Here is a 57,671-nt window from a genome sequence, read left to right on the forward strand (position 1 = left end):
CGTCCTGCGAGCGGTTCTCGGGGCGGAGCGGCGGCGGAGTGGCTTCGCGCACGGCATCCGCGCTGCCGGACTTCGAGTCGGCCGCGAGCCCATGTGCCAGTGAACGACCCGCAGGGCCGCTCCCCCTGTTCTCGCCCGCGCCCTCACCGCCTGCATCACCCGGGTCGGCCGCGCCCCGTGAGGGACGTGGGGCCCCGTCCTGCGAGTGGTTCTCGGGGTTGAGCGGCGGCGGGGTGGCTTCGCGCGCGGTGTCGTTCCGGTCGGGGTGCAATGACGGTGCGGCCGTGGGCTGTTCGGCGGTCGGGGCCGGGTCGGGGCGTGTGGGGTCGGTGGCCGGGGTCATACGGTCCGCTCGGCGCTCGGTCGACTCGTCGGTGCCGGACCGCGGCTGCCCGCTCCCGCCGCTCTCGTCCACGGTGTCCCCTCGTTCGAAGCGTCTTCCGCGCCTGCCGGGCGGATGGGTCTGGGGTCGATGGTATGCGGCCGTGGTGACGCGTTTCGCCCCGGCACCCCCTCAGTTTCCCCTGCCGACGCAGGTGTCACGGCGGCGGCTGGGTCACTGTCAGTGGCGGGCCGTAAGGTCTGTGGTCATGGAGACGACGAGCACGGAGGGTGCCGGGGCGGGCTGCGGCAGTGACGCCGCGCCGGTGACGGGGCCGGTGACGGACGGGTACCCGGCGGCGGGGGCAGACAGTGCGGTGGTGACCGGTGAGGCGGGTGAGGGTGCGGCCACGGCGGTCGGCGCGGTCGCCCGGCCGGCCATACCGCCGGCCTCGCTGTCGCCGTCGCGTGCCAGTGACTTCATGCAGTGCCCGCTGCTCTACCGGTTCCGGGTGATCGACCGGCTGCCCGAGAAGCCGAGCGCGGCGGCGACCAAGGGGACCCTTGTGCACGCGGTGCTGGAGCGGCTCTTCGACGCCCCGGCTGCCGAGCGGACCGCTCCGCGCGCGAAGTCCCTCGTCCCCGGCCAGTGGGACCGGCTGCGCGAGAGCAGGCCGGAGGTCGTGGAGCTGTTCGAGGACGATCCCGAGGGCGAGCGGCTGGCGACGTGGCTCGGTGAGGCGGAGCAGCTCGTGGAGCGCTGGTTCAGTCTCGAGGATCCGACCCGGCTGGAGCCTGCCGAGCGTGAGCTGTTCGTCGAGGCCGAGTTGGATTCGGGGCTGCGGTTGCGGGGGATCATCGACCGCGTCGACGTGGCGGCCACGGGCGAGGTGCGGATCGTCGACTACAAGACCGGTAAGGCGCCCCGGCCCGAGTACGCCGAGGGTGCGCTGTTCCAGATGAAGTTCTACGCGCTGGTCGTGTGGCGGCTGAAGCAGGTGATCCCCCGCCGGCTCCAGCTCGTCTATCTCGGCAGCGGTGACGTGCTGACGTACGACCCGGTCCTCGCCGACCTGGAGCGGGTGGAGCGCAAGCTGCTCGCGCTGTGGGAGGCGATCCGGCAGGCGACGGAGACGGGCGAGTGGCGTCCCCGGCCGACCAAGCTGTGCGGCTGGTGCGACCACCAGGCCCACTGCCCGGAATTCGGCGGCACTCCCCCGCCGTATCCGTTGCCGGTGAGGGTGACTGACCCAGGTTCGGCCGGGGGTCCGGGGGTTGGCCCCCGGGAGATGCAGTCGCTGCCGGTCAGGGCGGGCGAGTCCGGTGGCGGCCCGCAGGGCAGAATGGGGCCGGACTAGCGAAGGAGACTTACGTGGCCATCCGTGTCCTACTGGTCGACGACCAGCCGCTGCTGCGTACCGGCTTCCGGATGATCCTGGAAGCGGAGCAGGACATCGCGGTCGTGGGCGAGGCCGGTGACGGCCTGCAAGCTCTCGACCAGGTGCGGGCCCTGCAGCCCGACGTGGTTCTGATGGACATCCGCATGCCTCGGATGGACGGGGTCGAGGCGACCCGGCAGATCACCGGGCCCGGGCGGGACGGCCCGGCGAAGGTGTTGGTGCTGACCACCTTCGACCTCGACGAGTACGTGGTGGAGGCGCTGAGGGCGGGTGCCAGCGGCTTCCTGCTGAAGGATGCCCCGGCCAATGAGCTGGTGCAGGCGATCCGTGTGGTCGCCGCCGGTGAGGCGATGCTCGCGCCGAGCATCACGCGCCGGCTGCTCGACAAGTACGCCACGCATCTGCCCTCCGGCGACGAGCCCGTCCCGGACACCTTGCACACGCTCACCGATCGCGAGGTGGAGGTGCTGAAGCTGGTGGCGCGGGGCCTGTCGAACGCGGAGATCGCCGCGGATCTGTTCGTCAGCGAGACCACCGTGAAGACGCATGTCGGCCATGTGCTCACCAAGCTGGGACTGCGGGACCGGGTGCAGGCCGCGGTGTACGCGTACGAGAGTGGGCTGGTGCGCCCCGGCGCACAGTAGGAGCCCGTTTTTTCGGCGAAGAGCCCGCGTCACGGCGAAGAGGGCGCCCCTTCTCGAGAAGGGGCGCCCTCTTGCGTATGCGCGGCGGGTACGGCCGTCCCGTCAGCCCTTGCTGAGCTCCCAGAAGCGGAAGACGGTGGAGGCGTCGAGGCAGTACTCCAGGCCGTAGACGTTGTCGCGGACGACCGCGTACTGCTTGGCCTGCCAGACCGGGAGGACGGGGAGTTCCCTGGCCACGATGTCCTGGAGCCGGCCGAACTCGTCGTCCGTCGCGGAGCGGTCGCTCTCGGCGGCGGTGCGCGGGATGAGCGTGCCGGTGATCGAGCGGTTGCTGTAGTTGTTGCTCAGCACGTTGCCCTCGCCGAAGAAGGGGGCCGTGAAGTTGTCGGCGTCCGGGTAGTCCGGGATCCAGCCCTTCACGTACACGCCGTACTTGCCGGCGGCCACGTCCTTCTCGTACTGGTCGAACGCGACGGACTGCACGTCGGCGTCGAACAGGCCGCTGTCGTTGAGCTGCTGCGCGATCGCCTTCAACTCCTGGTCGGTGGCGGGGCCGTAGCGCGACGGGGTGGACCACAGGGTCAGCTTGACCTTGCCGGTGATGCCGTCGTCCTGCAGCGCGGCGGCGGCCTTGGCCTTGGAGGGGCGGGCGCCGTAGGTGTCGAAGAAGGCCGTGTTGTGGCCGCTGATACCGGCCGGGATGATCGAGTACAGCGGGCTCGCGGTGCCCTGGTAGACGTCCTTGATTAGGGCGTCGCGGTCGATGAGGTAGGCGATGGCCTTGCGCACGCCGAGCTTTCCGGCGACCGGGTCGTCCATGTTGAAGACCAGGTGCTGGACCTCGGCGCTGCTGCCCTCGACGACCTCGACACCGGAGTCTCCGCCGGACTTCTCGATGTCGGCGATGTCGCCGGCGGTGAGGCCTCGGTAGGCGATGTCGACCTCGTCGGCGAGCAGGGCCTGCTTCAGGGCGCCCTGGTCGCCGTGGAAGAACTTCAGCGTCACGCCGGAGTTCTGCACCTCGGCGGCGCCCTTGTAGTTCTCGTTGACTGAGAAGACGGCCTCGTTGTCGTCGAAGGTGTCCAGCTTGTACGGGCCGGAGCCGACCGCCTCGCCGTCCTTGCGCAGGCCCTCCGCGTCGTACTGCTCCTCGTCGACGATGGAGCCGGCGCCGGAGGCGATCTTGCTCGGGAAGGTGGCGTCGGGTGTGTTGAGCCGGAAGACGACGGTCTTGTCGTCGGGTGTCTCGACCTTGTCGAGCGTGGGGAACATGACCGCGGGACCGTCGGGGTCGTTGATCTTCAGCATGCGGTCGAAGGAGAACTTGACGTCGTCCGAGGTGAGCACGTCACCGTTGCTGAACTTCAGTCCGTCCCGCAGCGTGCACTTGTAGACCGTGGCCTCCGTGCCGGAGAAGGTGCACTGCTCGGCGGCCTCGGGCTGCGGTTCGGTGGCGCCCTTGGGGAAACTGAGCAGCGACTGGAAGACGTTGTTGAACAACAGCCAGGAGCCGGGGTCGTAGCCGGAGGCGGGGTCGGTGGCCAGGACGTCGTCCGACATCCCCATGACCACCGAGGTGCCGGTCCCCCCGGAGTCCCCCGTCTCGGTTCCGCAGCCGGTCAGCAGGCCGGAGGCCAGCCCTGCCACGACGGGCAGGACCGGCCACTGGTTGCGCATATTCACTTACGAGTGCCTTGTCGTCGGTTGTGAGGTACCCGGGCCTCGTCCTGGATCCCGGGTCAGGCCCGGCGCCCTGGTCCTGGGCGCCGGGCACGGAGAGACGTCAGCCGCTCACGCCGCGGCCGAGCTCCCACAGCTGAAGGGTCGAGGAGGAGTTGAGCGCGTACGCCGTACCGGTGACGTCGTCGCCCGCGGCGACGTACTGCTTGCCCTGCCACAGCGGCAGCACGGGCACGTCATTGGCGACGATGTCCTGGATGTCCGTCAGGCTGTTGGAGGCGGACAGCCGGTCGGCGGCGCGGCGGGACTCCGGGATCAGGGTGTTGCGGATCGTGCTGTTGGCGTACGGCGAGCCGAGGAAGTTGTCCTTGTCGAGGAACGGCGCGAGGTAGTTGTCGGCGTCCGGGAAGTCCGGGAACCAGCCCATGCCGTAGACCTCGTACTCGCCCTTCTGCTCGGCGGGGCGGAACGTCGCCCAGGGAGTGCCCTTGATGTCGACGTCGAACAGGCCGCTGTCATTGAGCTGCTTCTGCAGCAGCTCGAACTCCTTCTTGGTGGCCGAGCCGTAGTGGTCGGTGGTGTAGTGCAGGGTCAGCTTCACCGGGGTGGTGATGCCCGCCTTTTCCAGCAGCGACTTGGCCTTGGTCACGCTCGGGTCGCCGTACTTGTTGAAGAACGCGTTGGAATGGCCCGTGATGCTGGCGGGGACCAGCGAGTAGAGCGGTTCGGCCTGGGAGCCGTAGACCTTGGAGACGAGTTCACCGCGGTCGATGACCTGGGCCATCGCCTGGCGGACGGCCTCGCTGCGTACGGCCGGGTCGTTGGTGTTGAAGGCCAGGTAGCGGATTTCCAGGCCGGACTTGTCGACGAGGTCGACGCTTTCGTCGGAGTCGGCCGACAGCTTCTGGATCTGCTCGGGCGACATGGTGCGGGTCATCAGGTCGATGTCGCCCTTGTCGAGGGCGGTGCCCATTTCGTCGGCGTCCGCGAAGTTGCGCAGTTCGACCTTGTTGTTGTTCACCTTCAGGCTCCCCTTGTAGTCGGGGTTCTTGGTGAACACGGCAGAGACCAGCTGGTCGTTCTTGACCTCGGCCTGGAGGGTGTACGGGCCGGAGCCGTCGACCTCGAAGCCGTCGCGCAGCTTGTCCTTGGCGTAGATGTCCGGGTCGACGATGCCGGCGACCGGGGTGGACAGCTTGAACGGGAAGGTGGCGTCGGCGGTCTTGAGGTGGAAGATGACCTCGCGGTCGCCCTGGGTCTCGACGGTGTCGATGGTGGACAGCAGCGCGAAGACGCCGCTGTCGGCCTTGAGGGAGCGGGCGCGGTCGATGGAGTACTTCACGTCGGCCGCGGTGACGGGGTCGCCGTTCGCGAACTTCAGGCCTTCGCGCAGGGTGCAGGCGTAGCGTTCGTTGCCGCTGTCGGTGAAGCCGCAGCTCTGGGCGGCCTCGGGGACCGGGTCGCCCTCGCCGCGCGGCTGGACCATCAGGGTCTGCACGGTCTGGCGCAGGATGTTCCAGGTGCCGACGTCGTAGGCGTAGGCCGGGTCGAGGGGGGCGGGAGCGTCCTTCGAGGCAGTGAACGCGTCCGTGGTGCCGACAACGATCGCGTCGCCGCTGTCACTGCCGCTGTCGGTTCCGCCACAGGCGGCGAGAACCGGCGCGAGCAGACCGATGACGGCCGGCAGCACCAAAGTCTTGCGGTTCATGCTCGGGTTTCTCCAGCTGTCGACTCCGTGTACCCGGCATGCAGGGGTGTTGCGGCGGATCACGGGGTTGGGGCGATGTTCTCGCGACGAGATTAGTCCGCACCTGCAGGAGGGTTCGAAGCCACCGGAGTTGAGGCCCCATCACGGAGTGAAACCGGGTGCGGACGCAACGAAAACCTGACAGTGGAAGGATTCGTGCACCATCCCATCAATTGGGACACAAGGACTCGCGCAGAGTCACCGAAAGAGGCCGAGGATCATGGCCAAACCCGCCTGTCGACCCCATGTTGCGTGGCGAACGTCACAAACTGAACAGTCTTGGCGGGCGTCGGAATTCAGCCGTCGGGCACGTGCGAATTTCGTTGCGGAATTCTTCCCGCTATCGATGTTGCACGCTGCGTGAACGCCGGGCGCATTTCTGTTGTCACGCCGCCATCAGCCCGCGCAGAAATGCCAGATCGACCTCTTCGAGCGAGGTCACCACGGTGCGCCGGGTGGCCGGGGTGATGGGTGACACGGACGGCACGGCCACCACATGGCAGCCCGCTGCCTCGGCCGCGGCGACGCCGGTCGCCGTGTCCTCGACGACCGCGCACCTGACCGGGTCGACGCCGAGTCCGGCCGCCGCGAACAGGTACGGGTCCGGGTACGGCTTGGTGCGCGGCACCTCGTCGCCGGCGACCGTCAGCGCGAAGTGCTGGGGGCCGAGCGAGGTGAGCACCCGGTCGATGATGCGCCGGTGCGAGGCGGAGACCAGGGCGGTGGGGATCTCGTACGCGGCCAGCTCGGCCAGCAGCCGGGCGGCTCCCGGCATCAGCGGCAGGGCGCGGTCGATGCGGTCCTCGAAGCCCTGGTTGAGCAGCACCGTGAGCTCGGCGAGGGTAATGTCGGCGCCGGTGGCCTCGATCAGGAATCCGGCGCTGCGGCTCATGGGGCCGCCGACCACGACATGGCGCCAGGTGTCGTCGAGCGTGTGGCCGAGGCCGGCGAAGATCTCGACCTCGACGTCCCACCAGAAGCCCTCCGTGTCCACCAGGGTTCCGTCCATGTCGAGCAGCACGGCCTGCAGGGCTGAGCCCTCGGCCGTACGGGTTTTTGGTGCGGGGACCGTGCTGGTCATCCACGTACCTCCTTGAAGGGGCGATCAGGCCGGTTCCCACGAAGGGAACCGGCCTGCGGTGGACCGACCAGTGTACGACTCCCGCGGCCGAAACGCCTGGTTTGATCGACGGGCCCGTGTCAGCGGGCGTTGAAGTACTTCGCCTCGGGGTGGTGGATGACGATTGCGTCCGTGGACTGTTCGGGGTGCAGCTGGAACTCCTCGGACAGGTGGACGCCGATGCGCTCCGGCTGGAGCAGGTCGGCGATCTTGGACCGGTCCTCCAGGTTCGGGCAGGCGCCGTAGCCCAGCGAGAAGCGGGCGCCGCGGTACTTCAGCGCGAACATGTCCTCGATGTCGGCCGGGTCCTCACCGGCGAAGCCCAGCTCGGAGCGCACGCGCGCGTGCCAGTACTCGGCGAGTGCCTCGGCCAACTGCACGGACAGGCCGTGCAGTTCGAGGTAGTCGCGGTAGGCGTTCGCCTCGAACATCCGGGCCGTCTCCTCGCCGATCCGCGAGCCCACGGTGACCACTTGCAGGCCCACGACGTCCGTCTCGCCCGACTCCTGCGGGCGGAAGAAGTCCGCGAGGCACAGGCGGCGGCCGCGGCGCTGGCGCGGGAAGGTGAAGCGGGTGCGTTCGTTGCCGTGCTCGTCCAGGAGGATCAGGTCGTCGTCCTTGGAGACGCAGGGGAAGTAGCCGTAGACCACGGCCGCTTCGAGGAGGTTGTCCGTCTGGAGCCGGTCGAGCAGGCCGCGCAGCCGCGGGCGGCCCTCGGTCTCGACGAGTTCCTGGTACGACGGGCCGTCTCCGGTGCGGGTCTCCTTCAGGCCCCACTGGCCCTTGAAGAGGGCGCCCTCGTCGAGCCAGGACGCGTACTCCTTGAGCTGGATGCCCTTGATGACGCGGGTGCCCCAGAACGGCGGCTCGGGCAGCGGGTTGTCGGTGGCGACGTCGGAGCGGACGTGGCCTTCCTCGGGACGCTCGTCGAGGACGGCCGTGGTGGCCGCGGCCTTGACCCGACGCTGCTTGAGGTCGGGCAGCTTCACGCCGGGCACGCCCCGCTTGACGCCGATCAGGGCGTCCATCAGGCGCAGGCCCTCGAACGCGTCGCGGGCGTAGCGGACTTCGCCCTCGTAGATCTCGTGCAGGTCCTGCTCGACGTACGCGCGCGTGAGGGCGGCGCCGCCGAGGATGACCGGGTAGTTCGCCGACAGGCCGCGCTGGTTGAGCTCCTCCAGGTTCTCCTTCATGATCACCGTGGACTTCACCAGCAGACCGGACATGCCGATGACGTCGGCCCGGTGCTCCTCGGCGGCCTCCAGGATCGCCGAGACGGGCTGCTTGATACCCAGGTTGACCACGTTGTAGCCGTTGTTGGACAGGATGATGTCCACCAGGTTCTTGCCGATGTCGTGCACGTCGCCGCGGACCGTGGCCAGCACGATGGTGCCCTTGCCGTCGGCGTCCGTCTTCTCCATGTGCGGTTCGAGGTAGGCGACGGCGGCCTTCATCACCTCGGCGGACTGGAGCACGAACGGCAGCTGCATCTGGCCGGAGCCGAACAGCTCGCCGACGACCTTCATGCCGTCCAGGAGGGTCTCGTTGACGATGTCCAGGGCGGGGCGGTCCTGGAGGGCCGCGTCGAGGTCGGCCTCCAGGCCGTTGCGCTCGCCGTCGATGATGCGGCGCCCCAGGCGCTCCTCCAGCGGGAGGGCGGCGAGTTCCTCGGCCTTTCCGGCCTTGAGGGACTTGGCAGTGGCGCCCTCGAACAGGGCCATCAGTTTCTGCAGCGGGTCGTAGCCCTCGCCACGCCGGTCGTAGATGAGGTCGAGGGCGGTCTGCACCTCCTCCTCGTTGAAGCGGGCGATCGGCAGGATCTTCGAGGCGTGGACGATGGCCGAGTCCAGGCCCGCCTTGACGCACTCGTCGAGGAAGACGGAGTTGAGCAGGATGCGGGCGGCCGGGTTGAGGCCGAAGGAGATGTTGGACAGGCCGAGCGTGGTCTGGACGTCCGGGTGGCGGCGCTTGAGTTCGCGGATCGCCTCGATGGTGGCGATGCCGTCGCCCCGGGACTCCTCCTGGCCGGTACAGATGGTGAAGGTCAGGGTGTCGATGAGGATGTCCGACTCGAGGATGCCCCAGTTCGTCGTCAGGTCCTCGATGAGCCGCTCGGCGATCTCGACCTTCTTCTCGGGGGTGCGGGCCTGGCCCTCCTCGTCGATGGTCAGCGCGATCAGGGCGGCGCCGTGCTCCTGGGCCAGCTTGGTGACCTTGGCGAAGCGGGACTCGGGGCCGTCGCCGTCCTCGTAGTTGACGGAGTTGATGACCGCGCGGCCGCCCAGCTTCTCCAGGCCGGCCCGGATGACGTCGACCTCGGTGGAGTCCAGCACGATCGGCAGCGTGGAGGCGGTGGCGAAGCGGCCGGCCAGCTCCTCCATGTCGGCGACGCCGTCGCGGCCGACGTAGTCCACGCACAGGTCGAGCATGTGCGCGCCCTCGCGGATCTGCTCGCGGGCCATCTCGACGCAGTCGTCCCAGCGAGCGGCCAGCATGGCCTCGCGGAACTTCTTCGAGCCGTTGGCGTTGGTTCGCTCGCCGATGGCCAGGTAGGAGGTGTCCTGGCGGAACGGGACCGTCTGGTAGAGGGAGGCGGCGCCGGGCTCGGGCTGCGGCCGGCGCTCCACGGGCGTGGCTTCCCGGACCCGCTCCACGAGCTGCCTCAGGTGCTCGGGGGTCGTGCCGCAGCAGCCGCCGATGAGGTTCAGCCCGTAGTCGCGTACGAAGGTCTCCTGGGCGTCGGCCAGGCCCTTGGGGTCGAGCGGGAAGTGGGCGCCGTCCTTGGTGAGGATCGGCAGGCCGGCGTTGGGCATGCACAGCAGCGGGGTGCGGGAGTGCCGGGCCAGGTAGCGCAGGTGCTCGCTCATCTCGGCGGGGCCGGTCGAGCAGTTCAGGCCGATCATGTCGATGCCGAGGGGCTCGAGCGCGGTCAGCGCGGCGCCGATCTCGGAGCCCAGCAGCATGGTGCCGGTCGTCTCGAAGGCCATCGAGACCAGCAGCGGGACCTCGGTGCCGGTCGCCTCCATGGCGCGCCGGGCACCCAGGATCGACGACTTCGTCTGCAGGAGGTCCTGGGTGGTCTCCACGATCAGGGCGTCCGCGCCGCCGGCGAGCAGTCCCTCGGCGTTCGCCTGGAAGCCGTCGCGCAGGGTGCCGTAGCCGATGTGGCCGAGGGTCGGCAGCTTCGTACCGGGTCCGATCGATCCGAGCACCCAACGCTGGCGGCCGTCGCGGGCGCCGAACGCGTCGGCCGTCTCCCGGGCGATGCGGGCACCGGCCTCGGACAGCTCGTAGACCCGGTCGGCGATGTCGTACTCGGCCATGGCCGAGTGGTTGGCGCCGAAGGTGTTGGTCTCGACGCAGTCCACGCCGGCCGCGAAGTACTCCTCGTGGACGGAGCGGACGATGTCGGGCCGGGTCAGGTTGAGGATTTCGTTGCAGCCTTCGAGGTTCTCGAAGTCCTCGAGGGTGGGCTCCTGGGCCTGCAACATGGTGCCCATCGCTCCGTCGGCGACCACCACACGGGTGGCGAGCGCCTCACGGAGAGCGGACACACGGGTCCGGCTGTCGGCGGAAGGGGTCGGTGGCAACGAGGCCATGAAGGGGCTCCCTGGAGTGCGACGGCTGTCGGCTTTGCGCCCTACGCGGAACGGTCCGCAGCAGGCGCACGCCGCAAGGGTAGCCGGGACCGCGACGGAATGGTCAGGGCGTCCACGGGGCGGGACGGGGATGACGGCCGGGTCGATTCCCGGATACGGGTGACGCAACAGAACCGTACGGATGCCGACGGACCATTAGCGGGAGGTCGGCATCGACTAGTAGTGTTCGACATTGCCGAACAGCGGCAGCGACGTCGCATGGTCGACGCTCGAAGGGGACGGAGGCAGTACGGCGATGGCACGGAACATCCAGTCGCTCGAGCGGGCGGCCGCGATGCTGCGGCTCCTCGCAGGTGGTGAGCGACGGCTCGGCCTGTCGGACATCGCCTCGTCACTGGGCCTCGCCAAGGGCACCGCCCACGGGATTCTGCGCACCCTCCAGCAGGAGGGCTTCGTCGAGCAGGACGATGCCTCCGGGCGCTACCAGCTGGGCGCCGAGCTGCTGCGCCTGGGCACCACCTATCTGGATGTGCACGAGCTGCGGGCGCGCGCCCTGGTGTGGACGGACGACCTGGCCCGCTCCAGCGGGGAGAGCGTCTACCTGGGCGTTCTGCACCAGCAGGGCGTGCTGATCGTCCACCACGTCTTCCGGCCCGACGACAGCAGGCAAGTGCTGGAGATCGGGGCCATGCAGCCGCTGCACTCCACGGCTCTGGGCAAGGTCCTGTCGGCGTACGACCCGGTCGCGCACAGCGAGGCGATCGAGGCCGACCGCAAGGCCTTCACGGACCGGACCGTGTGCGAGCTGGACGCCTTCGAGCACATCCTCGACATGACACGCGCGCGTGGGTACGCCGCCGACGTCGAGGAGACCTGGGAGGGCGTCGCCTCCGTCGCCGCCGCCATCCACGACCGGCGCCGCATGCCCGTCGGATCGGTCGGCATCACGGGCGCCGTGGAGCGGCTGTGCCGGGACGGCGAGCTGCGTCCCGAGCTGATCGCGGCGGTACGGGACTGTGCCCGCGCGGTGTCGCGGGACCTGGGCGCCGGGCGGTTCTGAGAGCCCGTACGGGGTGAGAGTGGCTGCCGGGACGTCGTAGGACGTTCCGGCCTTTGTCGCGCTCCGAGTCAGCCGTCTCCATGTCGATAAATCAACACAACCGACAACGATCGCGCATTCGACGACACAGCTCTTGACGCACACGTAACGCCGGGGCAAGACTCCCGTCCATCGGTCGGCATTGTCGAACACCTACCGGCAATACGCGCTAGAGTGTGGCAACGCCAAGGGCCGGCATCGCTCTCACCCCCGAGGGCAACGCGAACCACCGGAGGGACCCGGGGTTCGGCTTCCCCTGGACGAAGGACAAAGGAGTCGCGGGTGTCCAGCTCCGACATCTTCATCGGCGAGACCATCGGTACCGCCATACTCATCCTGCTCGGCGGCGGCGTCTGCGCCGCTGTCACGCTGAAGGCCTCCAAGGCTCGTAACGCCGGCTGGCTCGCCATCACCTTCGGGTGGGGCTTCGCAGTACTCACGGCGGTCTACACCTCGGCGCCGCTGTCCGGCGCCCACCTGAACCCGGCCGTGACCGTCGCACTTGCGATCAAGGACAACGACTGGAGCAACGTTCCGACGTACTTCGCCGGACAGCTGCTCGGCGCCATGATCGGTGCGGCCCTGGTCTGGGTCGCCTACTACGGCCAGTTCCACGCCCACCTCACCGACAGGGAAATCGTCGGTGGTCCGGGCGCGCAGGCCACCTCGGCCAAGGCCGTCGAGGCCCAGGAGAAGGGCGCCGGCCCGGTCCTGGGCATCTTCTCCACCGGCCCCGAGATCCGGAACGCGGTGCAGAACCTCCTCACGGAGATCATCGGCACCGTCGTGCTGGTGCTCGCGGTCCTGACCCAGGGCCTGAACGACAGCGGCAAGGGCCTGGGCACCCTGGGCGCCCTGATCACCGCGCTCGTGGTCGTCTCCATCGGCCTGTCCCTCGGCGGCCCGACCGGTTACGCGATCAACCCGGCCCGTGACCTCGGTCCGCGTATCGTCCACGCCCTTCTGCCGCTGCCCAACAAGGGCGGTTCCGACTGGGGCTACGCCTGGATCCCGGTGGTCGGCCCGCTCATCGGCGGCGCCATCGCGGCAGGCATCTACAACGTCGCCTTCGCTTAGGAGCACCGCTCTTCACCCGTTCGGGTGAAGAGCACCGAAACTCTCAGCGCGCGCCGTACGTAAAGCCCCATAACCACGGAACTTCCAGGAGCACACTGTGACCGACGCCCACACCGCCGGCCCGTTCATCGCCGCCATCGACCAGGGCACTACCTCCAGCCGCTGCATCGTCTTCGACCGCGACGGCCGTATCGTCTCCGTCGACCAGAAGGAGCACGAGCAGATCTTCCCGAAGCCGGGCTGGGTCGAGCACAACGCCAACGAGATCTGGACCAACGTCCAGGAAGTCGTCGCCGGAGCCATCCAGAAGGCCGGCATCACCCGTGACGACATCAAGGCCATCGGCATCACCAACCAGCGCGAGACCACCGTGCTGTGGGACAAGAACACCGGTGAGCCCGTCCACAACGCCATCGTCTGGCAGGACACCCGCACCGACGCGCTCTGCAAGGAGCTCGGCCGCAATGTCGGCCAGGACCGCTTCCGCCGTGAGACCGGCCTTCCCCTTGCCTCCTACTTCGCCGGTCCCAAGGCCCGCTGGCTGCTGGACAACGTCGAGGGCCTCAAGGAGCGCGCCGAGGCCGGCGACATCCTCTTCGGCACCATGGACACCTGGGTCATCTGGAACCTGACCGGCGGTGTCGACGGCGGCAAGCACGTCACGGACGTCACCAACGCGTCCCGCACCATGCTGATGAACCTGCACACCATGGAGTGGGACGACAAGATCGCCGAGTCGATCGGCGTGCCGCTGCAGATCCTGCCCGAGATCCGCTCCTCCGCGGAGGTCTACGGCGAGGTCACCGGTGGCAAGCTGGGCGACCTGCTCGGCGGCATCCCGGTCGCCTCCGCGCTCGGTGACCAGCAGGCGGCCCTGTTCGGCCAGACCTGCTTCTCCGAGGGCGAGGTCAAGTCGACGTACGGCACCGGCACCTTCATGGTGATGAACACCGGTGAAAAGATCATCAACTCGTACGCCGGCCTGCTGACCACGGTCGGCTACAAGATCGGCGACCAGCCGACGATCTACGCCCTCGAAGGCTCGATCGCCGTCACCGGCTCCCTGGTGCAGTGGATGCGCGACCAGATGGGCCTGATCTCCACCGCCGCCGAGATCGAGACGCTCGCGCTCTCGGTCGAGGACAACGGCGGCGCCTACTTCGTGCCGGCCTTCTCCGGCCTGTTCGCCCCGCACTGGCGCTCCGACGCCCGCGGTGTGATCGCCGGCCTGACCCGGTACGTCACCAAGGCGCACCTCGCGCGTGCCGTTCTGGAGGCCACCGCCTGGCAGACGCGGGAGATCGCCGACGCCATGGTCAAGGACTCCGGCGACGAGCTGGTGGCGCTCAAGGTCGACGGTGGCATGACCGCCAACAACCTGCTGATGCAGACGCTCTCCGACGTCCTGGACGCGCCGGTGGTGCGCCCGATGGTCGCCGAGACCACCTGCCTCGGCGCCGCCTACGCCGCCGGTCTCGCCGTCGGCTTCTGGAACAACACCGACGACCTGCGCGCCAACTGGCGCCGGGCCGCCGAGTGGACCCCCCGCATGGACGCGGAGACCCGCGACCGTGAGTACAAGAACTGGCTCAAGGCCGTCGAGCGGACCATGGGCTGGCTCGAGGACGACGAGAGCTGACGAGAGCCGAGAAAAGCTCTGCCGCGAGCTCTGATGAGGAGTAAGTACCCGAAATGACCAGTCAGTCCACCCTGCAGTCCGTGCCTGCCCTCGGTACTCGCCCGGCCTCCGGCTCCAACCCGAGCCGCGCCGAGACCCGGGAGCAACTCGCCAAGGCGTCGTACGACCTTCTCGTGATCGGCGGCGGCATCCTGGGCATCTCCACCGCCTGGCACGCCGCGCAGTCCGGCCTGCGGGTGGCTCTGGTCGACGCCGGTGACTTCGCCGGCGCCACCTCCTCCGCCTCCTCCAAGCTGCTCCACGGCGGTCTGCGCTACCTGCAGACCGGCGCGGTGAAGCTGGTGGCGGAGAACCACTTCGAGCGCCGTGCGGTCTCCCGCCAGGTGGCACCTCACCTGGCGAACCCGCTCACGTTCTACCTCCCCGTGTACAAGGGCGGGCCGCACGGCGCCGCGAAGCTCGGGGCGGGCGTCTTCGCCTACTCCGCGCTCTCCGCGTTCGGTGACGGAGTGGGTCACCTGCTCTCGCCGGCCAAGGCGGCGCAGGACGTGCCCGAGCTGCGCACCGAGAACCTCAAGGCCGTGGCCGTGTACGGCGACGACCAGATGAACGACGCGCGCATGGCGCTGATGACGGTCCGCGGGGCCGTCGAGGCGGGTGCCGTGGTGCTGAACCACGCCGAGGTCACCGGCCTGCGCTTCACCAAGGGCCGGGTGACGGGCGCGGACCTGAAGGACCGCCTGTCCGGTGACGAGTTCGGCGTGAACGCCCGCCTCGTACTGAACGCGACCGGCCCGTGGGTCGACCACCTGCGCAAGTTGGAGGACCCGAATGCCGCACCGTCGATCCGTCTGTCGAAGGGCGCGCATCTGGTCCTGAAGCGGACCTCGCCCTGGAAGGCGGCGCTCGCCACCCCGATCGACAAGTACCGCATCACCTTCGCCCTGCCCTGGGAGGACATGCTCCTGCTGGGCACCACGGACGAGGCGTTCGAGGGCGACCCGGCGGACGTCGCGGTCAATGACAAGGACATAGCCCAGATCCTGGACGAGGCCGCGTTCTCCATCCGGGACCAGCAGCTCGACCGAGACCTCATCACCTACGCCTTCGCGGGCCTGCGGGTGCTGCCCGGTGGCCCCGGTGACACGGCGAAGGCCAAGCGCGAGACCGTCGTGACCGAGGGCAAGGGCGGCATGCTGTCCGTCGCGGGCGGCAAGTGGACCACCTTCCGGCACATCGGCCGTACGATCATGAAGAAGCTGGAGGCGCTGCCGGGCGCCCCGCTGGGCGACGACTTCGAGCCGATCGCCTCGCTGCCGAAGAAGCTGCCGCTGCCGGGCATCGCCAACCCGCGCGCGGTCGCCCACCGTCTGCTGACCGACCGCCCGGCGCCCGGCCCGCGCATGGCGGCCGACACGGCCAAGCACCTGGCCACGCACTACGGTTCGCTGGCCTTCGACATCGCTCGCATCGCCAACGAGAACCCGGAGCTGGGCGAGCGCGTCCACCCGGACGCCCCGGAGATCTGGGCCCAGGTCGTCTACGCCCGCGACAACGAGTGGGCCGAGACGCAGGACGACGTGCTGCGCCGCCGTACGACGCTGACGATCCGGGGTCTGGCCACCGACGACGTCCGCGCCAAGGTGCAGGACCTGCTCGACAAGAAGTGACCTCGCACGGCGCCGCGGGAGGTTTTCGCCGGATGAGACTCCCCCGGCGCCGGGTCCGGCCACTCCCCTGACCGGCCGGACCGCACGAGGGCGGCCCCTTCCGCACCGGGGCCGGCCACCATCGGAAGGGGCGGCTCCATGCCGACGGAGCCGCCCCTTTCGCACGCCCTGCCGTCCGTACCGGGCACGCACCTGACGTGCGCTCAGGCCGGCGACTTCACGACCGCCTCCACGACCGCCCGTACGGCGACGATTTCCGTGCCGGCGTGACCGAGGGACTCGGTCCACACCCGGCGCGGGAAGCGGTCGAGGTAGGCGTCGTCGAAGAACGTGTCGAGGCGGGTGGCCCACAGCCGACGGAACTCCGCCTCGAAGGCCTCCCAGGACAGGCGGAGTTGGTCGCCGTGGTCGGACAGGGTGCCGAGCGTACGCGCCCGCTCCTCCGACACGAGCGAGCGACAGGACGACGTCCTCGGTGATCTTGCACAGTGCCGGGTTGACCGAGGCCGGACCCGGAGATGCTCAAGGGCGTCGGCCGGCCTGCCCACGAGAGAGGTGACCCTGCCGGTCATCGCCAACAGCCAGGACATGAAGGTCCTCGGCGACCGCCTGGAGGCCGCACGCGACCCCCGCAGCGGTAGCCAGCGGGTAGCAAGGCGGAGCGGCAAGCAGGTGTACGGCGGTCAGGACGCCGTCGGGGGCAGCAGCGCCTCGCCGAGCCGCCGCCAGTGCGGCATCGCGGTGCCGCCCGGTTCGGTGCCGATCACTTGGACAGCGACGTGGTCGGCACCCGCTGTGACGTGGGTGCGGAGTTTGTCCACCACCGTGTCCACGTCGCCCCAGAACACGAGGTCGTCCACGATGCGGTCGCTGCCGCCGTGCGCGATCTCCTCGTCCGAGTAGCCGAGGCGGCGGAACTTGGCGATGTTGTAAGGGGTGTTGAGATAGACGTCCAGGTGCGCGCGCGCCGCCGCCCGGGCCTTGTCGGGGTCCGGCTCCAGGAGCACCGCGTGCTCGACGCCGAGGAACGCGTCGGGGCCGAGGATCTGCCTGGCCTGGGCGGTGTGTTCCGTGTTGACGTGGTAGGTGTGCGCGCCGGCGGACCGGTCCCGGGCCAGGGCGATCATCTTGGGACCGTACGCGGCCAGGATGCGGCGTACCGGGGTCTGTGGCGCGGGGTTGGGTGACTCCTTCGCGAGCGCGTCCAGTTCGTCGACGAACTCGGCCATCGCCGCCAGGGGCTTGACGCCCGGCCGTGCGCCGCCGAACCCCAGGCCGAGCACATGCCGTCCCGGGTAGGCGTCGGCCAGCAGGACGCTCCCGGCGTGGGTCGCGCCTGCGTCGCGGGACCCGATCCGTGCGATGCCGTTGACCACGTGCAGCCGTTCGGTGCAGGAGAGCAGATAGCCGGCCTGCGTGAGCGCTTCACGCCCGCCCACCTCGGGGAACCACACCGCCCGCCATCCCCGATCCTCCAACTCCTGTACGGAGTCGCGAAGTTGTGTGGCCGACTGGTGCTCGAAGTCGAAGGTGTACACGCCGAACGTGCCGAGGTCCGTGCCGAGATTCTCCATGCATCGAAATATCGCAGATTCTCGATATGAAATGCAACAGGCGGGCACGCAGGGAAACGCCCAACCGCTAGAGGGTCCGCCCGAGTTGGGCGACCAGCTCGGCTATGCGCTCCTCGTCCCGCTTGTAGTGGGTCCACTTGCCCACCCGCGTCGCCCGCACCAGACCCGCCCGCTGGAGTTCGGCCATGTACGCCGACACCGTCGACTGGGCCAGCCCGGCCTTGGCCTGGATGTGGCTCACACAGACCCCCACCTCGGCCGGGTCCGCGATCGCCTCGTACTGGGCGAAGTGCCGCTCCGGCTCGCGCAGCCACCACAGCAGCTGCAGCCGCACCGGGTTGGCCAGCGCCTTCAAGGCGCCGACCAGGTCGGCATCCGGGGAGGTCGGAGCAGCAGCATCGGACATGGATCCGGAGTATAGGTCGGTGCCGAAGTCGGCGGACCTCAGCACAGCCGCTCCCCCGCCGACACCTCCAGCACCTCGCCCTCACCTCGAAGTTCGATGGGGATGTCGTCGCCGGTCTTCGTGGCGAGGTCGACGGTCGTCGTGGGTGCCGCAACCAGGCACGGGATCCGGCGTCCGTGCAGGCCAGGGCGACGCCCACGGTGCCGACCTCGTTCGCGGTGTCGCCGTTCGCGGCGATGCGGTCGGCGCCGACGATCGCCGCGTCGACCTCGCCGCGCAGGATGGTGCCCGCCGCGGCGCCGTCTGCCCGGACGTAGTGCGGGATGCCCTCCTGGACCAACTCCCAGGCGGTCAGGCGGGATCCCTGGAGCAGCGGGCGCGTCTCGTCGGCGTACACGACCTCCAGCCGGCCACGCGCGTGCAGTTCGCGGATGACGCCGAGTGCCGTTCCCCAGCCGGCCGTGGCGAGCGCGCCGGTGTTGCAGTGGGTGAGGATGCGCAACGGCCGCTCGCGGGCGGCGTTACCTCCCGGTGCGGGGTGTACCCGCCGGTGGTCTCCTCGTCGACGAGTTCGTCGGCGTTGGCGCCGTCGACGACCAGCACACCTCCGGCGACCAGCCCGCGCAGCGAGGCCGTCACGAGCAGCGCCGAGAGCTCCATCTCGATCGCCGCGAGTCCGGCACCGTCCTGCTGCTCGCGGAGGAGTACGCGGCCGACCGCACGGAGGGGAGCTCGGCATGAGCGGGGGCGCGTGCTGATGCGGGACCGGGCGCTGACGACGCTCGACGAGGAGGCGGTGATCGCCGATCTGGAGGCACTCGCCTGAACAGGCCCCATAATGTGCCTGAGACGTCGGATGTCTCGCACGACATCCTGAACGACAGGGAGGCGGCCATGGCAGTCACCGACGAGGCGATCGAGAAGATCAAGGGCATGATCGTCTCCGGCGCGCTGCGCCCCGGCGACCGGCTCCCCAAGGAGAGCGAGCTGGCCGCCGACCTCGGGCTCTCCCGCAACTCCCTGCGGGAGGCCGTGCGGGCCCTGTCGCTGATCCGGATCCTGGACGTACGGCAGGGCGACGGCACGTACGTCACGAGCCTGGATCCGCAGCTGCTGCTGGAGGCGCTGAGCTTCGTCGTCGACTTCCACCGCGACGACACGGTGCTGGAGTTCCTCGCCGTGCGCCGCATCCTGGAGCCCGCCGCCACGGCGATGGCGGCGTCACGGATCAGCGAGCAGCAACTGGACGCGCTGGCCAACCAGTTGGACAAGCTCGGCAACGCTCCGTCGGTGGAGGAGCTCGTCGCCTGCGACCTGGAGTTCCACCGGGGCATCGTGCAGAGCTCGGGGAACTCGGTGCTGTGCTCCCTCCTCGACGGCCTGTCGGGGCCGACCACGCGGGCCCGTATCTGGCGCGGGCTGACCCAGGAGGACGCGGTCAGCCGGACCCTGCACGAGCACCGGGCGATCCTGGCAGCCCTGCGGGACCGCGACGCGGAGGCGGCGCGGTCGTGGGCGACGGTGCACATCGCGAGCGTGGAGCAGTGGTTGCGGTCGACGCTGTGACCTAACGGTCCGCTTCGGCCAGGCGGTGCTGCAGTTCGATGTGACGGAACTGGTGGACGGCGCCCACGCGGCGCAGGACGCCCCGGTGTTCGTGGGCGTCGCCGAGGAAGGTCATGAGGTCGAAGGGCACCTTGGCGCGCAGGACCAGGTAGCAGCGGGCCACCGCGTACCGGGTCCAGGCCGACTGGCGGATCCCGATGGCCAGCCCGGTCAGCAGCGCGGGGACCAGCCCGACCGCGTAGACCCAGTGCCGGCTCTCGATGGGGGCCGCGCCCCATACGCCTGTCGATCCCCAGACGGCGGCGCACCAGCCCTGGGTGCCGATCACCAAGGCGCCGACCAGAGCCGCCGTCAGGACGCAGGTGCCGAGGGTGCGCCGGTCGTTGGCGAGGAGGGCGTGGCCGTCGACCGAGGCGCCGAGGTCGACGGGGACCGTCCGCAGACCGTTCAGGAGCAGGCAGGCCACCGCGAACACGGCGCCCACCTGGAGTGCCTCCCAGCCCGCCGCGACGGGATCGGCGCTCGCGATGTACCGCCGGGTGGAGCCGCCCGAGAGCACATCCGCGAGCAGGCCCTCCAGCAGGATGCTGCCGCCGAGCAGCAGCCCGCCCAGCAGCCCGCCCAGCAGCCCCTGGCAGACGCCCCGTGGGCTCCAGTGCCAGCGCACCCGGGCCACGGGGCAGGCGGGGTCCGTGTCCATGCCGTCCCTGCCGACGGCGGCGGCCGTCACGCCGTAGAGCAGGGCACTGACGGTTCCGCAGGCGTTGTCGAAGGCGAGTCCGTAACAGATCGCGGCCGCGAATCCCGTCGCCGGAAGCCGCCAGTCCCAGTCGGCCGGCAGTCGTACGCCGGTCCGGGCACCGCAGGCGAACCCGGAGATGATCACTCCGACGAGCGCGAGCGAACCACCGTCGGCCAGGCGGTGCAGCACGAGGTCGGCAGGGACGTCGGGAGCGACGGCCGCCCCACAGAGCAGGGTGATCGCCAGGGTTGCCGCAAGGCCGCCCGCCAGCCCGCCGCAGATCCCCGCGGCGACGACCCCCAGCCCGCCCCGCTCCTCCCACGGCGTCGGCGCCTGCGGCTCCTGCGCGAAGTAGTGGGTCAGCTCCATGGTCCCGCCCTCGACCAGCCACCCCAGGACGCCCAGCAGTACGCCGGCCAGCACCTGAGGCAGCACCGCCGACACCGCATGCCCCAGCCTCCACCACGCCACCTCGGCCGCTCCGTCCACGCCGCGCTCCATGCGACGCGCCAGAAACCGCAACGCGTGCCGTGCCTCGCCCGCCGTCCACGGACACGGGCGCTGCGGATGCGGCCGGTATGCGGCATCGACGAACGCGTCGAGCAGATGGCGCTCCACGGCGGTTCGCGTCGGCCACCGCAACAGCCCGGCAGGGTCCGGAAGCTCACCCTCCGCCTCGCCCGGCCGCGGGTTGTACACAGACCGCGCCAGGGACACCATCAGCGGGCTCCTGAGCGCCCCCGCCACCGGCGCCTCCGTACGCAGCACGGCCACCACCGGCTCCCACCGCGCCGCGGCCGGTGTGTCGCCCCCGCCCGCGTCCCGCAGCAGATACGCGGCGACGTCGTCGGCGCCGAGCGGCTCCAGCCGGATCCCCGCCATCGCTGTCAGCCGCGCCGGCACCCCCGTCGGGGGCCGCAGCGCCGCCCGGTACTCCGCGGGCCTGCTGGACAGCACCAGCCCGCAGCCGTACGGCAACGCCTCACCGATCCGGTGCAGCGCCAACCCGCTCAGCTCGGCGGGCAGTTCGTCGAACCCGTCGAGCACCGGCAGCACCAGACGCCGGTCCAGCAGCATCCCGGCGAGGGTCGTCTCCCCGTACTCCGCCGGAGCCGCCGCCCCCAACTCGGCGTGGTCCTGCACCAGCTTGCGCTCCATCCAGCCCCGCAGATCCACGGCCGACGGATCCCATGAGGCCAGAGGGAAGAGGACGGGCACCGGATCGCCCGCCGCCCGGTCCTCGATCAGTGCGAGCAGCAACCGCACGAGCAACAGGGTCTTCCCCGACCCCGGAGCCCCCAGCACCAGCAGCCGCCGATCGGGCACGCTCCCGGCGAAGACCGCGCCGATCTCCCCGTCCCGGCCCGCCAGGCCCTGCGTCACCTCGGCCAGGTCGGCATCGGCGCCCCGCCAGGACACCGGCAGGGGATACGGATCCGCCAGCCACCGCACCACCGCCTCCGCCTCCCACTGCCGCCGTACGGCGACGGCGAGGCGGTCGGCGACGACGCCGGGGGCCGCCGCCCCGGCCGCCTCGACGCGGTCCGTCCGATAGGCGCTCCACGCCAGATAGGCGCCCGCCCCGGTCGGCAGCAACGCCGCCACCACGGCAGCCGGGTCCTCCACGTGCGGGGCGGACAGCAGCGCCCCCAGCGTGCCCGTGGCGAACAGGGTCAGGTACACGATCCCGACCCGCCTGACCCGTGACCTGGGGGCAACTCCGCTCACCCGACGAACAGTTCCGCACAGTCAGGGCACCGGGCGGCCGATCGCCCGGCCTCCACACGAGTGGGTGATACCGCCCGAACTGCCCCGCCGCTCGCCATTCGTCGGACATCGGATCTCTGGCGGGTGTTCCGGGGTGGCGAACGGGGCAGTGATCCGTTCACTCCCCCGTGCAAGGGGGCTGCGGGCGCCCCCGCCGCACGCCGTAAGGTTGGGTGGTCAAGCGAGGGCACGTCGGAAGGAGGCGCTGGGTGATCGAGCTCGAGGGGGTTCCCGAGCTGATCGACCCGGTCATGGTGGCCGCGTTCGAGGGCTGGAACGATGCCGGCGACGCCGCCTCCACCGCGGTCGCGCATCTGGACAGGGAGTGGAAGGGCGAGGTGTTCGCGGCGCTGGACGCCGAGGACTACTACGACTTCCAGGTCAACCGCCCCACGGTATGGATGGACGCCGGGGTGAGGAAGATCACGTGGCCGACGACAAGGTTGTCGGTCGTCCGCGTCGGCGGCGAGAAGCCACGTGATCTCGTACTCGTCCGAGGTATCGAACCGTCCATGCGGTGGCGCTCGTTCTGCAACGAGCTGCTCGGCTTCGCGCACGAGCTGGGCGTGGAGCTGGTGGTCATCCTGGGCGCCCTGCTCGGCGACACCCCGCACACGCGTCCGGTCCCGATCAGCGGGACCACGTCCGACCCGGACCTGGCGCAGCGGATGGACCTGGAGGAGACCAAGTACGAGGGCCCGACGGGCATCGTCGGCGTCCTGCAGGAGGCGTGCACGCACGCCGGTGTCCCGGCGGTCAGTCTCTGGGCCGCCGTACCGCACTACGTCTCGCAGCCGCCCAACCCCAAGGCCACGCTGGCCCTGCTGAACCGGCTCGAGGACCTGATCGACGTACGCATCCCGCTGGGCGACCTGCCCGAGGACGCGCGCGCCTGGCAGGTCGGCGTGGACCAGCTGGCCGCCGAGGACAGCGAGGTCGCCGAGTACGTGCAGTCGCTGGAGGAAGCCCGGGACACCGCGGAGCTGCCGGAGGCGTCGGGTGAGGCGATCGCCCGCGAGTTCGAGCGGTATCTGCGCAGACGGGACGGCGGCAGCCCCTCCGCCGGGGGGCACGCCACCGACGGCGGCGAGGCCGGCCCCTTCCTGAGGGACAACCCGAGCGGCCGTGCGAAGCCGCCCAAGCCGCCGAAGCCGAGCGGCACGGACGACGACGAGTCGTCGGAGGAGTGAGGACGAGGGCGAGAGCGGTGCGCCGGGCGCACCGCCCTCGTCCGTCCCGCGGGGACGGGGCTCGTCAGGCCGGCACGGAGATCACGTCGTACGTCGTCTCAGGCGTCGGTGTCGTGGTGAAGCGCGCGTTGGGCAGGTAGAGGCGGCCCTGGTGGGCGGCCACTGTGGTCGGCACGTCGAAGAGCGGGTCGGTGATGCGGCGCTGGAAGACGCCGCTGCGGCCGTCGGCGGCCAGCTGGAACACGTCGATCGCGTTCTGGCGGTTCTGCACGACGTACAGCGTCCGCCCGGTCAGCAGCAGGCCGTCGCCGTTGGTGAGCGGGGCCGCGTCGCCGAGGTCGACGAGTTCGGTGACGCCGGTGCGCGGGTTCACGCGGTGCAGGCCGCCGACCCCGGACTGCACGACGAGGAGGGCTGAGCCGTCGGGGGTACGGGTGATGCCGTTGGCGTTCACGACCTCGCCGGCGACCTGGCTCCAGTCGCCGCTCAGCGTGATCGTCACCACGTCGTCCGCGTCCGGCAGTTCGCCGTGCCGGCCGAGGGGCAGGGCGTACAGCGCGGGCTGGTAGGAGTCGGTGAACCAGGCCGTGCGCGGGGTCAGGAACACGTCGTTGGCGAAGGTCGGGGTCGCCGTGGTGAGGACGTAGGAGGCGAGGATCGCGCCGGTGCGGGCGTCCACGACGCGGGCGCCCTGGCCGCGTCCTGCGACGAACAGGCGTCCCCGGTCGTCGAGTTTGAGGCCGACCGAGGGCGTGCCCGGGCCGGTGGAGATGATGCCGCCCTCTCCGGTGCGCAGGTCGGCGCGGTAGATCGAGCCGTCGCCGAGCGAGCCGAGGTAGGCATACGGTCCGCAGCCGATGGTGATGCCCTCCGGGCGGAAGCCGTCCGGGAGGTGGATCACGGAGGGCTGTGTCTTTGCGGCTGTTCCGGCCGCCGCGGCGGGGGTGCCGGCGGACCCGACGAGTACGGCACCGGCGGTGGCGGCGCCGGCCGTGAGGAGTCTGCGGCGGGTGGGATGAGGTGCGAAGGAGCGGTGTTCGGGGGCCACTGTGCGTCCTTCCGCGGACAGGACCGGCCAACAGCTGGTCCAACGGTCAACTGACTCCTCCACCCCACCACACGCCGAGCACCTCCGCAGCCGTAGACAGCCTCTCGACAGCGACTGGACACATCTGGCCCGTATATGGCGTGACACCTCTTTCAGGCCGGATTGCACACGTTGCCCAATTCAACTTGTTCCAAAACCGACTTGGCGAAATAAGTCTGGACGGACCGGTCCGGGCGTGCTTGGTTGTTCCACCGAAGGCGCGCCGCACCACCCGCACTTGGTACCCGCAGGAACCGAAGGGAGCGGCAGACGATGACCGACCAGGCACAGCCGGCGCAGGGCCCGGGAGCGTCCGGGCCGGGGCCCGACGGAGCGGGATTCACCTATCGAGGAGCCGAGCAGGAACTGATCGTCGTCGCCCGTCCCGAGGCCCGGCTGCGGGCCCAGGCCGAGGGCGTCCGGTCGGCGGCGGGCGCCGATGTGTCGGCCCTGAACATGTTCCTCAGTGACGAACAACTCGCGCTGGAGCCGCTGTTCGGCAGCGAGGAGCGACTCCAGCAGGCCACCGGCGCCGAGGACGTGCCCGACCTCGCGCTGTTCTACCGGGCGCGCGGCGGGGAGAGCCGCGCCGAGGAGCTGCGGGCCCGCATCGCCGCGCTGCCCGGGATCGACACGGCGTATGTGAAGCCGGGCGCGGTACCGGCCTCGATCGGGCAGGTCGGCGAGGACGGCAGGCGTCTGAAGGAGGGCGCGCCGGTCACGCCCGACTACAGCGGCCGGCAGGGCTATCTGCGGCCCGCGCCCGAGGGCATCGACGCCCACTGGGCCTGGCAGCGTCCCGGCGGCACCGGTCAGGGCGTGACCGTGATCGACGTGGAGGGCTCCTGGCAGCTGGGCCACGAGGACCTGGCGGCCAAGCTGGCCGGCGTCGTCGTCGGGACCCCGCTGGCCGACCTCGCCTGGCGCAACCACGGCACCGCCGTGATCGGGGTGATCGGCGGTGACCGGGGCGAGTACGGCATCACCGGCATCGTGCCGGACACGGTGACCGCGGCCGCGTCCTTCCAGGGCATCGGCACGGCGGCCGCGATCCACGCGGCGGCGGACCGGCTCGGCCCCGGCGACATCGTGCTGATCGAACTGCACCGCCCCGGGCCCCGGTTCGAGTACGCCGACCGCGACGACCAGCGCGGCTACATCGCGCTCGAGTGGTGGCCGGACGACCTCGCCGCCGTCCGCTACGCCACCGCCAAGGGCATCCTCGTGGTGGCCGCGGCGGGCAACGGCGCCGAGTCCCTCGACGACGCGCTCTACGAGCGCCGCCCCGACGACTTCCCGGAGTCGTGGCGCAACCCGTTCAACCCGTCCAACCCGTCCTCCGGCGCCGTCCTGGTCGGCGCGGGCGCCCCGCCGCCCGGCACGCACGGCCGCGACCACGGCCCGGACCGCTCACGGCTCGCGTTCTCCAACTACGGCGCCCGCGTGGACGCGCAGGGCTGGGGACGCGAGGTGACGACCACCGGCGGCTTCTGGGACAAACCCGGCGACCTGCAGGGCGGGCCCGAGGAGATCGCCTGGTACACCGACACGTTCTCGGGGACGTCGTCCGCCTCCCCAGTCGTGGTCGGCGCGCTGGCCGCGCTGCAGGGGATGCTCAAGACAGCCGGCCAGCAGCCGATGTCCCCGGAACGTGCCCGCGCGGTCCTGCGGGCCACCGGATCCCCGCAGCAGGACGCCCCGGGCCGGCCCGCCTCCCAGCGGATCGGCAACCGGCCCGACATCAAGGCGGCGGTCACCCATCTGGTGCCGCAGGCGGTCGGCTCGGGCAAGGCCGAGCGGTACTGGGACGAGCTGCTGCCGTATCCGCGTGAACTTCCGCCCAGGCTCCGGCTGTTCGTGGCCGGCGAGTGGCGCAACCTCAATCATCCGTCCCCGGAGATCCGCCAGGCGGTCCACACCGCCTTCGCGGGGGGACGGCCCGATGTCCGAGTGTGGTTCTCGGACGACGAGATCGTCGGCCTGGTGATCACCGGCTGACGCAGCCCATCACATCAAGGGAAGGTGACACCCGCATGAGCACCACCCCGCAGATGAGTCACATGGGACAACAGCAGGGCCAGCAGTTCCCGAGCACGTCGCCGTACCAGCAGCAGCCGTTCGGTCAGCAGGGCTACGGCCAGCTGCAGGGCCTCGGCCGGCAGCAGCCGTACGGCATGAGCGGCTCCCTGGAGCAGCTCCAGCAGCTCGGGCAGCAGCAGCCGTTCCAGCAGCTGCTGCAGCAGCTCGGACAGCAGCAGGGCTACGGCCAACCGCTCCAGGGCGACCAGCAGCAACAGCAGGCCGAGCAGCAGGTGCTCCAGCTGATGCAGCAGGTCACGCAGGCCGCGGTCCAGCAGGTCCAGACGGAGGTCCTGCAGGCCGGTATCGCGAACGGCTACATCGACATCGTCCAGCCCCTGCCGGGGCAGCCCTCGCAGATCTTCCTGCGCATCGACAACGTGTTCCGGGTCTTCAACAACCCGAACCCGCAGACCCACGACCAGGTCCAGGAGGCCTTCGCGTTCGGTCACCAGGTCATCGGCGTGTGGGACAGCAGCCGGCCGCTGGTCCTGCGGAGCATCCAGATCCGCAGGATCTGACCGGCGCAGCAGCCATCTGACCGGCACATGAACCAAAGGGGCGCTTCCTCCGTGGGGGAGGAAGCGCCCCTCTCTCGTTCTCAGGCGCCTACAGGGCCACGCCCATCAGCGCGTCCACGGCCCGCGACACGACACCGGGGGCGCCGGTGTCCGTGCCGCCCTGCTCGTGCTGGAGCTCGACCCAGCGGTCGACCGCGGCGAGCGCGGCCGGGGCGTCCAGGTCGTTCGCGAGCGCCTCGCGGATCTCCTCGACGAGCGCTTCGGCGTCCGGCCCATCGGGGCGGGACACGGCGGCACGCCACCGGTCGAGCCGGGCGAGGGCGTCCTCGAGCACCTGGTCGGTCCACTCCCAGTCGGCCCGGTAGTGGTGGGCGAGGAGGGCGAGCCGTATGGCGGCGGGGTCGACGCCCTCGCGCCGCAGCTGCGACACGAAGACCAGATTCCCCTTGGACTTGGACATCTTCTCGCCGTGCAGGGCGACCATGCCGGCGTGGACGTACGCCTTGGCCATGGGGAACTCGCCGGTCAGCACCTGGGCGTGCGAGGCACCCATCTCGTGGTGCGGGAAGGCGAGGTCGGAGCCGCCGCCCTGGACGTCGAAGGTCATGCCGAGGTGGTCGAGGGCGATGGCGACGCACTCGATGTGCCAGCCGGGCCGGCCGCGTCCGAGCGAACCGCCGTCCCAGCTGGGCTCGCCCTCGCGGGCGGCCATCCACAGCATCGGGTCGAGCGGGTTCTTCTTGCCCGCACGGTCCGGGTCGCCGCCGCGCTCGGCGGACAGCAGTCGCATCGCGGCGGCGTCGAGGCCCGACACCTTGCCGAAGTCGGGGTCGGACTCGACGGAGAAGTAGATGTCCCCTTCGAGCTCGTACGCGGCGCCGGCGTCCCGCAGGCGCTCGACGAGCGGCACGATGCCGGGTATGGCCTCGACGGCGCCGATGTAGTGCTGCGGGGGCAGCATGCGCAGGGCGGTCATGTCCTCGCGGAAGAGGGCGGTCTCCTTCTCGGCGAGGGCGACCCAGTCGATGTTGTCGCGCTCGGCCCGCTCCAGCAGCGGATCGTCGACGTCGGTGACGTTCTGGACGTAGTGAACCTGCCGCTTGGTGTCGAGCCACACGCGCTGCACGAGGTCGAACGCGTTGTAGGTCGCCGCGTGACCCAGGTGGGTCGCGTCGTACGGGGTGATGCCGCAGACGTAGATACGGGCGACGGGACCGGGGTCGAGGGTGACCAGACCGCCGGTCGCGGTGTCGTGGATCCTCAGGTCGCGGCCCTGACCAGGCAGGGCGGGGACCTCAGAAGCGGGCCAGGCATACATGTCATGAGCCTAACCGGACGGATGTTCCGGATACGAACCGGACCGGGCCGGGTGGCCGGGAATGCGGTCTTGCGCAGCACTTACCAGTGTGCTTGCACAGCAAGCGCGGGCGAGGGACCCCACCCGACGCCGACCCCCGCGCCCGGCGCCCTCACACTGGCGGCCAGGGAATCGCCGGCCACTCCCCGCTCGGTTCCGGATGCTTCCCGGACGCCAGCAGCGCCTCGACACGCGCGCGTGTGGCCTCCACCTCGGCGGCGGTGATCAGCCCGGCCAGGCGTCCGGCCAGCTCACCGCCCTCCTTCAGCCCTGTCCGCAGGGAGCCGAGCACCTCGACCGCCTCCGCCGTCAGCGGCTCCCCCGCCCACCCCCACAGCAGCGTCCGCAGTTTGTTCTCGACGTTGAACGCGACCCCGTGGTCGATGCCGTACAGCCGGCCACCCTCGGTGGGCAGCAGGTGCCCGCCCTTGCGGTCGGCGTTGTTGATCACGGCGTCCAGGACCGCGAGCCGCCGCAGCCGCTCGTCGTCGGCGTGCACCAGCAGCGCGGTCTTCCCCTCGCCCACCTCGGCGAAGCCGATCGCCTTCCAGCCCGGCTCGGGCTCCTCGCCGTCGACCAGGGCGAGCAGTTCGGCCTCGGGCGTCACGTCGATCCACAGCTGGACCATGCCCTCGCCGTACGGACCGTCCCGCAGCACGGTGGGCGGTACGAGCCCCCAGCCGGTCGCCTCGGAGACCTCGTACGCGGCGACCTCGCGCTGCGCGAGCGTCCCGTCGGGGAAGTCCCACAGCGGCCGCTCACCGGCGACCGGCTTGTAGACGCAGGACGCCTCCCGCCCCTCATACGCGACCGTGCAGAACAGCGCCGCGTTGGACGCCTCGCGGATCCGTCCGCGCACGGTCAGCTCGCCCTCGGCGAGCAGGTCCACCGGCGTCACGCTCCGCGGCGGTATCCGTTCTGGCGCGGACATACGTGTCCTTCCGGGTCGAGGGGGAGGCTGCACAGCGGGCACGGCGGCCGTCCGGCGTTGACGACGTCCAGGGCGCGCTTGGCGAAGGCCCTCGCCTGGGCGCCGGTGAGCCGGACCCGCAGCATCGGGGGCCCGTTCTCCTCGTCCTGCAGCAGCCGCTCCTCGGCCTCCGCGAGGTCCTCCTCGGAGTCGGCGTCGAGCTCGACGAGGGCCTGCGCCTCGACGATCATGCGCTGCTCCTCGCCGTCCCAGGCGAGCGCCATGGTGCCGACGCGGAACTCCTCCTCGACGGGGGTCTCCAGCGGGGCGGTGTCGGAAATCTCGGTGGGCGCCACGGCGGGGACGGCGGCGCTGCCGCCACTACGCCGTACGACCTCGTCGAGCAACTCGTCCATGCGCTCGGCGAGGGCAGCGACCTGGGTCTTCTCCAGGGCCACGCTGGTCACCCGGGAGCCTGCGGTGGCCTGGAGGAAGAACGTACGGCGTCCGGGAAGCCCGACCGTACCGGCCACGAAGCGGTCCGGGGGGTCGTAGAGGAACACCTGACGGGACACGTCCTGTCTCCATGGGAATCGTGAGTACGGCGAATCTGAGTACGACGAAATCGTGTGTACGGCGCTGCTTCGACCGCTTCACCCTACTGCGCCGGACGATCACGGTGCGCCCGCGCCGCCCCCGACCGTCGCGTCGTCGGCGGGCGGTTCCTCTCGGGGCGCGAGGGAGGCGAAATCACCGGTGTCCCCGAGGCGTACGAGGAACGGCCTCAGGCGTGTGTAGCGGATCGCGGTGATGGAACACGGTTCAACGGAAATCCTCTGGAAGAGGTCGAGATGAAGACCGAGTGCGTCCGCGACGAGGGACTTGATGATGTCGCCGTGCGAGCACATCAGATACACGGCGTCGGCGCCGTGATCGCGCTCCACGCGCGCGTTCCACTCGCGTACGGCCTCGGCGGCGCGGGTCTGCATCGCCCGCATCGACTCACCGCCGGGGAACGCGGCCGCCGAGGGATGCGCCTGGACGACCTGCATCAGCGGTTCGTCCCCCAGCTCGGCGAGCTTGCGGCCGGACCAGTCGCCGTAGTGGCACTCCCCGATCCGCTCGTCGGTGTGGGCGCGCAGGCCGGGGCGGGCCTCGAGCAGCGGGGCGAGCGTCTCCTGACAGCGCTGCAGGGGGCTGCTGACGACCTCGGAGATCGGCAGCTCGGCGAGCCGCCCGGGCAGTGCGGCGGCCTGCGCGGCGCCGCGCTCGTCGAGGGCGACGCCGGGCGTCCACCCGGCGAGCACCCCCTCGGTGTTGGCGGTGGAACGTCCGTGCCGGACCAGGATCAGCGTGGGCATGCCGCCCAGCGTAGGCGCACGACGGGGTGCGTTTGCCTCTGGACGGCGGGAGAATACGCTCCGTGATCGTCGACTGCGCCATCTACCGCGAAGGGCGCCGGACCGAGGGGCCGGACGACTTCTCCGACGCCCTGGGTCTGTGCCGTCTGCAGGACGACGCGTTCGTCTGGATCGGCCTGTACGAGCCCACGGAGAACGAGTTCGACCGGGTCACGCAGGAGTTCGGGCTGCATCCGCTGGCCGTCGAGGACGCCCTCAAGGCGCATCAGCGGCCGAAGCTCGAGGTGTACGACGACTCGCTGTTCATGGTCCTCAAGCCGGTCGGGTACGAGCCGAGGAGCGACATCGTCTCCTCCGGCGAGGTCATGGTCTTCATCGGCGACTCGTTCGTGGTGACGGTCCGGCACGGCGTGGAGTCGCCCCTCGGGGCGGTCCGGCGCCGTCTGGAGCATGAGCCCGAGATGCTCCGGCACGGTCCCACGGCGGTGCTCTACACGATCGCCGACGCCGTGGTCGACCACTATGTGGAGGTGGCGCGCGAGCTGGGCACCGACCTGGAGGAGCTGGAGGCGGAGGTGTTCTCGCCGGTCGGCGGCGGCTCCCGGCACTCGGCGTCCCGTATCTACGCCTTCAAGCGGCAGATCCTGGAGTTCCGCCGGGCCACCGGCCCCCTGGCGCAGCCTCTGTCCCGGCTCGCGGGCACGGGCATGTTCGGCGCACGCGTGCCCTTCGTGCACGAGAAGGCGCAGCCGTTCTTCCGCGACGTGAGCGACCACCTCACGCGCGTGAACGAGTCCGTGGAGGGCCTGGACCGGCTCGTCTCCGACGTCCTGTCGGCGCATCTGGCGCAGATGAGCGTCCGGCAGAACGACGACATGCGGAAGATCTCCGCGTGGGCGGCCATGGCCGCGATCCCCACGATGGTCGCGGGGATCTACGGCATGAATTTCGACCACATGCCGGAGACGGGATGGCTGTGGTCGTATCCGGCGCTGCTCGCGGGTCTGGCCGCCCTGGAGGTGCTGCTGTACCGGCTGTTCAAGAGCCGGGGCTGGTTGTAGAGCCGGGCTGGGGCCGGGGCCGGTCGCAGGGACCGGTGCGGGACCGGTGCGTCAGGCGAACTCGGGCGCCGAGGTGGCGGGTCCGCCGAGCGCGTCGCGTCGTTCCGGCATCTTCAGGGACACCATGCGCCGCCAGCCCGCGAGGCGCTCCCAGGCGTACACCGCGTGGATGCCCGCGGCGAGCACGGCCGCCTTCGCCCACGGCCAGCCGAGGATGCGCCCCATGTGGTCCATGACCGCGAGGCTGACGTCCCGGTAGATCCGGATCTCCGCGAGCGCGCACTCGCGCAGCGTGCGCTGGATGGCCCGGCCGTGCCCCTGGGCGGCGAAGCGCAGCAACTCCTCGTGGCAGTAGGCGAGGTGGTTGTCCTCGTCGTGGGAGATCATCCTGACCGCGCGGCCGAGGTCGGGGTGGTCGGCGAAGTGCTTGCGCAGCAACTCCATCTGCTCCGAGGCGCGCTGCTCGGTGACCCTGCTGTGCGACAGGTAGACGACGATGTCCTGGACGGTGAGCGGCTCGTCGCTCTTGAGCTTGTCGTGGGCCAGACCGATGCCGCGCTTCTCCAGGAGCATCGTGTAGTCGGTCTCGGGCGGGACGGGCACGGGTTCGACGCCCCGCTTCTTCATCAGGGCGTTGAAGATCCGCCCGTGCTTGTCCTCGTCGGCGCCGTGCCGGGTGATCTTGGGTGCGAGGCCCCGTTCGCTCTCCGGGACGAGCGCGGCGATGCGGGCGTTCTCCCAGCCGCCCTGGGACTCCCCGCCGGCCGCGATGGAGCAGAACAGGCGGAAGGACTCGTCGTTGTCGAGGATCTCCTGGAACAGACTCTTGGCCGAAAGCATCTGAGGCACCTCTCTGCAGGATTCCGCAAAGAACGAGTCAAATGCTGCGAGAGAGGTGCTGCAACAGCTGTGTCGGACAACTCCGCCGAAAGAATGACCACCGGGGTCACGACGGAGGCGTAACCGTGCGGGCACGCGCGCGTTGTTCTGCGTGACGGCCGTGGCGGGGAAGACCCCCGAGCCCCCACCACGGCCGCAGAAAATCCCTCTCGGGTGCTGCTCCCCTCGTCACGCCAGTCCGGCGCGCTCCAGGGCCTCGGTGCCGGCGCGGAGCGAGGCGAGCCGCTCGTCGAGCGTGAAGCCCGCGGGAGCGAGGCTGAGGGTGGTGACTCCGGCCGCCGCGTACTCCTTCATCCGGTCCGCGATGCGGTCCACGGAACCCAGCAGCGTCGTCTGGTCGATCAGCTCGTGCGGGACGGCGGCCGCGGCGCCCTGCTTGTCGCCGGACAGGTACTTCTCCTGGACCTCGGCGGCCGCGGCCTCGAAGCCCATGCGCTGCGCGAGCTGGTTGTAGAAGTTCTGCTTGGCGCTGCCCATGCCGCCGACGTACAGCGCGGTGTAGGGACGGAAGGTGTCGGCGAGCGTGGCCACGTCCTTGTCCTCGCCGACGGCCAGCGGGAGCGTCGGGCAGACGTCGAACCCGTCGAGGGTCTTGCCGGCCTTCTCGCGCCCGGCGCGCAGGTGCTTGATCGTGGTCTCCTCGAGGTGCTCGGCGGAGGGGAAGATCACGAGGGCGCCGTCGGCGATCTCACCGGTCTGCTCGAGGTTCTTGGGACCGATGGCGGCGATGTACAGCGGGATGTGCTCGCGCTGCGGGTGCACGGTCAGCTTGATCGGCTTGCCGGGACCGCCGGGCAGGGGCAGCGTCCAGTGCCGGCCCTCGTACGTGAGCCGTTCACGCGTCATGGCCTTGCGCACGATCTCGACGTACTCACGCGTGCGTGCCAGCGGCTTGTCGAACTTGACGCCGTACCAGCCTTCGGAGACCTGCGGTCCGGAGACGCCGAGGCCGAGCCGGAAGCGGCCGCCGGAGAGCGAGTCCAGAGTCGCGGCCGTCATCGCGGTCATCGCCGGCTGGCGGGCCGGGATCTGAAAGATGGCGGAGCCGACGTCGATGCGCTCGGTCTGGGCGGCGACCCAGGAGAGCACGGTGGCCGCGTCCGAGCCGTACGCCTCGGCGGCCCAGCACACGGCGTATCCCAGCCGGTCGGCCTCCTGGGCGACGGCGAGATTGTCCGCGTCCATTCCGGCACCCCAGTAGCCGAGGTTGATCCCGAGCTGCATGGCGGATTCCCCTTACCGATCAGTAACGTCCCTTGTGGGGCCGACCCTAGCGCGGCGCGCCTCTCGCGGGGAGGCCGGTGTGGCGGGCATCGCCCCGACGGCCGCGGTTTCCCTGGTAACCGTCCGGAAAACTGGTTATCCACAGGCCCCCACATGGCAGGTTCTGGCCAGTAATCTCGGCGTTCATGGAGCAGAGGCATCTCGGCCGCACCGGCCTGCGCGTGTCCCGGATCGGACTCGGCACCCTCACCTGGGGCAGGGACACCGACGAGCACGACGCCGCGGACGTCCTGAAGACGTTCTGGGAAGCGGGCGGCACCCTCGTCGACACGGCCGACGTGTACGGCGACGGAGAGGCCGAGTACCTGCTCGGCCGGCTCATAGAAGGACTGGTCCCGCGCCGGGACCTGGTCATCTCGACGAAGGCGGGCAGCGTGCCCGACCCCGACCGCCGCTTCGACGGCTCGCGCGGCCATCTGCTCTCCGCGCTGGACGCCTCGCTGACCCGGCTCGGCACGGACTACGTCGACGTCTGGCACATCCACGCCTTCGACCCGTACACCCCGCTGGAGGAAACCCTCCAGGCCCTCGACCTGGCGGTCAGCAGCGGCCGCGCCCGCTACGCCGGGGTCTCCAACTTCTGCGGCTGGCAGATCGCCAAGGCGGCGACCTGGCAGCTCGCGGCGCCGGGGATACGGACCCGGCTGGCGAGCACGCAGCTGGAGTACTCGCTGCTCCAGCGCGGCGTGGAACGCGAGGTGCTGCCGGCCGCGCTCGACCTCGGCATCGGCCTGCTGCCCTCCTCCCCCCTCGGCCGTGGCGTCCTGACGGGCAAGTACCGCAACGCCACTCCCTCCGACTCACGCGGCGCCTCGGAACATATGGCGCCCTTCGTCGCGCCGTACCTCGACGACACCGCGAGCCGCATCGTGGACGCCGTGCAGACCGCGGCCGACGGGCTGGCGGTGACCCCGCTCCAGGTCGCCCTCGCCTGGGTCCGCGACCGGCCCGGTGTGACCGCCCCCGTCATCGGCGCGCGCAACGCACAGCAGCTCACGGCGGCATTGTCAGTGGAGGCCCTTAGTCTTCCTGACGAGATCTGCCGGGCGCTCGACGACGTGTCGGCGCCCGTGCACCGCTATCCCGATCACGACTGGAGCACGCTGTGAGCACGGAGCCGCCCGAGACCACGGAGGACACCGAGCCGGGGACGCCGGGGGCCGCGCCGGAGGGCGGGACGCCGGGGGCCGGGGGCACCGAGGGTGCCGGGGGCAAGGCTGCGGCTTCGCGGCCGACGGGCAGGGACAGCGAGAGCCCTGCGGCCGAGCCGAGCGAGTCCGGCGACGACAACGGCGACACCACGGCCCGGAGTTCTGCGGCCGAGGACGGCGACGGTGACAGCGGGGCCCAGTCGTCGGAGGGCCAGGAGGGCGAAGGCGGCTCCCCGACGGAGTCGTCCGCGGCGCAGTTGTCCGAGGCCGAGGCCGAGCTTGCCGCTCAGCGGGTCGAGCGGGAGCGGATCGAGCGGCGCAAGGCCGAGAAGGGGCGCGTCGAGAGCGGGACCAAGCTCAGCGGGACGGCCGCCGATCTGCTCGCCGCCGTACGAGCCGTGGAGAGCGGCGCGAAGCCGCCGGCCACCGTGTTCAGCGAGCCGGAGCCACCGCGTCGGCCCGCCCCGGAGCCGGTACACCGGCCGCAGCCCGTTACGCCGGGCGCGCCCGCGGCTCCCGCGCCGGAGACCGTCGAGTCCGTGCGGCGCGCGCTGGCCGACGGCGGCGCCCCCGAGGCTCTCGCCCCGCAGGCCGCCGCGGTCCTCGGCGAAAGCGCGGGCGACCAACTGCGGGCGGATCCCTGGCAGTTGCTGCGCGTCGGCGGCGTACGGCCGGAGCAGGCCGACGGGTTCGCGCGGGCGCTGCTCGGCGCGGAGTGCGGACCGGACGACGAGCGGCGTGGCCGGGCGGTCACCGTCTGGCTCCTGGAGCAGGCGGCGCTGGCCGGGCACACGGCCCTGGAGATGCCGACGCTCACCGCCGCCCTGGCCCAGCGGGGTGTGCCGGACGTCGATACGGCCGTGCAGAACACCCTGGCCGAGGGCGAGGCCCTGGTCTTCCAGGACGCCCTGGACGAGCCCGGCGCCCCGGCCCGGCGAGACGACGAGGCGGAGGAGGGCGAGGAACGGCCCGTCCGTGTCCTCGTCGGCCTGGAGCGGTACGCCCTGGCGGAGGAGAGCCTCGCCGACGGACTGGCCCGCCTGATCAACTCGGTGCCGAAGCAGGACGGTTCGGCCGAGGAGTGGGAGCAGGCCGCGGCCGCCGCGGGCTCCGCCGCCGACCTGATCCGCACGGTCGCCGCGCACGGCCTGGTCCTCCACACCGGCGGGGAGGCGTCCCTGGCCGCACCGGCGGCACTGCTGCACACGGCGCAGGCTCTCGGACTGCGGTCCTGGGCGGCCGCACACGGCCCGGTCGGCAGGGGGCGCTTCTCGGCGTTGCTGAGCGGCTCCGGCCGGCCGGACAGCCCCACGCAGGCGGGGTCCGCGCCCGGCGTCGCCACGGTGGCCGGTCTGCTCTCCGGTGCCGAAGGGCCGGGTCGGGACGCGGACGGTGCGTTCGACCTCGATCTGCTCGTCGTGCTGGACGCGCCGCAGCTGGACGTCGAGACGGCCGCTCTGCTCACGGAGTCGTTGCCGGACGGGGCCCGGCTGGTCCTGGCCGGGGATCCGGCGGTGCTGTGGTCGGCGGGCCCCGGGCGGGTGTTCGCCGATCTGCTGGCGGCTCGGATCTGCCCGCAGATCGCCTCGCGGCGACCGGATCCCGGCCCGCTGGGCGAGCTGGTGTCCGGTATCGGCATCGGCGAGCTGAACCAGGTCGAGGCGCCCGGCAAGGAGGTCGTGATCGTGCCGGTGCGCGACGCGGGGGAGGCCGTGCACCGTACCGTGCAGCTCGTCGCGGACTCAGTGCCCCGCGCGATCGGCGTCCCGACCGAGGAGACCCAGGTGATCACGCCGGGCCACGGCGGGGCGGCCGGCACCCGCGCCCTCAACGCCGCGCTCAAGGCACGGCTCAACCCCGGTCCCGGCCGCTTCGGCGGCTTCGACCCCGGTGACCGCATCGCCTACTCCCCCGCGCCGGGCCGGACGGTGCCGGGCCAGGTGGTGAAGGCCGACGCCGAGGGGCTGCACCTGACCTGCGCGGGCGAGCCCGTCGTCGTACCGAAGGAGCGGGTGGAGCAGTCCGTGCGGCACGGCTGGGCCCTGACCGCACACCAGGCGGCGGGCATCCGCTGGCCGGCGGTGGTCGTGGTCCTCCCGGGCGACGCGGCCCAGGCCCTGAGCCGCCCCTGGATCTACACGGCGTTCAGCCGCGCCGACCGCCACCTCTCCGTGGTCCACGGCGTGGAGCAGGCCCTCCCCCGAGCGGTCGCCGAAATCCCGGCCAAGCCGCGCACGACCCGCCTGCCGGCGTTGCTGGCACCACAGCTGACGACGGCCGGCTGACCCCGGCCGGCCACCGACCACCAACGCCCCCGCCCCGGTCGAACAACGGCGGCGGTCACGGAAGCCTCAGCTCCCATGACCGCCGCCCGCCGACAGCCGCCGCCTCCGCTCAGCGGTCCGAGTCCAGCGACTCCAGGTCCTCGTCCTCGTCCAGCTCCGTGTCGAGGTCGTCCTCGATGTCGTCGGCGTCCTCGTCGTCCTCGTCCGCCTCGTCGACGTCGTCCAGCTCGTCGTCGAACACCGTGCTGACGTCGAAGCGGCAGACCACCCGCTGGGGGTCGACCCCCTCGAAGGGCGCTTCCAGCCATTCGCCGGGGTCGGGCTGCTCGTCCGAGGCGGTGACCCAGAGCGTGGAGTCGCCCTCCTCCAGGCCGAACTCCTTGTGCCGGGAGGCGATCTCGTCCGGCTCGAACTCGCCGAACAGGATGCCCAACGCCCCGTGCACCGTGCCTGAGGCATCCGCGTCCGCGCCGTCGTCGTAGTCCGCCGCCTCGACCCGCTGGGCCTGCGCCAGCAGCCGCTGCGGCTCCGCCACAGAGTAGTCGCGGCGGATCAGCACGCTCACCGAGTTCGGTTCCTCGGGGCCCGTGTACGGCGGCAGCGCGTCCTCCGTACCGGGGATCTCGAAGGGTGTGACCTCGTCATAGCGGTCGTAGAGCAGCTCGTCGTAGGTCTCGGCGGCCGCGGCCAGCTGGTTGAACGCCTCGTAGACGGCCGGGTCGTCCTCACCCGACCGGCGTTCGACCGCGGCCAGGTGGCGGTCCAGCGCGGTCTTGACCGCCTCGGCGGCGGCGCGTACCTCGGCAGCGGTGGGCTGCACAGCATCAGACATAGTGCAGACGCTATCCGTACCGGGCCCCAGCCCGCACAATAGATGCGATGCCGGAATACGAATTTGTCGACGTGTACGTACCGCGCGGGGTCTCCCGCAAGGACGCCACACGCCTGCTGACGGACCATGCCGAGTACGGACACTGGGAGTTGGACCGCCTGAGTCTGCTGCGCGACGGCAGCCGCCGGGTACGGCTGCGCCGCCGGATCATCCGCCAGGTGCGGGCCACGTGGTGAGCTGAGGCGCCAGGAAGACAGCAAGACAGAGACAGCAGGAGAAGAAACAACGGAGCGGACCCCGCCGAGGCGGGGCCCGCTCCGTTCACGCCGGAGGGCTTCGCCCTACGCGTGCCGGACGGCTACGGCCTACGCCGAGGTGCGTGCCTTGCGGTACAGCACCGAGCCCGCCAGCAGCGCCCCCGCGCCGACCGGCAGGACGAGACCCACCGGCAGGTCGCTGCCGGTCTGGGCGAGCTCAGCGACACCCTGGGGCTGGGTGAGGGACTGGGCGCCCGGCTGGTTCCCGTGCGACGAACCACCGTCCGGCGTTTCGCCGCCCGTGCTGGGCGGCGAGCTCGGAGTGCCGGGGTGGGTGGGCTCGTCCGGGTTCTGCGGGCTCCCGGGGTTTCCGGGGTTGCCCGGGTTTCCGGGGTTGCCCGGCTGCTCGGGGTTGCCGGGATTACCGGGGTTGCCCGGCTGCTCCGGCGATCCGGGCGGGTTCTCGTGGCCGCCGCCCGGCGGGGTGTGGCCTGCGCCACCGCCTCCGTTGGTGCAGTCGTTGCCCTCGACGGAGTTGCCGATGCCGATGACGTCGACGCTGTTGCCGCACACGTTGACCGGCACATCGATCGGCGCCTCGACGTGGTTGCCGGAGCCGACGCCGGGCGAGTCGCTGGCGTGCCCACCCGTCGACGCCCCCGAGCCGCCACCGGAGTCCCCGTGGCCGGCGGACGCGCCGCCGCCCTGGTTGCTGCAGCTGTTGCCGCTCGCCGGGTTGAGCACCCCGACGACGTTGACCGTGTTGCCGCACACGTTGACCGGCACGTTCACCGGCGCCTGCACCGTGTTGCCCGACAGCACGCCGGGCGAGTTCACGGTGGAGCCGGCCGCACCCGAGCCGGTTGCGTGGGCGGCGCCGCCCGCGGCGGCGATGACGCCGGTCGCGGCCGCCATGGTCATCAGGCCCTTGCGGGTGACCTGTCGCATTTACTGATTACCTGCCTTCGACCTTGTTCCGAAAGGACGACGTCGGAAATTCGACCGACGTTCCGAAAGGCCGGTCGGCCCCGGAGCGCATGGCGCGCGCTCCGGGGCCGACGGGCTCAGCCCCTTTTACGGGGCGAGGCACAACGTCACTTGTTGATGCAGGTGTTGCCGAAGGCAGGGTTCAACAGACCGACCACGGAGATCGTGTTACCGCAGACGTTCGTGGCGACCTCGACAGGCGCCTGAACAACGTTGCCCGACAGGATGCCCGGGGAGTGCACAGCGGCACCCTGAGCACCGGAGCTGGCGGCAGCGAGGCCCGCGCCCGCGAGAACCAGCCCACCAGTGGCAGCCGCAGCAGCGACGACCTTCTTGATCATTATTCCTCCTTGTTGGCAATGCGATCACAAGTAGCTGATCGCATCACCTGTAACGAGGAGGAACTAATAGGGCTACGACCTTATGAGCGTCTTCACTCCCCCCAGTCATATCCCGTACGCCTGGCCGAATACTGAAGTGTCGTTTCAGTGGGCCAATTCAGGACGCATCGATGAACCGGTCGAGCACCCGCACCCCGAACTTCAGCCCGTCCACCGGTACCCGCTCGTCGACGCCGTGGAACATGCCCGCGAAGTCCAGCTCCGGCGGCAGCTTCAGCGGCGCGAAGCCGAAGCCCCGGATGCCCAGGTCGTCGAAGGACTTGGCGTCGGTCCCGCCGGAGAGCATGTAGGGGATCGCCTTGGCCGCCGGGTCCTCGGCCACCAGCGCGGACTGCATCGCCGCCACGAGCGCCCCGTCGAAGCCCGTCTCGACGGCCTTGTCGGCGTGCACGTCCTCACGGCGGACGTTCGGCCCGAGGATCCGGTCGATGTCGGCCAGGAACTCCTCCTCGAACCCGGGCAGGAACCGGCCGTCGACGTGCGCGGTGGCCTCGCCCGGGATGACATTGACCTTGTAGCCCGCGCCGAGCTGCGTGGGGTTGGCCGTGTTGCTGAGGGTCGCGCCGATGAGCTTGGCGATGCCGCCGAGCTTGGCGAGGGTGCCCTCCATGTTCTCCGGGTCGAGCTCGGTGCCGAGCGCGTCGCCGAGTTCGTCGAGGAAGGCCCGGGTGGTCTTGGTGACCCGCACCGGGAACTTGTGCCGGCCCAGCCGCGCGACCGCCTCCGACAGCTCGGTGATGGCGTTGTCCCGGTGGATCATGGACCCGTGTCCGGCCGTTCCGGCCACGGTCAGCTTCATCCAGTGAATGCCCTTCTCGGCCGTCTGGATCAGATAGAGCCGCCGCTCCTCGCTCACGGTGAACGAGAACCCGCCCACCTCGCTGATCGCCTCGGTCACGCCCTCGAAGAGATCGGGGTGCTTGTCGACGAGGAACCGGGCGCCGAACTTGCCGCCGGCCTCCTCGTCGGCGAGGAACGCGAGCACGATGTCCCGCGGCGGCCTGCGCCCGCTGCGCAGCCGGTCGCGGACGACCGCCAGGGTCATCGCGTCCATGTCCTTCATGTCGACGGCCCCGCGCCCCCACACACACCCGTCCGCGACCTCACCGGAGAAGGGGTGGTGGGTCCAGTCGTCCGCGTTGGCCGGTACGACATCGGTGTGGCCGTGGATGAGCAGCGCGGGCCTGGAGGGGTCCTCGCCCTCGATGCGGGCCACGGTGGAGGCGCGCCCGGGGTGCGACTCGAAGATCTTCGGCTCGAGGCCCACCTCGGCGAGCTTCTCGGCGACGTACTCGGCCGCCTTGCGCTCACCCGGGCCCGAGTGGTCGCCGTAGTTGCTGGTGTCGATCTGGATCAGCTCGCGGCAGAGGTCCACGACCTCGTCCTCGCCGGTGACGCCCCTGGCCGTGTCCGTCTCGCTCACGCTGCTTCCTCCCGCGGTGTTGCTGCTGGTGGTCCCCCTCATGGTCCCCTCATCCTCCCCCTCCCTGCGGCTGCGCCCAAGACCGGACGCGACCCGTCACACGCCGTTCACGGCGCGACGGGGGGTGATCGGGGCACCCTCCGAAGCCTGGTAATGTTTCCTTCGTCGCCGCGAGGGAAACCCCGCACGACAGACACCTTGTCCGGGTGGCGGAATGGCAGACGCGCTAGCTTGAGGTGCTAGTGCCCTTTATCGGGCGTGGGGGTTCAAGTCCCCCCTCGGACACGCGAAATGGCGAGGGCCGTGACCACGAGGTCACGGCCCTCGGCCGTTGTGTGGGGGAAGTCTCGTCGGGGCGAAGATCACCAGGTCAGCGCCTGTTCCGCCGGCGCCCTGCGGCCCCGAACGGCCGCTCCGAGTGGCGTATCGAAAGGCCCGAACCTAGCGTCGTACTAAAATTTCCGGCTTGTTACGGAGCTGGAGCCGGACAACCCCAGGCAGACCTGCGGGCCCGCCAGCGCCCCGGAGGCTTCCGGGTTCGAGACGCGAGGACCGGATGGCAGCCATACAGGAGAGCAACGCTCTCGGCCTGCTCGGCGAGGAGCTCGGTGCAGAGCTCAGCTCGGAGATCCAGCAGCGGTTCGGTGACACGGCACGTTTCTCCGGGGGTCCGGCGGCCTCCCCGCGCACCCTCGTCGACGTCTTCGAGGCGTCCGTACGGTCCCATCCGGACGAGCCGGCCCTCGACGACGGCACGACCAGCCTCACCTACCGCGCGCTGGCCGTGGAGGTGCAGCGGCTGCGGCGCAGGCTCGCGGCCGCCGGGGTCGGGCTCGGCGATCGGGTCGGGGTCCGTGTCCCGTCCGGGACCAATGACCTCTACGTCGCGATCCTCGCCGTGCTCGCGGCCGGTGCCGCCTATGTCCCCGTGGACGCCGAGGACCCGGACGAGCGGGCGGAGTTGGTGTTCGGGGAGGCGGACGTCCGGGCCGTCGTGGGAGCCGGGCTCGAACTGACCGTGCACTCCCGGAGCGAGGTTGCCGCCGCCCGTCCCGGTGTCGAGCACGACGCGTGGATCATCTTCACCTCCGGCTCGACCGGTAAGCCCAAGGGCGTCGCCGTCAGCCACCGCAGTGCCGCCGCGTTCGTGGACGCCGAGGCCGCACTGTTCCTCACCGAGGAGCCGATCGGGCCCGGGGACCGGGTCATGGCGGGGCTGTCGGTCGCGTTCGACGCGTCCTGCGAGGAGATGTGGCTGGCCTGGCGGTACGGGGCCTGTCTGGTGCCGGTGCCGCGCTCGCAGGTCAGGAGCGGTGCCGATCTCGGGCCCTGGCTGGTCGAGCAGGAGATCACGATCGTCTCGACGGTGCCGACGCTGGCCGCGCTCTGGGAGCCCGAGACCCTCAACGACGTACGCCTGTTGATCTTCGGTGGTGAGGCCTGTCCGCCCGAGCTGGCGCAGCGGCTGGTGACCGAGGGGCGCGAGGTGTGGAACACCTACGGGCCGACCGAGGCCACCGTCGTCGCCTGTGCCTCGCTGATGAGCGGGGCGGAGCCGATCCGGATCGGGCTGCCGCTGGACGGCTGGGAGCTGGCCGTCGTGGACGAGGCCGGGGAGCCTGTGCCGATGGGTGGCAGCGGGCAGCTGGTGATCGGCGGGGTCGGGCTGGCCCGGTATCTCGACGCCGAGAAGGACGCGGAGAAGTACGCGCCTCTGGAGTCCCTGGGGTGGGAGCGGGCCTACCGCAGTGGTGACCTCGTCAAGGCGGAGCCCGAGGGGCTGGTCTTCCTCGGGCGGGCCGACGAGCAGATCAAGCTCGGCGGGCGGCGGATCGAGCTGGGCGAGGTGGATGCCGCGTTGCAGGCGCTGCCGGGGGTGGCCGGTGCGGCCGCCGCCGTGCGGACCGCTCGCAGCGGTAATCAGCTGCTCGTCGGGTACGTCGTCACCCAGGACGGCTGGGATCACGCGGCGGCGGTGGAGAAGCTGCGGGCCGAACTGCCCGCCGCGCTCGTGCCGCTGCTCGCGCCGGTCGAGGATTTGCCGACCCGTACCTCGGGCAAGGTGGACCGTAACGCGCTGCCCTGGCCGCTGGAGGAGCTGGACAGCGGTGGCCCGGCCGAGCAGTTGTACGGCACCGAGGCCTGGCTGGCCGAGCAGTGGGCCGAGGTGCTCGGCATCCCGGTCTCCGGCGCCCGCGACGACTTCTTCGCGATCGGCGGCGGCAGTCTGGCCGCCGCGCAGCTGACGACACGGCTGCGGACCCGCTATCCGAGCGCGGCCGTCCTGGACATCTACCAGCAGCCGGTGCTGCGGAAGCTGGCCCGGCACCTGGAGGAGTCCGCGCAGGACGACGGGGCGGAGCGGATCGTCGCGCCGGTGCCGAGGCGCGCGCAGGTGGTCCAACTTCTGCTTCTCGTTCCGTTGTTCACGCTGCTCGGCCTGCGCTGGACGGTCGCGCTGGCCGTGCTCGGGAACCTGTTGCCCGCCTACGCGTGGCTGCCGACGGCGCCCTGGTGGCTGGTGGCGGTCGGGGCCGTCGTGCTGTTCAGCCCGCCGGGGCGGCTGGCGCTGGCCGCCGGGGGCGCGCGGCTGCTGCTCAGGGACGTGAAGCCCGGGCGGTACGCGCGCGGGGGCAGCGTGCATCTGCGGTTGTGGGCCGCCGAGCGGCTGGCCGAGTTCAGCGGGGCGACCTCGCTGACCGGGGCGTGGCTGGAGCGGTACGCGCGGGCGCTGGGCGCCAAGGTCGGGCCCGACGTCGACCTGCACTCGCTGCCGCCGGTCACCGGGCTGCTGAAGCTGGGGCGGGGCGCGGCCGTCGAGTCCGAGGTTGATCTGTCCGGGTGGTGGCTGGACGGGGACCGGCTGGAGATCGGCGCGGTGAAGGTGGGCGCGCATGCCGTCGTCGGCACGCGCAGCATGCTCTTCCCCGGTGCGCGGGTGGGCAAGCGGGCCGAGGTGGCGCCCGGTTCGGCGGTCACCGGGCAGGTTCCGACCGGACAGCGGTGGGCGGGCGCGCCGGCGGTCAAGCTGGGCAAGGCCAAGCGCAACTGGCCCAAGGATCGGCCGCGGCGCGGGACGTACTGGCGTGTGATGTACGGCCTCACCGGCTTCGCGCTGACCGCGCTTCCCGTGCTGGCGGGCGGGGCCGCGTTCCTGGTGGCCCGCGTGTTCTTCACGCCGGACGCGCCCCTGACGGGCGCGGCGCTGGCCCTCGTACCGGCGACGCTCGCCTTCGGGCTGGCGTACGCCGTGCTGCTCCTGATCGCCGTACGGCTGCTGAGCCTCGGGCTGCGCGAGGGGACGCATCCCACGCACAGCCGTGTCGGCTGGCAGGCCTGGACGGTCACGCAGCTGATGGACCGCTCGCGCGAGACGCTGTTCCCGCTGTACGCCGGGCTGGTCACGCCGGTGTGGCTGCGGCTGCTCGGGATGCGGATCGGGCGGGGTGCCGAGGTGTCGACGGTGCTGGCTCTGCCGAGTCTGACGACGGTCGGTGAGGGCGCGTTCCTGGCCGACGACACGCTGACCGCGCCGTATGAGCTGGGTGGCGGCTGGATGCGGATCGGGCGGGCGGAGATCGGGCGGCGGGCCTTCCTCGGGAACTCGGGGATGACCGCGCCGGGGCGGACCGTGCCGGACGGCGGGCTGGTCGGCGTGCTGTCGGCGACGCCGAAGAAGGCCAAGAAGGGCACGTCGTATCTGGGGCTGCCGCCGGTCAAGCTGCCGCGTGCCGTGGCCGGCGGCGACCAGAGCCGGACGTACGAGCCGCCTTTGCGCTTGTTGTGGGCGCGCGGTCTGGTGGAGCTGTGCCGGATCGTGCCGGTGTTCTGCTCGGCGTGGCTGGCGGTGCTGACGGTGGCCGCGCTGTGTGCGCTGGGGGTCTGGGCTCCGCTGTTGTCGGGGCTGGTGCTGCTCGGCGCCGGGGCCGTGGCGGGGCTCGTGTCCATCGTCGCGAAGTGGCTGCTCGTGGGGCGGCATCACAGCGGGGAGCATCCGCTGTGGTCCTCCTTCGTGTGGCGCAACGAGCTGGCGGACACCTTCGTCGAGGTGCTCGCGGTGCCGTGGCTGGCGGGCTCGGTGCCGGGTACGCCGGTGATGACGGCGTGGCTGCGCGGGCTCGGCGCGCAGATCGGCAAGGGCGTGTGGATGGAGAGCTACTGGCTGCCGGAGACGGATCTGGTGACGTTGGAGGACGCGGCCACCGTGAACCGGGGCTGTGTGCTGCAGACGCACCTCTTCCACGACCGGATCTTGCGGACGGATACTGTGGTCCTCCGTGAGGGCGCGACGCTGGGCCCTGGCGGGATCGTCCTGCCCGGCAGCGCGATCGGGGCCCGTACGACGCTGGGTCCCGCGTCGCTCGTCATGGCCGGGGAGTCCGTCCCCGACGACACCCGTTGGCTCGGCAATCCGATCGAGGCATGGCGTCCCTGAGCGCGGCCCACTCGGAGCCGGAGGGCGGTGGGCCGGCACCAAGTGGCAGCAGTACGGCGCAGGGAGCACAGACAGCAGTGGCAGTTCAGCAGACGGCGGGCGCGGACCCGTACTTCCCGGAGCACGGCGACCCCCGGTACCGGGTGCACCGGTATGAGCTCGCGCTGGACTACCGCCCCGGCCCGAACCGGCTGTCGGGGACTGCCCGGATCAATGCCATCGCGGGCCGGGCACCGCTCACCGAGTTCGTGCTGAACCTGGCCGACTTCAGGATCGGGCGGGTCCGGGTCGACGGCCGGCAGCCGCACTACACGCACCGCGGCGGACGGCTGCGCGTGCGCCCCGCCAAGCCGGTCCGCGCCGGGGCGGCCTTCACGGTCGAGGTGCACTGGTCGGGCAACCCCAAGCCGGTGAACAGCCCGTGGGGCGGGCTCGGCTGGGAGGAGCTGGAGGACGGGGCGCTGGTGGCGAGCCAGCCGATCGGGGCGCCGTCGTGGTACCCGTGCAACGACCGGCCGGCCGACAAGGCGTCGTACCAGATCTCGATCACCACGCCGTCGGCGTACGCGGTGGTGGCGGGCGGGCGCCTGCTGACCCGGACGACGAAGGCGTCCACGACCACCTGGGTGTACGAGCAGTCGGCGCCGACGTCCAGCTATCTGGTGGGACTGGCGATCGGCAAGTACCAGGCCGTGGTGCTGGCCGACCCGGGCCTGGGCGGGGTGCCGCAGCACGCGCACATTCCGGCGCACCTGCTGCCGGAGTTCTCGCGGGACTTCGCGCGGCAGCCCCAGATGATGCACCTCTTCCAGCAGTTGTTCGGGCCGTACCCCTTCGACGAGTACGGCGTCGTGGTGACCGAGGAGGAGCTCGATGTCCCCGTCGAGGCACAGGGGTTGTCGCTGTTCGGCGCCAACCACGTGGACGGGGCGCGGGGTTCGGAGCGACTCGTCGCGCATGAGCTCGCCCACCAGTGGTTCGGTAACAGCGTCTCCATCGCCGACTGGCGGCACATCTGGCTGAACGAGGGGTTCGCGAAGTACGCGGAGTGGCTGTGGTCGGAGCGGTCGGGCGGGCGTACGGCGCAGCAACTCGCCGCCGCCGCACACCGGTTGCTGTCGACGCTGCCGCAGGATCTGCGGCTCGCCGATCCCGGGCGCAAGTCGATGTTCGACGACCGGCTGTACGAGCGAGGCGGACTCACGGTGCACGCGTTGCGCTGCACGCTCGGCGACGACGCCTTCTTCCGCATGCTGCGGGCCTGGGCGGGCCTGCACCGGAACGGGACGGTGACGACGTCGGCGTTCGTCTCGCATGTGGCGCGGTTCGCGGCTGAGCCCGTGGACGAGCTGTTCGAGGCGTGGGTGTACGGGGCCGCGCTGCCGCCGCTGCCCGGCGGCCAGACACGGGCGGCGGGCTAGCACAATGGCGGGCATGACGACGCGTTCCTGCCCGTGCGGGCTGCCCGAGGCCTACGACCAGTGTTGCGGCCGTTTTCACGCCGGTGCGGCGGCCGCGCCGACCGCCGAAGCCCTCATGCGGTCGCGGTACAGCGCGTTCGTCAAGGGTGATGTGGCGTACCTGCTGCGGACCTGGCATCCGCGGACGCGGCCGGCGCGGCTGGACCTCGATCCGGGGATGCGGTGGACCGGGCTGGAGATCCTGGAGGCGACGGACGGCTCGGCGTTCCACTCCAAGGGGACGGTGACCTTTCGCGCCTCGTTCCGGGGCGGGTCGCTGCATGAGCGGAGCCGGTTCGAGCGGGTCGACGGGGCTTGGGTGTACGTGGACGGGGAGTTCCTGGACTGACCGAACGGGCGTCGGCCCGCTTCGCTCACGGCGCCAGTATGTCCAGCTCCTGGAGCGCGCCGACCGTGATCTCGCGGGTCAGGTGTTCCGCCCTGGCCGCGTCGCCGGCGCGGACCGCCTCCGCGACCTGGACGTGCAGGGTGACCGCGGCCGGGTCGGGGTCCTCGAACATGACCTCGTGGTGAGTGCGGCCCGCGAGGACCTCGGCGACGACGTCGCCCAGGCGGGCGAACATCTCGTTGCCGGAGGCGTTGAGGATGACGCGGTGGAAGGCGACGTCGTGGATGAGGTAGCCCTCCAGCTGGTGGCCCCGTGAGTGGGCGACCATACCGAGGGCGCACTCGGTCAGTTCGGCACATTGGCCGGCGGTGGCGTACTTGGCCGCCAGGCCTGCCGCGACCGGCTCGATCGCCGAGCGCAGCACGGTGAGTGAGCGCAGCTGCTGGGGGCGGTCGGCGCCGGCCAGGCGCCAGCGGATGACCTGCGGGTCGTAGACGTTCCACTCGGCCTTGGGACGGACCGTCACGCCGACGCGGCGGCGGGACTCCACCAGGTGCATGGACTCCAGGACGCGGACGGCCTCCCGCATCACCGAGCGCGACACGTCGAAGCGCTGGGCCAGTTCGTCCGTGCGCAGGACACTGCCCGGCGGGTACTCGCCCGCGGCGATCGCGGGGCCGAGGGTTTCCAGTACATGGCCGTGCAGCCCCCGGCCCGGTGTGCTCATGCACTCAGCGTACGGGGCAGATCACGGGATCAAAAAGTCAGACTTATTTGTCACAGGGTCTTGAATTCGTCGTACCTAATGGGTTTCAGTGTGGCCGACGTCGGATGTCGACGTCGGATGTCGAGGAAGACAGCGAGGCAGTGATGCGTACCCCCCACGTCGTCGTGGTGATGGGCGTCGCCGGCACGGGCAAGACCACGATCGGTCCTCTGCTCGCCGCACGGCTCGGCGTCCCGTATGCCGAGGGTGACGACTTCCACCCGCAGGCCAACATCGCCAAGATGTCGGCCGGCACTCCGCTCGACGACGCGGACCGGTGGCCGTGGCTGGACGCCATCGGTTCCTGGGCGCACGGGCGGGCCGGGCTCGGCGGGGTCGTCAGCTGCTCGGCACTGAAGCGGTCGTACCGTGACCGGCTCAGGGCCGCGGCACCCGGGGTGGTGTTCGTGCACCTCACGGGCGACCGGGAGGTCATCGAGGACCGGATGGCGCATCGGCAGGGTCACTTCATGCCGACCGCGCTGCTCGACTCCCAGTTCGCCACGCTCCAGCCGCTCCAGGCCGACGAGGCCGGAGTCGCCGTGGACGTCGCCGGGAGCCCCGAGGAGATCACCGAACGGGCCGTCAAGGCGCTCGACGAACTTCCCGACTGACACCGGCAACGCCGGCACCACCCACCGGTACACGCCGGTAGCGCGCCCCGGCAAGCGCCGGTACCACCCCCCACGCGTCCCCCATCCCCCGTACCTGCAAGGGAACTCCCGTGACCAGACTCAGCGTTGAGATGCTGGCAGCGGACACCGTCGAGCCCATCACCTCGGCCGGCCACGCTCAGCTGGGCCTCGCCGTCCTGGCGGGCATCGCCGTCATCGTCCTGCTCATCACCAAGTTCAAACTCCACGCGTTCCTGTCGCTGACCCTCGGAACGCTCGTGCTCGGCGCGATCGCCGGGGCACCGCTCGACAAGGCCATCGCCAGCTTCACCACCGGCCTCGGCACCACGGTCGCCGGCGTGGGCGTACTGATCGCCCTCGGCGCGATCCTCGGCAAGATGCTCGCCGACTCCGGTGGCGCCGACCAGATCGTCGACACGATCCTCGCCAAGGCGGGCGGCCGTTCGATGCCGTGGGCGATGGTGCTGATCGCCTCGGTGATCGGTCTGCCGCTGTTCTTCGAGGTCGGCGTCGTGCTGCTGATCCCGGTCGTGCTGATGGTCGCCAAGCGCGGCAACTACTCGCTGATGCGCATCGGCATCCCGGCCCTGGCCGGTCTGTCCGTGATGCACGGCCTGGTCCCGCCGCACCCCGGCCCGCTGGTCGCGATCGACGCGGTCGGCGCCGACCTGGGTGTCACGCTGGCGCTCGGCGTCCTCGTCGCCATACCGACGGTGGTCATCGCCGGCCCGCTGTTCTCGCGCTACGCCGCCCGCTGGGTGGACGTCCCGGCCCCGGACCGGATGATCCCCCAGCGTCCCTCCGAGGAATCCGGTGAAGTGGGGAAGCGCAAGCTCCCCGGCTTCGGGCCCACGCTGATCACGATCCTCCTCCCGGTCGTCCTGATGCTCTCCAAAGCGCTGGTCGACATCGTCATCGACGACCCCGAGAACACCGTCCAGCGCGTCTTCGACGTCGTCGGCTCCCCGATGATCGCGCTGCTCGCCGCCGTGCTCCTGGGCATCTTCACGCTGCTCGCGCCCGCCGGGTTCGGCAAGGAACGCCTCTCGCCGCTGGTCGAGAAGGGCCTCGCACCCATCGCGGGCATCCTGCTCATCGTCGGTGCGGGCGGCGGCTTCAAGCAGACGCTGATCGACACCGGCGTGGGCCAGATGGTCCTGGACATCTCCGAGGACTGGTCGATCCCGGCGCTGCTGCTGGCCTGGCTGATCGCGGTGGCCATCCGCCTCGCGACGGGTTCGGCGACGGTGGCGACGGTCTCCGCGGCCGGTCTGGTCGCCCCGCTCGCGGCCGACATGTCGACGACGCACGCGGCCCTGCTGGTCCTCGCCATCGGCGCCGGTTCGCTCTTCTTCAGCCATGTCAACGACGCCGGTTTCTGGCTGGTGAAGGAGTACTTCGGCCTGAACGTCGGGCAGACCATCAAGACCTGGTCCGTCATGGAGACGATCATCTCGGTGGTCGCCGGTGGTGTGGTCCTGCTGTTGTCCTTGGTCATCTAGCGCCCTTTCAAGAGCACGACTACAAGAGCACGACTGCAGGAGCACGACTTCAGGAGTATGACGATGACGGCTCACCCTCTCTTCGACATCGGCGGCCGCACGGCCCTGGTCACCGGCTCCAGCCGGGGCATCGGCCTCGCGCTCGCCCGCGGTCTGGCGGAGGCCGGCTGCACGGTGGTCCTCAACGGACGGGACGGCGAACGCCTCGCCAAGGCCGCCGGGGAACTGCCCGGCGACGTCCGCACGGCCGTGTTCGACGTGACCGACGGTCCGTCGGTGGCCGCCGGGATCGCGGATGTCGAGGAGCGGGTGGGCCCGCTCGACATCCTGGTCAACAACGCGGGCATACAACTGCGCGCACCCTTGCTGGAGTTCACGGACTCCGACTGGCACCGGATCCTGAACACCAACCTCACCAGCGCGTTCCTGGTCGGCCGGGAGGCCGCCCGGCGGATGACGGAACGCGGCCACGGAAAGATCATCAACATCTGCTCGCTGCAGAGCGAGGTCGTCCGCCCCGGCATCGCCCCCTACGCCGCCACCAAGGGCGCGCTGAAGATGCTCACCAAGGGCATGTGCGCGGACTGGGGCCCGTACGGCGTCCAGGTCAACGGCCTCGGCCCCGGCTACATCGAGACCGAGCTCACCCAACCCCTCGTCGAGGACGAGGAGTTCAGCGCATGGGTGCGGCGACGCACTCCGGCCGGGCGCTGGGGGCGTACCGAGGACCTGGTGGGCGGGGTGCTGTTCCTCGCCTCCCCAGCCGCGGACTTCGTCAGCGGGCAGGTGCTGTACGTCGACGGCGGCATGACGAGCGTGTTGTGAAGGAGGCTCCGGGGATGCTCGGTTGCGTGATCCACGGTCAGGACGACCTGCGGGTCGAGGAACTGCCGGTGCCGGTGCCCGGGCCGGGACAGGCGCTGGTGGCCGTGCGGTACGGCGGGGTCTGCGGCTCCGACCTGCACTACTGGCGGCACGGCGGGGTCGGCGACTTCCGGCTCAAGGAGCCGATGGTGCTCGGGCACGAGGTGGTCGGGACGGTCGTCTCGTACGGTGCCGGGGCATCGGGTTCGGTCGCCGGTACGGCTGTCGCGGTCCACCCGGCCACTCCCTGCTCGGTCTGCCCCGAGTGCGCGGACGGCCGGCGCAACGTCTGCCGGGACACCCGCTACCTCGGCAGCGCGGCGCGCTTCCCGCATGTGCAGGGCGGGTTCGCGGCCCAAGTGGTCGTACCCGCAAACCAGTTGAGGCCGCTCCCGGCCGGGCTCGGCCTGCAGCGGGCGGCGCTCGCCGAGCCGCTGTCCGTCGCGCTGCACGCGGTGCGGCGGGCCGGAGATGTGGCCGGGAGGCATGTCCTCGTCACCGGTGCCGGGCCCATCGGGTGTCTGGTGGTCGCGGCGGCGAAGGCGGCCGGGGCGGGGCGGGTCACCGTGACGGACCTGCTGCCGGCGGCGCTGGAGTACGCGCGGATCGCCGGCGCCGACAGCCTCGTACGGGCCGATGATCCGGACGACGCCGGGTGGCCTTCCGAGGTGGACGTGGCGATCGAGGCGTCGGGGGTCGCCGCGGGGCTGGACACGTGTCTGCGGCTGGTGCGGCGCGGGGGCGTTGTGGTGCAGCTCGGGATGCTGCCGCCGGGGCGGAGTCCCTTCGCGGGGAACCTCGTCGTGAGCCGGGAGATCGAGCTGCGTGGGGCGTTCCGGTTCGACGCGGAGTTCGACGACGCGCTGGAACTGCTCGCCACCGAGGCCTCGTTCGACGGGCTGGTCAGCGCGGTGGTGCCGGTGCGGGAGGCCGAGTCGGCGTTCGCGCTGGCCGCCGACCGGAGCACCTCCTGCAAGGTGCTGCTCGACTTCGGAGACTGAGCTTCCGCGCTGCCCGACGCCTGAACTCGCGCCGACGATCACATGAAGCGGCTTCCCCAGGGGCGCCTTCGGCCCGATGATGAGGTGATCTCTGGCGGCTGCCGCAGCCGCCGGGGGCGAGAACATCGGGGGGCGTCATGGCGGTTTCCCTCGGGATGCGTATCTCGGGGCTGCTCGTCGCAGGGGCGGTGGCGGTTGCTGCCGCGGCCTTCACGAGTGACGGGGGTGTCACTGCGGACGGCAGAGGCGGCGGGGGCACGATCGTCACCGCCGGGCCCTCCGACGGCACGCGGAGGCTGCCGGCCGGTCCGCCGAGCAGTTCCCCTCCTCCGGTACGGCAGTCGCCGGACGGCCACTTCGGTGTGCCCGCGGTCACCAGCACGCCCCGCGCTCCCCAGGGCGGAACGGTGAGCGAGAGTCCGAGCCCCTCCTCCCCCAGCCCCTCCATGAGCAAGAAACTCCTCGAAGCCCCCGCCTGGCTCCCGCCCGGCCCCGACTCACCGAACGTCGACGGCACGCCGGACCCGGCGAGCGTGTACGACCTGCTCCGCTCCCCCACCGAGTGCCGGGCCGCACTGCATGCGATCCCCCGGACGCAGGCCGACTCGGAGTGGACGCTGCTGCGCGGGCTGGCCACCGCCTGCCTGGCCGTGCAGGGCGAGGGCGGCAGCTGGGGGCAGGCGGTCCGGGACCACGCCGCGCCGGCGGACAAGGCCGACACCTGCAAGGGCCGCGCCGCGTACGCCGTCCTAGGCTCTCTGCTCGACTTTCATCGGCGCCACCCCGGCGACATCGTGCGGTTGAAGCCCTCACCGAGCGGTACTCCCGCGGCGTGCGGCTACCGGATCGCCGGGGTGGACACGGGCGGCGACGGCGAGGCACGGCCCGGCGAGGCGATCGGGATCGAGCTGGCGGACACGTACGTCGACCACGCCGAGCTGCTGCGGGACGTGAGCGTGAGCGTCGGTGGACAGCAGGTGCCCGGGGTTCCCGTACTGACGTCGGAGTCGGGCGACCGGCTGGTGCTCTCCGTCGTCGTACCGGTGCTGGAGCCGGGCCAGGTCGACGTGACCGTACGGCACGCCGGCATCGAGATCCGTATGCCGACCGCGTTCACCGTCGCCGCGCCGGACATCGTGCAGGACCCGAACCCGGCGCCGAGCGACCCTGGCGCGGCTACCGCCGCGTGGGCGCGACCAGCCACAACGAACCCGCAGACGCTCGACGACCCATCGCGGCACTCTCCGCGGCCCTTGACGGCGCTTCCCGCGGAGCGCACTTCACGGCCTCCACAGCGAATGCTCCCGCTCAGCCCACTCCCGGCTGACGGACCCCGTCCGCATCCCACGCCGCGCCTCCGGATCCCCCAGCGCCATGCCGATGTGCCCGGCGAGGACGATCCCGATGGTGAGGGCCAGCCAGTCGTGGACGAAGGTCGCACTCGTGCGCCACACCAGCGGCGCGAGATGGGTGAACCACATCATGAGACCGGTGCCCAGCATCACCAGCGTCGCCCCGGCGATCCAGGCCGCATAGATCTTCTGCCCGGCGTTGAACTTCCCCGCCGGACGGGACGCGGCCCGCTTGTCGCGGCGGAAGGCGGCGCGCAGCCACACCCGGTCGTGCGAGCCGACGCGGTTGAGGAAGCGCAGGTCGGCGCGGAACGCGCGGGAGGCCAGGCCGGCCAGGACCGGCACGGGCAGGGCGAGGCCGGCCCACTCGTGGATGTGGACCACCAGCTCGCGGCGCCCGACGAGTTCGGCGAGCTGCGGGACGTACAGGCAGGCCGCGGTCACCACGCACACGCCCATCAGTGCGGCCGTCGTGCGGTGCACCCAGCGCTCGGCCCGGCTGAAGCGCCGGACGCCGGTGGACCGGCCGGGTGCGTCAACTCGTAGGCTCATCGTCACGTCCGTTCGAGCGGCCGACCCAGGCGTCGACGTCGTAGCCCCGTTCCTCCCAGTAGCCGGGCCGTACGTCCTTGGTGACGGTGATGCCGGAGAGCCACTTGGCGGACTTGTAGAAGTACATGGGGGCCACATAGAGGCGTACCGGGCCGCCGTGGCTGTGGCCCAGGTCTTTGTCCTGCATGCGCAGGGCGACCAGGACGTCCGCGCGGCGGGCCTGGTCGAGGGTGAGGCTCTCGGTGTAGGTGCCGTCGAAGCAGGTGAAGCGCACCGCCCCGGCCCCCTCGCGCACTCCCGCGGCGTCGAGCAGCCGGGACAGGCGCACGCCTTCGAACGGTGTGTCGGGGACCCGCCAGCCGGTGACGCACTGGACGTCGCGCACCATCCGGGTCTGCGGCAGGGCGCGCAGGTCGGCGAGCGTGTAGGTGCGGGGGCGGTCGACCAGGCCGTCGACCGTGAGGCGGTAGGTGGTGGCGTTCTTGTGGGGTACGGAGGTGGCGACCGAGTAGTAGCGGAAGCCGCCGCCATTGGGGAGCAGGCCCGTCAGGCCGGTGGGGTCCTTGTCGGAGGCGCTCGCGAGGAACGACTCCAGGCCGCGCTGCAGCGTCGGCGCGGTGACCACGCCGAGGGCGCCCAGGCCCAGGGTGCCGAGGAAGACGCGGCGGCCGATGGGCTTGCCCTTTTCCTCGGCCTTCTCCTCGCCCTTCGCTTCGGAGGCTTCGGGCTGTTCGGGATTCACCTGTCCATTCGAACACCCGCGACCCGGGCGGGACCAGGAATCGCGGGTGCTCGTCAGGGTTCCGTAATCACTTCTTACGTCTGCCAGGTCGCCTCCGTCGCCGCCTTCTCCAGCTGGAACGCCTCGTTGCCGAGCCCGATGCGGGCGTGCTTCTCGGGGGCGCGGGAGCGCAGGAGCAGGCCCTGGATCAGGCCGACGGCCAGGGCGAGGGCGATGACGGCGGGAAGGGCCCAGCTCAGGGTCGAGCCCGGGCCCGCCCCGATGAGGACGTCGAAGTCCTTGACGGTGTAGACGACGATGAAGGCCAGCGCGAGGACGGCGAGCGCGGAGGCGGCCAGCCGCCAGAACTGGGCGGCGACGGCGCCACGGCGCACGAAGAAGACGATGACCGAGACCGAGGCCGCGGCCATGAGGGCGGCGACGCCCAGCGCGCCGAGGCTGCCCATCCAGGTGAACAGGTGCAGGACCGGCGCGGTCGGGTCGCCGGCGGGCTTGTCGTCGGTGAGCGCGAAGGCGGCGACGATCACGAGCGAGATCACGGTCTGCAGCAGCGAACCCGTGCCGGGGGCGCCGCTCGCGCCGCTGGTGCGGCCGAAGGTGGCGGGCAGCAGTCCCTCGCGGCCCATGGCGAAGGCGTAGCGGGCGACGACGTTGTGGAAGCTGAGCATCGCCGCGAACATGCCGGTGACGAACAGCACGTGCAGGACGTCGGTGAACCCGGAGCCGAGCAGGTCCTCGGTGAGGAAGAACAGCAGCCCGGCGCTCTGCTCCTGCGCGGTGCCGACGATCGCCGAGGGTCCGGCGGCGACGGTGTACGCCCAGCAGCTGATCGTGTAGAAGACGGCGATGCCGCCGACGGCCAGGAACATCACGCGGGGCACGAGGACGTGCGGGCGGCTGGTCTCCTCGGCGTAGACGGGGGCCTGCTCGAAACCGAGGAAGGCGGCGACGCAGAAGCACAGGGCGGTGCCGATGCCCGCGCCGGTGAGCGTGTCCGGGTTGAAGGCGTGCAGCGACAGGCCTTCCTTGCCAGGGTCGGCGAGCGCGGCGACGTCGAAGACGACCACGAGGGCGACCTCGATGATCAGCAGAACGCCGAGCACGCGCGCGTTGAGGTCGATCTTCAGCCAGCCGAGGGCGCCGACGACGAGCACGGCCAGGAGTGCGGGTATCCACCAGGCGATTTCGGTGTCGAGGTAGGTGGCGAACAGCCCGGAGACCTCGAAGCCAAAGATGCCGTAGATGCCGACCTGGAGCGCGTTGTAGGCGACGAGCGCGACCATCGCGGCGCCGGCGCCGGCCGTGCCGCCGAGGCCACGGGAGATGTACGCGTAGAAGGCGCCGGCGTTGTGGACGTGGCGGCTCATCTCGGCATACCCGACGCTGAAGAGCGCGAGGACGAGGCCGAGGATCACAAAGAGCAGCGGCTGCCCGAGGACACCCATCACTCCGAAAGTCGTGGGCATGACACCCGCGACCACCATGAGGGGTGCCGTGGCCGCGAGCACGGACAGCAGCAGGCCCGTCGTGCCCAGCCGGTCGGCGCGCAGGGCGCGGTCCTGCCCCTTGAACGTACTGATGCCGCCGCTGTCGGCGGTGGCGCTGCTCGTGCGGGAACTGCCCGTGGTCATCGGGGACCGTCCTTGGGTCGACTGCGGTTGGGGGCGTTACGCCGTGCCGAGCGCGGTGGCGCGTGCGGCACGGAAGGCGGGATACGGATCGAGGTCCGGGTACGACCAGGGCGACGGCGTGGCGTGCTCACCGATGCGGTGGAACAGGGCGGCCGCCTCGGCACTGCGGCCCTCGCAGACCTTGGCGTGGGCGAGGAAGTTCAGGTCGATGAGGCGGCGCGGGTGCCCTTCCTGCTCCCACTCCAGCCACCAGTCGAAGGCGGCCCGCATCACCTGCCGGGCCCGGCGGCCGGTCCAGTGCCCGGAGGCGGCCGTGTCGTGGGGCTCATGTCCGGCCGCAGCGAGGACGCGGTAGCGCTCGGTGTGGGCGATGACCGGGAGGATGGCGAGCGGGGAGTCGGCGGGGGCCTGCTCGGCGGCCTCGTTGGCGAAGTCGTACACCTCGTGGAGCGGGTCGGGACCGGCGCCGGGGCGGCGCTCGGCGAGCCGGGCGACCATCAGGTGATGGGCGTGGTGGTGGTCGGCGTACCGGGCGCGGACCTCGGCGAAGAGGCGGCGCACCTCGTCCTCGGCGCCCAGGGTGCTCTCCAGCATGAGCAGACCGAGCCAGGGGGTGGGGTCGGCGGGGACGAGCGCGGCGGCGGCGTGGCAGGACTCGCGGGCGCGGACCGGTTTCTCCTTGCCGCGTAACGCGCGCCGGACCAGAGCGAGGGCGAGCAGGACGGCGGCGTCGGCGGAGTCGGGTTCGGCGAGCAGCCAGTCGCGGGCCCAGGGGGCGCAGTGCGGCTCCTGGGCGAGGACGGTGACGCGGTGCCCTCTGCGGTCCCAGTCGTCGCCGGTCCGGGCGAGCAGCGAGCGGGCCGTCTGCCATCTGCCCTGGGCCAATGCCGTGCGGGCCGTGGCGAGCTCGGCGTCGTCGAGGGCCGCGTCGAAGGCGTGGGTTGCGCGCTTTCGGCCGCGGCCGAGGGGTGGCGGGGGTGGGGGCACCGTTTTGGGTTCTGTTGGGGGGAGAGTGTGGACAGTCATCAACCGATCACTCACAGCAAATCCGCAGCCAACGGTTCGCGTCAAGGGCTGCTGACGCGTTACACGCGTCAAGTGCCGTTACTCGTGGGACAGTTGCGACACCGCCATGGCCCGTAATGCCCGATTTGTTCGAAGGATGTGGCGTGCGTCATGGCGTCGCCGCCGTCCGCATCGGAGGATTGCGGGACGCGCATGCCGGGCTCTGGGCCGCGACAGTCG

45 protein-coding genes, 1 tRNA gene and 5 pseudogenes are annotated in these 57,671 nt (G+C 71.1%); 23 read left to right on the forward strand and 28 right to left on the reverse strand.

Going from position 1 to position 57,671, the window contains the following annotated elements; translation table 11 throughout:
- Positions 1-415 (reverse strand): annotated as a pseudogene (locus tag ADL12_RS53905) (hypothetical protein); the annotation flags it as partial.
- A gap of 175 nt (positions 416-590) precedes the next feature.
- Here ADL12_RS53905 and ADL12_RS11820 point away from each other — a divergent pair.
- Both ADL12_RS11820 and ADL12_RS11825 read left to right on the forward strand, forming a co-directional pair.
- Positions 591-1,679, forward strand: coding sequence for a RecB family exonuclease (locus ADL12_RS11820; protein WP_244187874.1), 1,089 nt, complete (start codon positions 591-593; stop codon positions 1,677-1,679).
- A 14-nt stretch (positions 1,680-1,693) separates the two neighbouring features.
- On the forward strand, positions 1,694-2,365 hold the full coding sequence (locus ADL12_RS11825) for a response regulator (protein ID WP_020141342.1): 672 nt from the start codon (positions 1,694-1,696) through the stop codon (positions 2,363-2,365).
- Between the two features lie 102 nt (positions 2,366-2,467).
- On the opposite strand, the gene ADL12_RS11830 is transcribed toward ADL12_RS11825, so the two are convergent.
- The 4 genes from ADL12_RS11830 to metH form a co-directional block, all read right to left on the reverse strand.
- On the reverse strand, positions 2,468-4,048 hold the full coding sequence (locus ADL12_RS11830) for an ABC transporter substrate-binding protein (protein ID WP_062701339.1): 1,581 nt from the start codon (positions 4,046-4,048) through the stop codon (positions 2,468-2,470).
- A gap of 100 nt (positions 4,049-4,148) precedes the next feature.
- Positions 4,149-5,753, reverse strand: coding sequence for an ABC transporter substrate-binding protein (locus ADL12_RS11835; protein ID WP_062701341.1), 1,605 nt, complete (start codon positions 5,751-5,753; stop codon positions 4,149-4,151).
- A gap of 424 nt (positions 5,754-6,177) precedes the next feature.
- A complete protein-coding gene (locus ADL12_RS11840) occupies positions 6,178-6,873 on the reverse strand; it encodes an HAD family hydrolase (protein WP_062701343.1) in 696 nt (231 codons plus the stop codon).
- A gap of 119 nt (positions 6,874-6,992) precedes the next feature.
- Complete coding sequence (metH, locus tag ADL12_RS11845; protein ID WP_062701345.1) at positions 6,993-10,511, reverse strand: methionine synthase; 3,519 nt, start codon at positions 10,509-10,511, stop codon at positions 6,993-6,995.
- A gap of 295 nt (positions 10,512-10,806) precedes the next feature.
- On the opposite strand from metH, the gene ADL12_RS11850 reads away from it, so the two are divergent.
- The 4 genes from ADL12_RS11850 (at position 10,807) to ADL12_RS11865 (ending at position 15,996) form a co-directional block, all read left to right on the forward strand.
- Positions 10,807-11,571: an IclR family transcriptional regulator gene (locus ADL12_RS11850; protein WP_062701347.1), complete on the forward strand. Its 765-nt coding sequence runs from the start codon at positions 10,807-10,809 to the stop codon at positions 11,569-11,571.
- 321 nt (positions 11,572-11,892) lie between these two features.
- Positions 11,893-12,687 (forward strand): MIP/aquaporin family protein, encoded by a 795-nt coding sequence (locus ADL12_RS11855; RefSeq protein ID WP_062701349.1) that lies wholly within the window; start codon positions 11,893-11,895, stop codon positions 12,685-12,687.
- A 97-nt stretch (positions 12,688-12,784) separates the two neighbouring features.
- Entirely contained in the window at positions 12,785-14,326 is a 1,542-nt protein-coding gene (gene glpK, locus ADL12_RS11860; protein WP_062701351.1) for a glycerol kinase GlpK, read from the forward strand.
- A gap of 53 nt (positions 14,327-14,379) precedes the next feature.
- Entirely contained in the window at positions 14,380-15,996 is a 1,617-nt protein-coding gene (locus ADL12_RS11865) for a glycerol-3-phosphate dehydrogenase/oxidase (RefSeq protein ID WP_062701353.1), read from the forward strand.
- A gap of 248 nt (positions 15,997-16,244) precedes the next feature.
- Here the strand turns inward: ADL12_RS11865 and ADL12_RS11870 are convergent.
- Positions 16,245-16,451, reverse strand: a pseudogene (locus ADL12_RS11870) (S-methyl-5-thioribose kinase); the annotation flags it as partial.
- A gap of 54 nt (positions 16,452-16,505) precedes the next feature.
- On the opposite strand from ADL12_RS11870, the pseudogene ADL12_RS56360 reads away from it, so the two are divergent.
- A pseudogene (locus ADL12_RS56360) lies at positions 16,506-16,677 on the forward strand (methylthioribulose-1-phosphate dehydratase); the annotation flags it as partial.
- Positions 16,678-16,679: 2 nt separating this feature from the next.
- On the opposite strand, the gene ADL12_RS11875 reads toward ADL12_RS56360, so the two are convergent.
- The 4 genes and pseudogenes from ADL12_RS11875 to ADL12_RS56365 all read right to left on the reverse strand — a co-directional run.
- Positions 16,680-17,570: a TIGR03620 family F420-dependent LLM class oxidoreductase gene (locus ADL12_RS11875; protein ID WP_062701355.1), complete on the reverse strand. Its 891-nt coding sequence runs from the start codon at positions 17,568-17,570 to the stop codon at positions 16,680-16,682.
- 67 nt (positions 17,571-17,637) lie between these two features.
- Complete coding sequence (locus ADL12_RS11880; protein ID WP_062701590.1) at positions 17,638-17,976, reverse strand: ArsR/SmtB family transcription factor; 339 nt, start codon at positions 17,974-17,976, stop codon at positions 17,638-17,640.
- 65 nt (positions 17,977-18,041) lie between these two features.
- Positions 18,042-18,487, reverse strand: a pseudogene (locus tag ADL12_RS50170) (S-methyl-5-thioribose-1-phosphate isomerase); the annotation flags it as partial.
- Positions 18,488-18,498: 11 nt separating this feature from the next.
- Positions 18,499-18,660, reverse strand: a pseudogene (locus tag ADL12_RS56365) (purine-nucleoside phosphorylase); the annotation flags it as partial.
- A 210-nt stretch (positions 18,661-18,870) separates the two neighbouring features.
- Between ADL12_RS56365 and ADL12_RS11890 the strand changes: the two are divergent.
- A complete protein-coding gene (locus ADL12_RS11890; RefSeq protein WP_062701592.1) occupies positions 18,871-19,542 on the forward strand; it encodes a FadR/GntR family transcriptional regulator in 672 nt (223 codons plus the stop codon).
- Between the two features lies 1 nt (position 19,543).
- Here ADL12_RS11890 and ADL12_RS11895 read toward each other — a convergent pair whose 3' ends face one another.
- Positions 19,544-21,967, reverse strand: a complete 2,424-nt coding sequence (locus ADL12_RS11895; RefSeq protein ID WP_062701357.1) for an NACHT domain-containing protein — start codon at positions 21,965-21,967, stop codon at positions 19,544-19,546.
- 293 nt (positions 21,968-22,260) lie between these two features.
- Here ADL12_RS11895 and ADL12_RS11900 point away from each other — a divergent pair, with 293 nt between their 5' ends.
- Positions 22,261-23,241, forward strand: coding sequence for a PAC2 family protein (locus tag ADL12_RS11900; RefSeq protein WP_062701358.1), 981 nt, complete (start codon positions 22,261-22,263; stop codon positions 23,239-23,241).
- Between the two features lie 64 nt (positions 23,242-23,305).
- On the opposite strand, the gene ADL12_RS11905 is transcribed toward ADL12_RS11900, so the two are convergent.
- Positions 23,306-24,289: an SMP-30/gluconolactonase/LRE family protein gene (locus ADL12_RS11905; RefSeq protein WP_062701359.1), complete on the reverse strand. Its 984-nt coding sequence runs from the start codon at positions 24,287-24,289 to the stop codon at positions 23,306-23,308.
- 312 nt (positions 24,290-24,601) lie between these two features.
- Here ADL12_RS11905 and ADL12_RS11910 point away from each other — a divergent pair, with 312 nt between their 5' ends.
- Both ADL12_RS11910 and ADL12_RS11915 read left to right on the forward strand, forming a co-directional pair.
- Positions 24,602-26,326, forward strand: coding sequence for a S8 family peptidase (locus ADL12_RS11910; protein ID WP_062701361.1), 1,725 nt, complete (start codon positions 24,602-24,604; stop codon positions 26,324-26,326).
- A 35-nt stretch (positions 26,327-26,361) separates the two neighbouring features.
- Positions 26,362-26,928 (forward strand): hypothetical protein, encoded by a 567-nt coding sequence (locus tag ADL12_RS11915; RefSeq protein WP_062701363.1) that lies wholly within the window; start codon positions 26,362-26,364, stop codon positions 26,926-26,928.
- Between the two features lie 88 nt (positions 26,929-27,016).
- On the opposite strand, the gene mshC is transcribed toward ADL12_RS11915, so the two are convergent.
- The 4 genes from mshC to ADL12_RS11935 form a co-directional block, all read right to left on the reverse strand.
- The gene (gene mshC, locus ADL12_RS11920) at positions 27,017-28,246 is read right to left on the reverse strand and encodes a cysteine--1-D-myo-inosityl 2-amino-2-deoxy-alpha-D-glucopyranoside ligase (RefSeq protein WP_062701365.1); all 1,230 of its coding nucleotides are present in this window, start codon (positions 28,244-28,246) and stop codon (positions 27,017-27,019) included.
- 151 nt (positions 28,247-28,397) lie between these two features.
- A complete protein-coding gene (locus ADL12_RS11925) occupies positions 28,398-29,216 on the reverse strand; it encodes an SCO1664 family protein (RefSeq protein WP_079051984.1) in 819 nt (272 codons plus the stop codon).
- Positions 29,180-29,770, reverse strand: coding sequence for a DUF3090 domain-containing protein (locus tag ADL12_RS11930; protein ID WP_062701369.1), 591 nt, complete (start codon positions 29,768-29,770; stop codon positions 29,180-29,182). The genes ADL12_RS11925 and ADL12_RS11930 overlap by 37 nt, the downstream gene beginning before the upstream one ends.
- Before the next feature lie 99 nt (positions 29,771-29,869).
- Positions 29,870-30,556: a histidine phosphatase family protein gene (locus ADL12_RS11935; protein ID WP_062701371.1), complete on the reverse strand. Its 687-nt coding sequence runs from the start codon at positions 30,554-30,556 to the stop codon at positions 29,870-29,872.
- A gap of 62 nt (positions 30,557-30,618) precedes the next feature.
- On the opposite strand from ADL12_RS11935, the gene ADL12_RS11940 reads away from it, so the two are divergent.
- Positions 30,619-31,617 carry a magnesium and cobalt transport protein CorA gene (locus ADL12_RS11940; RefSeq protein WP_062701373.1) on the forward strand — a complete coding sequence of 333 codons (999 nt, stop codon included), beginning with the start codon at positions 30,619-30,621 and terminating at the stop codon, positions 31,615-31,617.
- Between the two features lie 51 nt (positions 31,618-31,668).
- On the opposite strand, the gene ADL12_RS11945 is transcribed toward ADL12_RS11940, so the two are convergent.
- Positions 31,669-32,457, reverse strand: a complete 789-nt coding sequence (locus ADL12_RS11945; protein ID WP_062701375.1) for a hypothetical protein — start codon at positions 32,455-32,457, stop codon at positions 31,669-31,671.
- Positions 32,458-32,685: 228 nt separating this feature from the next.
- On the reverse strand, positions 32,686-33,741 hold the full coding sequence (locus ADL12_RS11950) for an LLM class F420-dependent oxidoreductase (RefSeq protein ID WP_062701377.1): 1,056 nt from the start codon (positions 33,739-33,741) through the stop codon (positions 32,686-32,688).
- Positions 33,742-33,926: 185 nt separating this feature from the next.
- On the opposite strand from ADL12_RS11950, the gene ADL12_RS11955 reads away from it, so the two are divergent.
- Together ADL12_RS11955 and ADL12_RS11960 are read left to right on the forward strand one after the other, a co-directional pair.
- Complete coding sequence (locus tag ADL12_RS11955; protein ID WP_062701379.1) at positions 33,927-34,910, forward strand: aldo/keto reductase; 984 nt, start codon at positions 33,927-33,929, stop codon at positions 34,908-34,910.
- Positions 34,907-37,237: a helix-hairpin-helix domain-containing protein gene (locus tag ADL12_RS11960; protein WP_062701381.1), complete on the forward strand. Its 2,331-nt coding sequence runs from the start codon at positions 34,907-34,909 to the stop codon at positions 37,235-37,237. Before ADL12_RS11955 ends, ADL12_RS11960 begins: the two co-directional genes overlap by 4 nt.
- 109 nt (positions 37,238-37,346) lie before the next feature.
- On the opposite strand, the gene ADL12_RS11965 is transcribed toward ADL12_RS11960, so the two are convergent.
- Entirely contained in the window at positions 37,347-38,069 is a 723-nt protein-coding gene (locus tag ADL12_RS11965; RefSeq protein ID WP_062701383.1) for a hypothetical protein, read from the reverse strand.
- Positions 38,070-38,116: 47 nt separating this feature from the next.
- Between ADL12_RS11965 and ADL12_RS11970 the strand changes: the two genes are divergently transcribed.
- Positions 38,117-38,305 carry a DUF5703 family protein gene (locus ADL12_RS11970; RefSeq protein WP_005485166.1) on the forward strand — a complete coding sequence of 63 codons (189 nt, stop codon included), beginning with the start codon at positions 38,117-38,119 and terminating at the stop codon, positions 38,303-38,305.
- Positions 38,306-38,434: 129 nt separating this feature from the next.
- On the opposite strand, the gene ADL12_RS11975 is transcribed toward ADL12_RS11970, so the two are convergent.
- The 3 genes from ADL12_RS11975 to ADL12_RS11985 all read right to left on the reverse strand — a co-directional run bounded on the left by ADL12_RS11975 (position 38,435) and on the right by ADL12_RS11985 (position 41,137).
- On the reverse strand, positions 38,435-39,274 hold the full coding sequence (locus ADL12_RS11975) for a chaplin (protein WP_062701385.1): 840 nt from the start codon (positions 39,272-39,274) through the stop codon (positions 38,435-38,437).
- Positions 39,275-39,420: 146 nt separating this feature from the next.
- Entirely contained in the window at positions 39,421-39,654 is a 234-nt protein-coding gene (chpH, locus tag ADL12_RS11980; protein WP_062701387.1) for a chaplin ChpH, read from the reverse strand.
- 157 nt (positions 39,655-39,811) lie between these two features.
- Positions 39,812-41,137, reverse strand: a complete 1,326-nt coding sequence (locus tag ADL12_RS11985; protein WP_062701389.1) for a M20/M25/M40 family metallo-hydrolase — start codon at positions 41,135-41,137, stop codon at positions 39,812-39,814.
- Between the two features lie 200 nt (positions 41,138-41,337).
- Between ADL12_RS11985 and ADL12_RS11990 the strand changes: the two genes are divergently transcribed.
- The 4 genes from ADL12_RS11990 (at position 41,338) to ADL12_RS12005 (ending at position 47,381) form a co-directional block, all read left to right on the forward strand.
- A tRNA-Leu gene (locus ADL12_RS11990) sits at positions 41,338-41,422 on the forward strand.
- A gap of 271 nt (positions 41,423-41,693) precedes the next feature.
- On the forward strand, positions 41,694-45,572 hold the full coding sequence (locus tag ADL12_RS11995) for a Pls/PosA family non-ribosomal peptide synthetase (RefSeq protein ID WP_062701391.1): 3,879 nt from the start codon (positions 41,694-41,696) through the stop codon (positions 45,570-45,572).
- A gap of 77 nt (positions 45,573-45,649) precedes the next feature.
- Complete coding sequence (locus ADL12_RS12000; RefSeq protein WP_062701393.1) at positions 45,650-46,993, forward strand: M1 family metallopeptidase; 1,344 nt, start codon at positions 45,650-45,652, stop codon at positions 46,991-46,993.
- A 13-nt stretch (positions 46,994-47,006) separates the two neighbouring features.
- Positions 47,007-47,381 (forward strand): YchJ family protein, encoded by a 375-nt coding sequence (locus ADL12_RS12005; protein ID WP_107119890.1) that lies wholly within the window; start codon positions 47,007-47,009, stop codon positions 47,379-47,381.
- A 25-nt stretch (positions 47,382-47,406) separates the two neighbouring features.
- Here the strand turns inward: ADL12_RS12005 and ADL12_RS12010 are convergent, their stop codons facing one another.
- Positions 47,407-48,108, reverse strand: a complete 702-nt coding sequence (locus tag ADL12_RS12010; RefSeq protein ID WP_062701397.1) for a FadR/GntR family transcriptional regulator — start codon at positions 48,106-48,108, stop codon at positions 47,407-47,409.
- Between the two features lie 143 nt (positions 48,109-48,251).
- Here ADL12_RS12010 and ADL12_RS12015 point away from each other — a divergent pair, with 143 nt between their 5' ends.
- From ADL12_RS12015 to ADL12_RS12030, 4 genes are all read left to right on the forward strand, one after another.
- Positions 48,252-48,761, forward strand: coding sequence for a gluconokinase (locus ADL12_RS12015; RefSeq protein WP_208614520.1), 510 nt, complete (start codon positions 48,252-48,254; stop codon positions 48,759-48,761).
- Positions 48,762-48,871: 110 nt separating this feature from the next.
- Positions 48,872-50,284, forward strand: coding sequence for a GntP family permease (locus tag ADL12_RS12020; protein ID WP_062701401.1), 1,413 nt, complete (start codon positions 48,872-48,874; stop codon positions 50,282-50,284).
- Between the two features lie 63 nt (positions 50,285-50,347).
- Positions 50,348-51,109 (forward strand): SDR family oxidoreductase, encoded by a 762-nt coding sequence (locus ADL12_RS12025; RefSeq protein WP_062701403.1) that lies wholly within the window; start codon positions 50,348-50,350, stop codon positions 51,107-51,109.
- 14 nt (positions 51,110-51,123) lie between these two features.
- Complete coding sequence (locus tag ADL12_RS12030; protein WP_062701404.1) at positions 51,124-52,149, forward strand: L-idonate 5-dehydrogenase; 1,026 nt, start codon at positions 51,124-51,126, stop codon at positions 52,147-52,149.
- Positions 52,150-52,987: 838 nt separating this feature from the next.
- Here ADL12_RS12030 and ADL12_RS12035 read toward each other — a convergent pair.
- The 5 genes from ADL12_RS12035 to ADL12_RS12055 all read right to left on the reverse strand — a co-directional run bounded on the left by ADL12_RS12035 (position 52,988) and on the right by ADL12_RS12055 (position 57,413).
- Complete coding sequence (locus tag ADL12_RS12035; RefSeq protein ID WP_159053145.1) at positions 52,988-53,284, reverse strand: hypothetical protein; 297 nt, start codon at positions 53,282-53,284, stop codon at positions 52,988-52,990.
- Between the two features lie 145 nt (positions 53,285-53,429).
- A complete protein-coding gene (locus ADL12_RS12040) occupies positions 53,430-54,053 on the reverse strand; it encodes a cytochrome b/b6 domain-containing protein (RefSeq protein WP_062701409.1) in 624 nt (207 codons plus the stop codon).
- Positions 54,037-54,795 (reverse strand): molybdopterin-dependent oxidoreductase, encoded by a 759-nt coding sequence (locus tag ADL12_RS12045; RefSeq protein WP_062701411.1) that lies wholly within the window; start codon positions 54,793-54,795, stop codon positions 54,037-54,039. Before ADL12_RS12045 ends, ADL12_RS12040 begins: the two co-directional genes overlap by 17 nt.
- Positions 54,796-54,869: 74 nt before the next feature.
- Positions 54,870-56,426: an APC family permease gene (locus ADL12_RS12050; protein WP_062701413.1), complete on the reverse strand. Its 1,557-nt coding sequence runs from the start codon at positions 56,424-56,426 to the stop codon at positions 54,870-54,872.
- A 36-nt stretch (positions 56,427-56,462) separates the two neighbouring features.
- Complete coding sequence (locus ADL12_RS12055; protein ID WP_062701415.1) at positions 56,463-57,413, reverse strand: hypothetical protein; 951 nt, start codon at positions 57,411-57,413, stop codon at positions 56,463-56,465.
- Positions 57,414-57,671 lie beyond the last annotated feature (258 nt).

The sequence above is a fragment of the Streptomyces regalis genome, assembly GCF_001509475.1.
In the GTDB taxonomy this organism is placed as follows: domain Bacteria; phylum Actinomycetota; class Actinomycetes; order Streptomycetales; family Streptomycetaceae; genus Streptomyces; species Streptomyces regalis.

Excerpts from the sequence above, each read along its gene's own strand:
- ADL12_RS11820 (WP_244187874.1), top strand. The coding sequence starts at position 591 with ATGGAGACGACGAGCACGGAGGGTGCCGGGGCGGGCTGCGGCAGTGAC.
- ADL12_RS11945 (WP_062701375.1), bottom strand. The coding sequence starts at position 32,457 with ATGCTTTCGGCCAAGAGTCTGTTCCAGGAGATCCTCGACAACGACGAG.
- ADL12_RS11850 (WP_062701347.1), top strand. The coding sequence starts at position 10,807 with ATGGCACGGAACATCCAGTCGCTCGAGCGGGCGGCCGCGATGCTGCGG.
- metH (WP_062701345.1), bottom strand. The coding sequence starts at position 10,511 with ATGGCCTCGTTGCCACCGACCCCTTCCGCCGACAGCCGGACCCGTGTG.
- ADL12_RS12025 (WP_062701403.1), top strand. The coding sequence starts at position 50,348 with ATGACGGCTCACCCTCTCTTCGACATCGGCGGCCGCACGGCCCTGGTC.
- chpH (WP_062701387.1), bottom strand. The coding sequence starts at position 39,654 with ATGATCAAGAAGGTCGTCGCTGCTGCGGCTGCCACTGGTGGGCTGGTT.
- ADL12_RS11835 (WP_062701341.1), bottom strand. The coding sequence starts at position 5,753 with ATGAACCGCAAGACTTTGGTGCTGCCGGCCGTCATCGGTCTGCTCGCG.
- ADL12_RS11865 (WP_062701353.1), top strand. The coding sequence starts at position 14,380 with ATGACCAGTCAGTCCACCCTGCAGTCCGTGCCTGCCCTCGGTACTCGC.
- ADL12_RS12035 (WP_159053145.1), bottom strand. The coding sequence starts at position 53,284 with ATGTCCGGCGCGGCGACGGTGAACGCGGTCGGCATACGGATCTCGATG.
- ADL12_RS12010 (WP_062701397.1), bottom strand. The coding sequence starts at position 48,108 with ATGAGCACACCGGGCCGGGGGCTGCACGGCCATGTACTGGAAACCCTC.
- ADL12_RS11950 (WP_062701377.1), bottom strand. The coding sequence starts at position 33,741 with ATGCAGCTCGGGATCAACCTCGGCTACTGGGGTGCCGGAATGGACGCG.
- ADL12_RS12040 (WP_062701409.1), bottom strand. The coding sequence starts at position 54,053 with ATGAGCCTACGAGTTGACGCACCCGGCCGGTCCACCGGCGTCCGGCGC.
- ADL12_RS12050 (WP_062701413.1), bottom strand. The coding sequence starts at position 56,426 with ATGACCACGGGCAGTTCCCGCACGAGCAGCGCCACCGCCGACAGCGGC.
- ADL12_RS12015 (WP_208614520.1), top strand. The coding sequence starts at position 48,252 with ATGCGTACCCCCCACGTCGTCGTGGTGATGGGCGTCGCCGGCACGGGC.
- ADL12_RS11880 (WP_062701590.1), bottom strand. The coding sequence starts at position 17,976 with ATGTCCGATGCTGCTGCTCCGACCTCCCCGGATGCCGACCTGGTCGGC.
- ADL12_RS11890 (WP_062701592.1), top strand. The coding sequence starts at position 18,871 with ATGGCAGTCACCGACGAGGCGATCGAGAAGATCAAGGGCATGATCGTC.
- ADL12_RS11925 (WP_079051984.1), bottom strand. The coding sequence starts at position 29,216 with ATGTCCGCGCCAGAACGGATACCGCCGCGGAGCGTGACGCCGGTGGAC.
- ADL12_RS11915 (WP_062701363.1), top strand. The coding sequence starts at position 26,362 with ATGAGCACCACCCCGCAGATGAGTCACATGGGACAACAGCAGGGCCAG.
- ADL12_RS11955 (WP_062701379.1), top strand. The coding sequence starts at position 33,927 with ATGGAGCAGAGGCATCTCGGCCGCACCGGCCTGCGCGTGTCCCGGATC.
- ADL12_RS12030 (WP_062701404.1), top strand. The coding sequence starts at position 51,124 with ATGCTCGGTTGCGTGATCCACGGTCAGGACGACCTGCGGGTCGAGGAA.
- ADL12_RS11840 (WP_062701343.1), bottom strand. The coding sequence starts at position 6,873 with ATGACCAGCACGGTCCCCGCACCAAAAACCCGTACGGCCGAGGGCTCA.
- ADL12_RS11975 (WP_062701385.1), bottom strand. The coding sequence starts at position 39,274 with ATGCGACAGGTCACCCGCAAGGGCCTGATGACCATGGCGGCCGCGACC.
- ADL12_RS11965 (WP_062701383.1), bottom strand. The coding sequence starts at position 38,069 with ATGTCTGATGCTGTGCAGCCCACCGCTGCCGAGGTACGCGCCGCCGCC.
- ADL12_RS11910 (WP_062701361.1), top strand. The coding sequence starts at position 24,602 with ATGACCGACCAGGCACAGCCGGCGCAGGGCCCGGGAGCGTCCGGGCCG.
- ADL12_RS11995 (WP_062701391.1), top strand. The coding sequence starts at position 41,694 with ATGGCAGCCATACAGGAGAGCAACGCTCTCGGCCTGCTCGGCGAGGAG.
- mshC (WP_062701365.1), bottom strand. The coding sequence starts at position 28,246 with ATGTATGCCTGGCCCGCTTCTGAGGTCCCCGCCCTGCCTGGTCAGGGC.
- ADL12_RS11935 (WP_062701371.1), bottom strand. The coding sequence starts at position 30,556 with ATGCCCACGCTGATCCTGGTCCGGCACGGACGTTCCACCGCCAACACC.
- ADL12_RS12005 (WP_107119890.1), top strand. The coding sequence starts at position 47,007 with ATGACGACGCGTTCCTGCCCGTGCGGGCTGCCCGAGGCCTACGACCAG.
- ADL12_RS11875 (WP_062701355.1), bottom strand. The coding sequence starts at position 17,570 with ATGGAGAATCTCGGCACGGACCTCGGCACGTTCGGCGTGTACACCTTC.
- ADL12_RS11970 (WP_005485166.1), top strand. The coding sequence starts at position 38,117 with ATGCCGGAATACGAATTTGTCGACGTGTACGTACCGCGCGGGGTCTCC.